At 38.9% G+C, this 48217-nt stretch carries 36 protein-coding genes, 1 rRNA gene and 6 pseudogenes; 21 read left to right on the top strand and 22 right to left on the bottom strand.

Annotated features, from left to right (window positions below):
* Window positions 1-481: ribosomal RNA gene (locus V757_RS16645) — 16S ribosomal RNA — on the bottom strand; the annotation flags it as partial.
* A 986-nt stretch (window positions 482-1467) separates the two neighbouring features.
* On the opposite strand from V757_RS16645, the gene bioA reads away from it, so the two are divergent.
* Genes bioA through bioC form a run of 5 tightly spaced genes read left to right on the top strand, consistent with a single transcriptional unit; the run spans window position 1468 to window position 6018 of the window.
* Window positions 1468-2763, top strand: a complete 1296-nt coding sequence (gene bioA / locus V757_RS16640; RefSeq protein WP_023949106.1) for an adenosylmethionine--8-amino-7-oxononanoate transaminase — start codon at window positions 1468-1470, stop codon at window positions 2761-2763.
* Window positions 2760-3683 (top strand): aminotransferase class I/II-fold pyridoxal phosphate-dependent enzyme, encoded by a 924-nt coding sequence (locus tag V757_RS16635; RefSeq protein ID WP_218184464.1) that lies wholly within the window; start codon window positions 2760-2762, stop codon window positions 3681-3683. Before bioA ends, V757_RS16635 begins: the two co-directional genes overlap by 4 nt.
* The gene (locus V757_RS29520; protein WP_218184463.1) at window positions 3652-3915 is read left to right on the top strand and encodes an aminotransferase class I/II-fold pyridoxal phosphate-dependent enzyme; all 264 of its coding nucleotides are present in this window, start codon (window positions 3652-3654) and stop codon (window positions 3913-3915) included. Before V757_RS16635 ends, V757_RS29520 begins: the two co-directional genes overlap by 32 nt.
* Window positions 3912-4571, top strand: coding sequence for a pimeloyl-ACP methyl esterase BioG family protein (locus tag V757_RS16630; protein ID WP_023949104.1), 660 nt, complete (start codon window positions 3912-3914; stop codon window positions 4569-4571). The genes V757_RS29520 and V757_RS16630 overlap by 4 nt, the downstream gene beginning before the upstream one ends.
* Window positions 4564-6018 (top strand): malonyl-ACP O-methyltransferase BioC, encoded by a 1455-nt coding sequence (gene bioC / locus V757_RS29730; RefSeq protein ID WP_023949102.1) that lies wholly within the window; start codon window positions 4564-4566, stop codon window positions 6016-6018. The genes V757_RS16630 and bioC overlap by 8 nt, the downstream gene beginning before the upstream one ends.
* Here the strand turns inward: bioC and folE are convergent.
* Entirely contained in the window at window positions 5948-6640 is a 693-nt protein-coding gene (gene folE / locus V757_RS16625) for a GTP cyclohydrolase I (RefSeq protein ID WP_023949100.1), read from the bottom strand. The two genes, bioC and folE, sit on opposite strands and share 71 nt — an antisense overlap.
* A 148-nt stretch (window positions 6641-6788) precedes the next feature.
* Between folE and rng the strand changes: the two are divergent.
* Window positions 6789-8253: pseudogene (gene rng, locus V757_RS16620) on the top strand (ribonuclease G).
* Window positions 8254-8556: 303 nt separating this feature from the next.
* Here the strand turns inward: rng and V757_RS16615 are convergent.
* Both V757_RS16615 and msbA read right to left on the bottom strand, forming a co-directional pair.
* Window positions 8557-8904 carry a hypothetical protein gene (locus V757_RS16615; RefSeq protein ID WP_023949098.1) on the bottom strand — a complete coding sequence of 116 codons (348 nt, stop codon included), beginning with the start codon at window positions 8902-8904 and terminating at the stop codon, window positions 8557-8559.
* 88 nt (window positions 8905-8992) lie between these two features.
* Window positions 8993-10774, bottom strand: coding sequence for a lipid A export permease/ATP-binding protein MsbA (gene msbA, locus V757_RS16610; protein WP_023949096.1), 1782 nt, complete (start codon window positions 10772-10774; stop codon window positions 8993-8995).
* Window positions 10775-10918: 144 nt separating this feature from the next.
* Between msbA and V757_RS16605 the strand changes: the two genes are divergently transcribed.
* Complete coding sequence (locus V757_RS16605; RefSeq protein ID WP_023949094.1) at window positions 10919-11875, top strand: glycosyltransferase family 9 protein; 957 nt, start codon at window positions 10919-10921, stop codon at window positions 11873-11875.
* Window positions 11876-12113: 238 nt separating this feature from the next.
* Window positions 12114-12629, top strand: a complete 516-nt coding sequence (locus V757_RS16600) for a YdcF family protein (protein ID WP_245586939.1) — start codon at window positions 12114-12116, stop codon at window positions 12627-12629.
* A gap of 5 nt (window positions 12630-12634) precedes the next feature.
* On the opposite strand, the gene dnaE is transcribed toward V757_RS16600, so the two are convergent.
* Window positions 12635-16129, bottom strand: a complete 3495-nt coding sequence (gene dnaE, locus V757_RS16595; RefSeq protein WP_023949092.1) for a DNA polymerase III subunit alpha — start codon at window positions 16127-16129, stop codon at window positions 12635-12637.
* Between the two features lie 153 nt (window positions 16130-16282).
* The gene (gene hrpA / locus V757_RS16590) at window positions 16283-20122 is read right to left on the bottom strand and encodes an ATP-dependent RNA helicase HrpA (RefSeq protein WP_023949090.1); all 3840 of its coding nucleotides are present in this window, start codon (window positions 20120-20122) and stop codon (window positions 16283-16285) included.
* 115 nt (window positions 20123-20237) lie between these two features.
* Between hrpA and argA the strand changes: the two genes are divergently transcribed.
* Entirely contained in the window at window positions 20238-21599 is a 1362-nt protein-coding gene (gene argA, locus V757_RS16585) for an amino-acid N-acetyltransferase (RefSeq protein WP_023949088.1), read from the top strand.
* A 13-nt stretch (window positions 21600-21612) separates the two neighbouring features.
* On the top strand, window positions 21613-21885 hold the full coding sequence (locus V757_RS16580) for an oxidative damage protection protein (RefSeq protein ID WP_023949086.1): 273 nt from the start codon (window positions 21613-21615) through the stop codon (window positions 21883-21885).
* Between the two features lie 145 nt (window positions 21886-22030).
* Here the strand turns inward: V757_RS16580 and phoU are convergent, their stop codons facing one another.
* From phoU to alr, 11 genes and pseudogenes are all read right to left on the bottom strand, one after another.
* Window positions 22031-22762, bottom strand: coding sequence for a phosphate signaling complex protein PhoU (gene phoU, locus V757_RS16575; RefSeq protein ID WP_023949084.1), 732 nt, complete (start codon window positions 22760-22762; stop codon window positions 22031-22033).
* A gap of 64 nt (window positions 22763-22826) precedes the next feature.
* Window positions 22827-23504: a ribose-5-phosphate isomerase RpiA gene (gene rpiA, locus V757_RS16570; protein ID WP_023949081.1), complete on the bottom strand. Its 678-nt coding sequence runs from the start codon at window positions 23502-23504 to the stop codon at window positions 22827-22829.
* 146 nt (window positions 23505-23650) lie between these two features.
* On the bottom strand, window positions 23651-24016 hold the full coding sequence (locus V757_RS16565; RefSeq protein ID WP_023949079.1) for a Spx/MgsR family RNA polymerase-binding regulatory protein: 366 nt from the start codon (window positions 24014-24016) through the stop codon (window positions 23651-23653).
* The gene (locus V757_RS16560; protein WP_023949077.1) at window positions 24013-24810 is read right to left on the bottom strand and encodes an ABC transporter permease subunit; all 798 of its coding nucleotides are present in this window, start codon (window positions 24808-24810) and stop codon (window positions 24013-24015) included. Before V757_RS16560 ends, V757_RS16565 begins: the two co-directional genes overlap by 4 nt.
* Window position 24811: 1 nt before the next feature.
* A pseudogene (locus V757_RS16555) lies at window positions 24812-25724 on the bottom strand (ABC transporter permease subunit).
* A complete protein-coding gene (locus tag V757_RS16550; protein WP_023949076.1) occupies window positions 25721-26845 on the bottom strand; it encodes an ABC transporter ATP-binding protein in 1125 nt (374 codons plus the stop codon). The pseudogene V757_RS16555 and the gene V757_RS16550 overlap by 4 nt, the downstream one beginning before the upstream one ends.
* 24 nt (window positions 26846-26869) lie before the next feature.
* The gene (locus V757_RS16545) at window positions 26870-27976 is read right to left on the bottom strand and encodes a polyamine ABC transporter substrate-binding protein (RefSeq protein ID WP_023949074.1); all 1107 of its coding nucleotides are present in this window, start codon (window positions 27974-27976) and stop codon (window positions 26870-26872) included.
* Between the two features lie 89 nt (window positions 27977-28065).
* Window positions 28066-28788 carry a 3-deoxy-D-manno-octulosonic acid kinase gene (locus V757_RS16540; RefSeq protein ID WP_023949072.1) on the bottom strand — a complete coding sequence of 241 codons (723 nt, stop codon included), beginning with the start codon at window positions 28786-28788 and terminating at the stop codon, window positions 28066-28068.
* Window positions 28781-29200 carry a group II truncated hemoglobin gene (locus tag V757_RS16535; RefSeq protein ID WP_023949070.1) on the bottom strand — a complete coding sequence of 140 codons (420 nt, stop codon included), beginning with the start codon at window positions 29198-29200 and terminating at the stop codon, window positions 28781-28783. Before V757_RS16535 ends, V757_RS16540 begins: the two co-directional genes overlap by 8 nt.
* A 130-nt stretch (window positions 29201-29330) precedes the next feature.
* The gene (gene radA, locus V757_RS16530; protein ID WP_023949068.1) at window positions 29331-30689 is read right to left on the bottom strand and encodes a DNA repair protein RadA; all 1359 of its coding nucleotides are present in this window, start codon (window positions 30687-30689) and stop codon (window positions 29331-29333) included.
* 44 nt (window positions 30690-30733) lie between these two features.
* On the bottom strand, window positions 30734-31876 hold the full coding sequence (gene alr, locus V757_RS16525; RefSeq protein WP_023949066.1) for an alanine racemase: 1143 nt from the start codon (window positions 31874-31876) through the stop codon (window positions 30734-30736).
* A 118-nt stretch (window positions 31877-31994) separates the two neighbouring features.
* On the opposite strand from alr, the gene V757_RS29515 reads away from it, so the two are divergent.
* The 3 genes from V757_RS29515 (at window position 31995) to V757_RS16515 (ending at window position 33448) form a co-directional block, all read left to right on the top strand.
* Window positions 31995-32312, top strand: coding sequence for an aspartate/glutamate racemase family protein (locus V757_RS29515; protein WP_218184462.1), 318 nt, complete (start codon window positions 31995-31997; stop codon window positions 32310-32312).
* Entirely contained in the window at window positions 32305-32688 is a 384-nt protein-coding gene (locus V757_RS29510) for an aspartate/glutamate racemase family protein (RefSeq protein ID WP_218184461.1), read from the top strand. Before V757_RS29515 ends, V757_RS29510 begins: the two co-directional genes overlap by 8 nt.
* A 340-nt stretch (window positions 32689-33028) precedes the next feature.
* Window positions 33029-33448 (top strand): DoxX family protein, encoded by a 420-nt coding sequence (locus V757_RS16515; RefSeq protein WP_023949064.1) that lies wholly within the window; start codon window positions 33029-33031, stop codon window positions 33446-33448.
* A gap of 466 nt (window positions 33449-33914) precedes the next feature.
* Here the strand turns inward: V757_RS16515 and V757_RS16510 are convergent, their stop codons facing one another.
* On the bottom strand, window positions 33915-35201 hold the full coding sequence (locus V757_RS16510; RefSeq protein ID WP_023949062.1) for a dicarboxylate/amino acid:cation symporter: 1287 nt from the start codon (window positions 35199-35201) through the stop codon (window positions 33915-33917).
* Between the two features lie 256 nt (window positions 35202-35457).
* Here V757_RS16510 and V757_RS16505 point away from each other — a divergent pair, with 256 nt between their 5' ends.
* On the top strand, window positions 35458-36336 hold the full coding sequence (locus tag V757_RS16505; protein WP_023949060.1) for a squalene/phytoene synthase family protein: 879 nt from the start codon (window positions 35458-35460) through the stop codon (window positions 36334-36336).
* A gap of 65 nt (window positions 36337-36401) precedes the next feature.
* Here V757_RS16505 and V757_RS16500 read toward each other — a convergent pair whose 3' ends face one another.
* The gene (locus V757_RS16500) at window positions 36402-37598 is read right to left on the bottom strand and encodes an NnrS family protein (protein WP_023949058.1); all 1197 of its coding nucleotides are present in this window, start codon (window positions 37596-37598) and stop codon (window positions 36402-36404) included.
* Window positions 37599-38241: 643 nt separating this feature from the next.
* On the opposite strand from V757_RS16500, the pseudogene V757_RS27790 reads away from it, so the two are divergent.
* Window positions 38242-38700 (top strand): annotated as a pseudogene (locus tag V757_RS27790) (DUF2778 domain-containing protein).
* 508 nt (window positions 38701-39208) lie between these two features.
* Here V757_RS27790 and thrC read toward each other — a convergent pair.
* The 3 genes and pseudogenes from thrC to alaC form a co-directional block, all read right to left on the bottom strand.
* Window positions 39209-40613 (bottom strand): annotated as a pseudogene (gene thrC, locus V757_RS16490) (threonine synthase).
* Window positions 40610-41923: a homoserine dehydrogenase gene (locus V757_RS16485; RefSeq protein ID WP_023949056.1), complete on the bottom strand. Its 1314-nt coding sequence runs from the start codon at window positions 41921-41923 to the stop codon at window positions 40610-40612. The pseudogene thrC and the gene V757_RS16485 overlap by 4 nt, the downstream one beginning before the upstream one ends.
* Window positions 41920-43106: pseudogene (alaC, locus tag V757_RS16480) on the bottom strand (alanine transaminase). The gene V757_RS16485 and the pseudogene alaC overlap by 4 nt, the downstream one beginning before the upstream one ends.
* Before the next feature lie 315 nt (window positions 43107-43421).
* On the opposite strand from alaC, the gene V757_RS16475 reads away from it, so the two are divergent.
* The 6 genes and pseudogenes from V757_RS16475 to V757_RS16455 form a co-directional block, all read left to right on the top strand.
* A complete protein-coding gene (locus tag V757_RS16475; protein WP_245586937.1) occupies window positions 43422-43721 on the top strand; it encodes an Mth938-like domain-containing protein in 300 nt (99 codons plus the stop codon).
* A gap of 24 nt (window positions 43722-43745) precedes the next feature.
* Entirely contained in the window at window positions 43746-44213 is a 468-nt protein-coding gene (locus V757_RS0113070) for a peroxiredoxin (protein WP_031274018.1), read from the top strand.
* Between the two features lie 32 nt (window positions 44214-44245).
* Window positions 44246-45925, top strand: coding sequence for a PhoH family protein (locus V757_RS16470; RefSeq protein ID WP_023949054.1), 1680 nt, complete (start codon window positions 44246-44248; stop codon window positions 45923-45925).
* A gap of 89 nt (window positions 45926-46014) precedes the next feature.
* Window positions 46015-46648 (top strand): annotated as a pseudogene (gene gmk / locus V757_RS16465) (guanylate kinase).
* A 17-nt stretch (window positions 46649-46665) separates the two neighbouring features.
* Window positions 46666-46872 (top strand): DNA-directed RNA polymerase subunit omega, encoded by a 207-nt coding sequence (gene rpoZ / locus V757_RS16460; RefSeq protein WP_023949052.1) that lies wholly within the window; start codon window positions 46666-46668, stop codon window positions 46870-46872.
* Window positions 46873-46887: 15 nt separating this feature from the next.
* Window positions 46888-48217, top strand: a 1330-nt coding sequence (locus V757_RS16455) for a RelA/SpoT family protein (RefSeq protein ID WP_023949050.1), incomplete at its 3' end; no start/stop codon positions are given.

The raw sequence follows: 48217 nt of genomic DNA, 5'->3' as shown, positions 1-48217 counted from the left end.
TCAGCGTCCGAAGGTATTAACCTCGAACTTTTCTTCCCTGACAAAAGTGCTTTACAACCCGAAGGCCTTCATCGCACACGCGGGATGGCTGGATCAGGGTTGCCCCCATTGTCCAAAATTCCCCACTGCTGCCTCCCGTAGGAGTCTGGGCCGTGTCTCAGTCCCAGTGTGGCTGGTCGTCCTCTCAAACCAGCTACGGATCGTCGCCTTGGTGAGCCGTTACCTCACCAACTAGCTAATCCGATATCGGCCGCTCCAATAGTGAGAGGTCTTGCGATCCCCCCCTTTCCCCCGTAGCCGTATGCGGTATTAGCTACGCTTTCGCGTAGTTATCCCCCGCTACTGGGCACGTTCCGATACATTACTCACCCGTTCGCCACTCGCCATCCAGAGAGCAAGCTCTCTGATGCTGCCGTTCGACTTGCATGTGTAAGGCATCCCGCTAGCGTTCAATCTGAGCCAGGATCAAACTCTTCAGTTCAATTCCTGTTTAATTGTAGTATCCGTAGATACTATCGCTGCTTATACTCAAAGAAATAACGTTTGTAAAAAAACCTTATTTCTGTATGTAGTGTAAGCACTTAAAATAATGTATTAGCTCATCCCGTGATAGGATGGCTCTCTCATTCCAAGCGCCCACACTTATCGGCTGTTAGTTGTTAAAGAACATCGCAAACTTACCACTGTAAATTCGTCTGACTGTCTCGGCGACTTCGTGTTACCTCATCGTCGTTGCCGTCAGCAGCAAAGAATGTAATTATGAACTACTTCACTACATCCTGTCAAGCACTTTTTAAAAATAATTTTTAATTTATTTTTAAACCGTTGTTAAATCCACTCACTATCGTCAACTTAACTCGCTTAACCTCCCCCGCCTCTTCAGCCAACCTTCAAGCAACTTATCGACTTGATTAATCGCTGCCTCAGCAGGAAAGAATGTAATTATGAAGAACTTCTAACTATCTGTCAAGCCTTTTAAAAACTTTTTATCTTAATAAAGCTAAAATTACTTCTCTTTAACATGCTTTACACCGCAATGAGTACATTAATGCTACCACCAAAACTCAACTCTTATTTATAGAAGCACATTATAAAAAATATAAAAACTTAACTTACAAATAAATCTTTAAGATGTTTGTTTATTTTGATATTTAATTTTTCCCAAAAAAACAACACTTACAAATTATGATAAGAACTGCTGTACAAAAACTACTTCGTTAAGGGACTTATAAAAATAGTTTGTATTATTTTAGCGTCTATAAGCTATTTATGTATGATTTAAACAACAATCCGCTCGTAACAAAACACCGATTTTTTTTAAAGTTTATGTCGCAAACACAAACTTTTTCCTTTATTTTCCTCTAACTTCGTTTATTTTCACTATAAATCCCTATTATCCTATCTTCTTATTTAAATACTCATCTCATTTTCTTTTTCCTAGAATTCATTTATGCATTAGGAGGAAAAATGACAGAGCAAGAAATTCTCTCTATTGATAGAAATCATATTTGGCACCCATATGCCAGCATTGATAACGATATGCCGATATTCACTGTAGATCATGCGCACCAAGCCACAATTACATTAAAAAATGGGCATACACTAATAGATGGCATGTCTTCATGGTGGTCAGCTATTCATGGTTATAATCACCCCCGCTTAAATCAAGCTGCACATCAACAATTATCAAAAATGAGTCATGTGATGTTTGGTGGTCTCACTCATGAACCAGCAGCTCGCCTAGCAAAGCAGCTATTAACTTTACTCCATCCTGATCTAAATAAAATATTTTTTGCGGATAGCGGTTCAGTTGCAGTAGAAGTTGCCATGAAAATGGCAATGCAATATCAGCATGCGAAAGGTCTAACCAAAAAACAGAAGTTTGCCACTATTCGTTCTGGTTATCATGGAGACACGTGGCATGCAATGTCTGTCTGTGATCCAGATACGGGTATGCACAACCTTTTTACAAGGAACCTTCCACTACAATATTTCCTTCCTCAACCATCAACAGTTTTTGGAGCGTCATGGAAAGTAGAGGATATTCAGCCCTTAAAAAATCTTCTCGAACTGCATCACCAAGATATTGCTGCTTTAATTCTTGAACCTATTGTGCAAGGAGCGGGGGGTATGTACTTTTACTCTCCGGAATACTTACATCAGGCAAAAGCACTTTGCGACCAGTATCAAGTGTTAATTATTTTTGATGAGATTGCAACAGGTTTTGGGAGAACGGGTAAGCTTTTTGCCTATCAGCATGCAGCAGTCATTCCAGATATTATCTGCCTAGGTAAAGCATTAACAGGAGGCTATTTAACCCTATCAGCCACCATTACACAATCTCATATTGCTGAGACAATTTGTGCTGGTGATGCAAAGTGTTTTATGCATGGTCCAACCTTTATGGGGAATCCACTTGCATGTAGCATTGCCTACGAAAGCTTACAATTACTTATCGAAAATGACTGGCAGAAGCAAGTCAATCATATTAATGAGCTTTTTCAAAAACTACTCTTACCTATATCATCTCGTCCCTATATCAAAGAGCTACGCATCCTCGGTGCAATTGCCGTTCTAGAGTTGCATACTCCTGTCAATATGAAAACCTTAACGCCACGCTTTGTAGAGCAAGGTGTCTGGATTCGGCCATTTGGAAAACTAGTTTATCTCATGCCTCCTTATATTATCAGTCCACAGGAGCTGACTCAACTCATTACCGGCATGATTAATGCACTAGACGATGAATATGGAGTAACTCCATGAATTTTCATCAACAAATCAAAAATTTGAAGAATCATCACCAGTTCCGTCAAATTCCTAATCTACTCCACCAAGGACGCTTCGTAGAAATTAATGGTCAATATTGTCTCAACCTATCTGGCAATGATTATTTAGGACTCAGCTATAAAAAAGAACTTCAGCAAGAGTTTCTAGAACAATACAGAGGTGATATACCCTTATTCTCTAGTACCTCTTCACGCTTACTGACTGGAAACTTTGTTCAGTATCAGCAATTAGAGATGTTAATGGCTGATCTATTTCAACAAGAAAGTTGTTTATTATTTAACAGTGGTTACCATGCCAATATTGGCATTCTACCTGCCATTACGGATAAAAATAGTCTAATCATTGCAGATAAACTTGTTCATGCTAGTCTCATTGATGGAATTCGTTTGGCAGGATGTGATTTTCTACGTTATCGGCATAATGATTACCAGCATTTAGCTACTCTTCTTACTGACAATGCCTCTCTTTATCAGCGTATCATTATCGTGACAGAAAGTATTTTCAGTATGGATGGTGATTTTACAGATCTCACAGCCCTCATTCAATTAAAAAAACAATATAACAATATTCTTCTGTATGTAGATGAAGCACATGCGTTTGGACTCTATGGAAAGAAAGGACTAGGTCTAGCGGAAGAGCTAAATTGTATTTCAGATATTGATTTTCTCGTCGGTACGTTTGGAAAAGCGGCAGCCTCAATAGGTGCCTATCTTATTTCATCACGCCTTATTCGTGATCTGCTCATTAATAAAATGCGTCCTCTTATTTTTTCTACTACTATCCCTCCCTTTAATATTGCAGTGGACGCACTTTATTATCCAGAAATTACCTCTTCTCTCCCAACAGCGCCAACATTTACAAACTATGAGCCATTTTTTACGGCAATCCCTCATTAAACGATTTAACGTCAACATGCCTAGTCAAAGCTGTATTGTTCCTTACATCACTCATGACAATCATATAGCACTTGAATTAGCTAAAAAACTACAGCAACATGGCTATTATTGCTTACCTATTCGTCCGCCTACAGTCCCTATAAATACAGCTCGCCTACGTTTTTCTTTGAATGCTGATATACAACAACATGAATTAGAGCAATTTTTAGATTGCTTACAGGAGCTCGTATGAAAACAGAATTTGTAAATCATCAAGGAGAACATCTTCTTGTTTATTTTGCAGGTTGGGGAACACCTCCTAGTATAGTCAAGCATTTAAAATTGCCTGATCATACAGATTTACTAATTTGTTACCAATACCATGATTTAATATGCAATTTTAATTTCACCGTCTATCAATCTATTCGCGTAGTAGCATGGTCAATGGGAGTCTGGGTCGCAGAAAGAGTGATGCATAACTACAAACTACTTTCTGCGACTGCTATCAATGGAACAGGAACACCCTGCCATGCTCAAACTGGCATTCCTCCTCATATTTTCCAACGCACATTAAATAAGCTATCTCCTCAAACACGTCATTATTTTGAACATCGTATGTGCTTGGACAAAACAACACTTTCAGATTATATCCAACGCCAAGACTATAGAGAATTTGAAGACATTCGCACAGAATTACATTTTCTCTCCAGCGCCATTACAAATGATACTCAAAAAGATTTGATTACTTGGCAAAACGCCATTATCAGTCGTAACGATAGCATTTTCCCCCCTGTAAATTTATATCGTTATTGGGAAAACCGCTGTAAAGTCATTGAATATCCCTATGCACATCTACTTTTCCACCATTTTACAGAATGGAAAAACTTTTGGGAGATGATGTATGATTGATAAAAATCTTGTTCGACTACGTTTTAGTCAAGCATGCTCTAGCTATGATCATAATGCATTCGCACAACAACGCATTAATCATACTCTTATAACACTACTCAAACAGTATGCTGGTGATCAATTTAATCAGGTCTTTGAAATTGGTTGTGGTACTGGACTTTTGACCCAGATGATGTACAAAAACCTCACAATCAATCATTGGATACTCAACGATCTATGTTCAATGCAAGCATATATCAAAACAAAGCTACCCTCTATAGATTTTACATTTATAGAGGGAGATATTGAGCATATTCCCTTTCCACCACACAATCAATTAATTGCTAGTGCCTCTACAGTACAGTGGTTAAACCAACCACAACATTTCCTAAAAAAATGTGCTCAACATTTACAAACCAATGGTTATCTACTCATAGGAACTTTTACACAAAATAATCTAAAAGAAATTAAAACACTCACCCATATTGGTCTAAACTATCCCGATATCAGCGATTGGCGTACTTGGTTAGAGGAAGATTTTCAGCTACTTCTCTGCCAGCATGAAGATTGGATATTACCCTTTGAATCTCCTCTACATATTTTGCAACACCTCAAATTTACTGGTGTCAGTGGTATACAAAAGAACCTATGGACTGGAACCAAACTCCGTCAATTTATAGCTGATTACCAATACCACTTCAGACTCAGTTCTGGTGAAGTCTCTCTAAGCTATAGCCCCCTCTTCTTACTCGCGAGAAAAAAAATGAAACAAGTAATCTTTATATCTGGAATTGATACAGATGTTGGTAAAACCATTGCTACTGCTTGGTATGCAAAAAAATTAATGCTCCAAGGAAAAAAAGTCATCACACAGAAATTTGTACAAACAGGTTGTAAAACCTATTCTGATGACATTATGAAACATCGTCAACTCCAAGGTATCACCGTAACTGAGGAAGATTTGGCAGGGATTACCTGTCCTTATGTTTTTGAGTTTCCCTGTTCCCCTCATCTAGCAGCCAAACTCGAAAATAAAAAAATCAATGAAAATCTTATCACTCAAAGCACCCAGAGATTACTAGAGACCTATGATATCGTCCTATTAGAAGGAGCAGGAGGTCTTTATGTACCTTATAATGACCAAGATACCATTATTGACTATATACAAAAACAACAATATCCTCTAATTTTAGTCACCTCGGGTAAATTAGGGAGCATTAATCATACGCTATTAAGCTTACAAGCATGTGCCCAAAGGCAAATTCCCTTGCATAGTGTTATTTACAATCGTTTTCCCGAAGGTGACTCGATCATCAGCCAAGATACACTATCCTTTTTAAGAAATTATCTACAGACTTATTTTCCAGAGACACAATTTACTACCATGGAGAAAATGACTATTTCTGATCAATCAATGCCAAAAATTCTTTTCTCAAATCAGAATTACGTAAAAAAGAACCTCGCATAACACTATTAATCATTTTAGAATCTATATCTTTAACGCCACGCCATTGCATACAAAAGTGATCTGCTTTCATCACTACTGCCAATCCGTCAGGATTCATTTTCTCAATAAGTAGATCAGATAATTGAACAACCGCCTCTTCCTGAATTTGTGGGCGTTGCATAACCCAGTGCGCCAATCGTGCATATTTAGATAAACCTATCAGATTAGACTGTTCATTTGGCATAATGCCAATCCAACATTTCCCCATGATAGGGCAAAGATGATGTGAACACGCACTTCTCACTGTAATTGGCCCAACAATGATTAGCTCATTAAGTTTTTCGATATTAGGAAACTCTGTTAGTTCTGGCATTGGGACATAACGACCAGCAAATACCTCTTGAATATACATTTTGGCAACACGCTTAGCTGTTTCCTGAGTATTGTGATCATTTTCGGTATCAATAACTAAACTATTCAATACATCAACAAGCTTGGATTGCACTTCTGCCTGAAGCTGTTCAAGCTCACCCGGTTTAATAAATTCAGCAATATTATCATTAGCAAAAAAACGCTTGCCTGATTGTTGAACACGCTGACGAATGACGGTTGAAATATAGTTATTTTCGTTATTTTGTTCCACGTAACTATCCCTTTTATATCTCTTTATCTCAACGCTAACAAAAAGAAAGCCGTTGAATTAACTAAGTAATCGCCTATTTTACCCCAAACCCTTTTATAATAAACAATCTATTAAGTGAATTTACCGAATCTCTCGCCAACGATTAAAAATGAATGAACAAATACTCGTCAATATTACCCCCTTTGAAACACGTGTTGCACTAATGGAGCAAGGTACGCTACAAGAGCTGCACATCGAAAGGTCTAGCCAACGTGGCAAAGTGGGTAATGTCTATTTAGGTAAAGTTCTTCGTGTATTGCCTGGTATGCAGAGTGCTTTTATTGATATTGGTTTAGAAAAAGCGGCTTTTATCCATATTGCTGATTTACGTGAGAATCGCATTGCTCGAAACAATGGCTTGCCTCAGATGCAAATTGAAAAGATTTTGTTTGAGGGGCAAACCATTATGGTACAAGTGATTAAAGATGCTATTAATACTAAAGGGGCTCGTTTATCCAATCAAATTAGTATTGCTGGGCGTATTTTGGTCTATATGCCTTTTGATAATCATATTGGTGTTTCTCAAAAAATTGAATCGGAGATAGAAAGAGAACGGCTAAAAAATCAAGTATCAAACCTCATGTCACCTCATGAAAAAGGTGGCTATATTATTCGTACTCAAGCAGAATTAGCCAGTGAAGAAGAGATTAAACGTGATATGGAGTATTTAAATCTAACGCTGGAAAAAACTACAGGAGTCCATTCAAAAACAAGCGGCGCCATCGTTGATTTATCAAGATTTAGATTTACTCGAACGTGTCATGCGTGATTTAGTCGTGCCTGATACGGTCTCAGTAGAAATTGATTCGCGTCATTCTTGCCAATATCTACGAGAGTGGGCAAGCATTTATACGCCAGAAATTACAGATAAGATTAAACACCATAGTGGCAGTAAACCACTTTTTGATACGGCAAATATCGAAGAAGAAATTAATATCGCCTTATCACGACGTGTTAATTTAAAGTCTGGTGGCTATTTGATGATAGACCAAACAGAGGCATTAACCAGTATTGATGTCAATACTGGTGCATTTGTCGGTTACCGAAATTTTAACGATACTATTTTTAAAACTAATTTAGAAGCATCGGTTGAGATTGCTAGACAGCTACGTCTACGTAATATTGGTGGGATTATTATCATTGACTTCATTGATATGGATAATCTTGCTCATCAGAAGGCTGTATTAGTTGAGCTACAAAAAGCACTCAACAAAGATCGTACACGAACCTCTGTCAGTGGCTTTTCTTCATTAGGTTTAGTGGAAATGACGCGTAAAAGAACTCGTGACTCTTTAACCGCCTTACTCACTGAACCATGCCATACTTGCGAGGGTAAGGGCTATATCCGTACCGCAAAAACAATAGCCTACACTATTATGCGTGAGATATTACGTGAGGCAAAACAGTTTAATCCTAAAGAGTTTAGATTAATTGTTTCACCAGAAGTGATAGATCTTTTTCTAGATGAAGAAAGTAATTACTTAGCCATGTTAGATGACTTCATTGGTAAGCCGATTAGCCTAGAAGTCGATAATTCGTTTACCCAAGAAATGTATGATATTGTGTTGCTGTAAGCTAGACTGTAAGAGACAATGGCTGAGTGGGCAAAATAGGAAAAAAGCCTTTACTCTATAAACCCATCTCTACAAATTAACTAGCGTTCTTTATTTAATAATTGATGAGAGCAGTACCTTTTTGCAGAAATAGCCGTTTATCAGATTCTTACCATAAAACACCACTCTTTAGGACTGGGATAACGTCAACAAATTGACAAGCAACTATTCCTGACTGATGTTTTGCGTAAAGAGGCTTAAAGGAATCGCCTCTAAAACAAAACACTAAATGAGATCACCAGAGCCAAAAACCAGCGATAATAACTAACTATGCCCTGCTTGCGTACGATTTTGCATAGCAATAATTTTTTCTTCTAATGCTTCTGATGTTTGTAAAGCAATCAACAAGCCTTCTCCACTATCCGTGCGATCCACTCTAAGCTTGATGCTTTGCCCTTCAAAAATATCAGGTGCGGCTTTTAACTCAACATATTTTTGCAATAACGCATCAATAGAAGATTGAGCCACATTTAAGTATTGCTCAATATTTTCAGGATCAGCCTCTTTAAAAGCGATTTCAATTGTTTTAGATAAATCCCATGTAAAAAACATTAAGGCATTTGGTCCAACAACTTCGGGATGTTCATAACCCCAATTTTCTGGTTTATTCATTCGTTATCCTTTTAAATCACAGATATACTATTACCTAATTGTTTAATAAAGTTAATAAGATATCCGTCTCTATCAGCGACAGTAACTATTATTCTGTTTTTTGTGCAATCGCATTAAGTGAGGCATATAGCCCCCCTGATTTCAGTAAAGACTCATGTGTCCCTTCTTCAATAATTTTACCGTCATCTAAGACTAAAATGCGATCAGCATTTTGAATAGTCGATAATCGGTGGGCAATCATAAAAGTCGTTCTGCCTTCCATCAATTGATTTAACGCCTCTTGCACTAACTTTTCAGATTCATTATCTAAAGCTGAGGTCGCTTCGTCTAAAATCAAGATAGGTGCATTTTTTAATAAGGCTCTGGCGATAGCGATACGTTGTCTTTGACCACCTGATAACCAAGCGCCATTCTCTCCAATCGGAGTTGCCAAGCCTTGAGGTAGTGATTCAACAAAAGACTTTAGGTTAGCCGCTTCAAGCACTTGCATAATTTGCTCATTAGTAACATTTTTATTGACACCATAAGCAATATTATCCGCTAAGCTTCCATCAAATAAGAATACATGCTGTCCTACTAAGGCAATATGCTGACGCAAGCTCCCTATGTCAAATTCATCTAATGGTGTCCCATCTAATAAAATCTGTCCGCCTGTTGGATCCACAAAGCGAGGCAACATATTCACTAACGTTGTTTTACCACTACCTGAACGCCCCACAAAAGCAACTGCCTGTCCTGCTTTTACAGTGAAATTTAAGCCTTTAATCGTATCATTCTCAACACCAGGAAATCTAAAGCTCACATGATCAAATACAATTTCACTATCAGGTGTCACGATAGCAGTCTTATTATCTTTTGAGGTTTCCTTGGGCGTATCAATGAGTTTAAATACACTTTCTGTCGCCATCATCATACGTTGAGCTTTAGCAGCAATATTTGTTAAGCGTTTAACTGGATCAAAAATCTGCCCTAATGCTGTAATAAAGGCAATAAATCCGCCAACAGTCAATACACCCTTACTGCCTTGATAGAGTGCCATTGCAATCACAGCCGCTAGAGAAAACGAAATAATCCATTGTGTTAATGGCGACATTGCTGCCTCAGCTGTCGCAATCTTCATCGCATGCTGACGCAAAGAAGCATTGACATTATCAAACCGCACTTGCTCTGTTGCCATACCGTCATGCATTTTAATAACACGTTGCCCTTCAATGCCTTCTTTAATGATTTTAGTTAAGTCTGCATTAACATCAATATTCTGGCGATTGATTTTACGCAAGCGTTTTGCAAAAAAACGTCCTACAAATACGGCTGGGGGGAATACGATTAAAATAATCAAGGTCAGTTGCCAAGACAAAAACAGCAACATCCCAAATATACCGACAATAATCGTTACTTCTTTCGCAATAGTCGTTACTACCTCTGTCGCATTGGCGGTAACTTGGTTAGCATCTACGGTAAAACGGTTTAATAAGCGACCCGTATCTCCTTTTTGAAACTCCTGATCAGGCAAACCCATTAGACTATGGAACATATCCTTGCGCAAAGAATACAAGACTTTATTGGCTACCCATGCCATCAAGTAAGCACCACTAAAATTGGCTGCCCCTCTCACCATCATCAATAAAATTAAGGTAATAGGAATCATCCAAATAAAGCTTTTTTGTGCACCTAAAAATCCTTCGTCCAATAAAGGCTTCATCAGATAAGCCATCAATGGTTGTGTGCTTGATCCCAATAAGATACACAGAAAACCACCCAACCAATACACCCAGTATTGACCTACTCGTTGATATAACCGAATCCATAGGGTTCTATCTACTGACTGTGTACCGTCTTGTACTTCTTTTTTTCTGCTGAATAAATTCAAAACCTTTCTCTATCAATAAAATTTAAGATTTTTTTGTTATTTTAAAGAGTATATATAAATTTTCATGTAAAGTTGATGCAATTACGCTATATTCAATATCTTTCTTAGTATTTTTTTATCATTATTCATTAGTAGTTTTACATTATGGCTGTATCACCTATTGGTCGTATTTATATTCGTTTACCTAACTGGATAGGTGATGTCTGCATGAGCCTCCCTTCATTACATGCTGTCATTGCAACTGGATGTGAAGTCATTGTATGTGCAAAACCATGGGCGCAAGACTTATTAAAAGGCTTTACTAATATAGGCTTTATTCCTCTGACAGGCAAATGGTCCGAAGATAGAAAACGCATCAAGCAACATAGACAACAATACAACACTGACAAACAAAGTGTTGGGCTACTCTTACCCGACTCCTTAACAAGTGCACTGACCTTTAGGTTAGCTGGTTTAGCGTGTGCGGGTTACAAAGATGATGGCAGGCAACTCCTTCTCAAGTGGGCATTTGATAAGCCTAAAGAATCCTTACATGCTGTCGAGTCTTGGTATCGATTAACTTACTTAGCCTTGAGCGCTTGGGGGTTTTCACCAGAAAAACAGCCTAATCAAGCACTTAGTCTCCCTCTCACCATAGACCATTATCAGCAAGCACACGCGGTGGTAACAGAGGCGTTAGCTAATAAACCTTTTATTCTCATCGCCCCAACAGCAACGGGAAAACACCATGGACGAGAAAAAGTATGGCCGTTTTTTGATACACTAACAAAAAAACTTCAGTCTGAAGGCTTTACTGTTGCTATGTGCCCTCCTCCTAATGAAAAAGAGATGGCATTACAAAATGCACCTACCGCACAGCTATTACCACCGGTGAGCTTAGGGGCTTTTGTGGCATTACTTGAAAAAGCATCTGTTGTGATTTGCAATGACTCTGGCGTTTCTCATTTAGCCAGCATCAGCGCCAAACATCAAATTACCTTAATCGGTGTGACTGAAGCAGAAAGAACGGGCCCATGGTCGTCAAAAGCCATTATTTTGGGTAAAATGAACCACTGGCCTTCTGTTGAAGACGTTAATGAGTCTATTAAGAAAGTAGTATGAAAAGTTATATTATCTCTCTGATAATTCCGCTTAATCTATGTATTTTCCTCGTTGTTGTTGGTTTATTATTTGCCATACATGCAACGTAAAAAGCTTGCCTTTTTCATCACCATGAGTGCAGGGGTGATTTGGGTGCTTATCTGGTTCTCTTCCTATTACGTCTTACAAAACAGGGGGCTATTTAGAAAGCTTATATCCCTATACCCCTCCCGTCTCATTACCCACGGCACAAGCTATTGTGGTATTTGGTGGAAACACAGCTAATAACCGCTCTAATTGGTTTGCCCCTTATTCCAAAGAATCTAGACACGCTCGTATTGATACCGCCGATGATTTATATTTTATGAATAAAGCACCTATTATCATTGTGTCTGGTGCTGCGTTAGACGGTTCAGTGAGCGAGGCAAAAGGCATGGCAATACAGCTCCAAAATAGAGGCATCCCTAAAACCGCGATTACCCTTGAAAATCAAAGTACGACAACGCGTGAGAATGGTTTTTATGTGGATAAACTCCTGAAAGAAAAAGGGCTAGAGAAAATCTTATTAGTCACCTCTGCCCTGCATATGCCTCGCTCTATGGCAGTAATGAAAAAATTAGGATATGACCCTATTGCTGCTGCCAATCCCCCACAAATTACACTGACTGATGCTATTAATCCTTATATTCCTAATGCACGCGCCCTTGAAGCTAGTCGCTCTATTATCAAGGAATATATTGGTATCGTGACCTATTGGGTTCGAGGTTGGATATAAGTTTGTTAAAAATACTCTACCTCATAAGGAATTTGTTTATCCGTCAATTGTTTAAATAAATCTGGGGACATTCTCACACGCCAATCTTCACCTAGGCGCATTTCACAGCTAAATTTATCTTTAATCGACAAGCTCACCCTTACCCATACGCCCGGTACGCCATTTTCAGGCTCTGCACGGAAGGGGTTAAGGGTGAACCGTAGCACTTGTGGGCTATTCTTTTCACATAGCGTGAGCATTAAATGACGTGCTTTTAATTCTCGTGCAGATTGTAAATCGTGTAGCACTTCTGCGGTGATACGCAGCGTTCCATTAAAACGATTTACCTTGACTTTGGCTTGAGCAATTACTAGATGATCAGCTTGTAGCAAATGACGGCTTTGTTGATACACCTCTTCGGTACACATGACTTCAATCTGTGCTGTTCCATCATCTAGCATCAAGAAATAGAGACGTTTACCCGCATCAGCCCCATCACCTTTGGTGACAAAGCTACGCACCCCTACAAATACCCCCGCTATCCAAACCAAGTCTTTAGACTCACTTAAATTCTTGAGTGTGGTAGGGATAAAGCGTCTAATTTCATCACGCCAGACATCAAATAAATGGTGGCTAAAATAAAATCCTAAGGCTTGTTTTTCCTCCAATAAGGAGGTGTATAAGTCCCACGGTGCCACTTTAGCCATTTCGGCATCAACTAAACTACTGGAGTCATCTTCAAATAAAGAAAACTGGTCGGCATTGGATTGTACTTGGTCTGCCGCCTCTAAGGCTTGATTTAAGCTCGCCAATAATGCCGCTCTATTCGTATTCAAGCAGTCAAAAGCCCCTGCTCTAATCAATGCCTCTATAGAGCGTCTATTTACCGTATGGCGATCAATGCGGCTACAAAAATCGTATAAGTCTTTAAAGGCACCACCCTGCTCACGGACAGACACAATATTTTCAACAGCAGATTGCCCCGTCCCTTTAACCGCTCCTAGTCCATAGCGAATCGTTTTAGGCGGTAAGCCTTTTTTGCTACTCTCGTCCAAGACAGGCTCAAAGCGATACACCGATAGATTAATATCTGGCGGTAACACAGTAATTCCATTGTCCAAGGCATCTTTCCAGAATACCTGAACTTTGTCCGTATCATCCATATCAGAGGAAATAGTCGCCGCGATAAATTCGGCAGGATGGTAAGCCTTTAACCATGCGGTTTGATAAGCAATTAGCGCATAAGCTGCCGAGTGACTCTTATTAAAGCCATAGCCAGCAAACTTTTCCATCAAGTCAAATAAGCGTACAGCCAAAGCACCGTCATAGCCCTTTTCAACCGCCCCTTTTTCAAAAATCTCACGGTGCTTTGCCATCTCTTCTGGCTTTTTCTTACCCATCGCACGACGTAATAAGTCGGCACCACCTAATGAGTAACCACCAATGATTTGAGAAATCAGCATCACCTGTTCTTGGTAAACAATCACCCCATAGGTACTTGATAAGGTCTGGGTTAAATCAGGGTGAAAATAATCCACCTCTGCACGCCCATGCTTACGATTAACGAAGTCATCAACCATACCAGATTCCAATGGACCCGGACGGTAGAGAGCAAGCACTGCGATAATATCCTCAAAGGTACTAGGCAATAATTTGCGAAGCAATTCTTTCATACCACGTGACTCTAGCTGGAAAACAGCGGTGGTATTACCTGAGCATAATAATTCAAAGGCATTCTTATCATCGAGCGGTAGGCTCATTAAGTCAAATTCTTTTTGCGCCTCATTAAAGCGTCTCACATAACGGACAGCCCAATCCAGAATCGTTAAGTTCCGTAAGCCTAAGAAGTCAAACTTCACTAAACCCACATCCTCAATATCCCCTTTATCATATTGAGAAACTACTGACGTACTACCGGGTTGGCAATAGAGTGGGCAAAAATCAGTCAATTTACCGGGGGCAATTAATACCCCTCCAGCATGCATACCAATATTACGCGTTAGCCCCTCTAAGGGTTTGGCAAGATCTACAATGGTTTTGACCTTATCATCGCTGTTATAGAGCTGCTGAAATTCTGGTTCTTCGGCAAGTGTTCTCTCAAGTGACCATGGGTCAGCTGGACTAAAGGGGATAAGCTTGGATAAATTATCACATAAGCGATAAGGCATCTCTAAAACACGTCCCACGTCTCTAACAACCGCTTTTGCGCCTAGCGTACCGAAAGTGGCAATCTGACTTACAGCTCCTCGACCGTACTTATCCTTAACATAGTCAATCACTTTTTCACGATTATCTTGGCAAAAATCAATATCAAAGTCAGGCATAGAAACCCGCTCTGGGTTTAAGAATCGCTCAAACAGTAAATCGTAACGCAGCGGATCTAAGTCCGTAATCCCTAGTGCATAAGCCACGAGCGAGCCTGCCCCTGAACCACGTCCGGGCCCCACAGGTACACCATTATTTTTACCCCAGTTAATAAAGTCTTGAACGATTAAGAAATAACCCGGGAATCCCATAGAAATAATCGTTTTACACTCAAGATCCAAACGTGCTTTATAGGTAGAATATTGTTTTGCTCTCTCTTGCTCGTCAGGATAGAGATGCTTCATCCGTTTGGCTAGACCTTGCTCCGCTAAATACACCAAATATTCATCTAAAGGAATATTATCTGGTGTTGGGAATAAGGGTAATTGAGGTCGTCCTAATTCAATCTCAACATTGCAACGCTTGGCTATCTCAACGGTATTTATTAGGGCAGAGGGAATATCCGCAAATAAGGCCGTCATTTCCTCTGTACTCTTCATATACTGGCTAGGTTTAAAACGCTTAGGACGATTGGCATCCCCTAGTAATTCTCCCTCAGCAATACAAACTCGTGCCTCATGTTCTTCAAAATCATCTGCCTTCAAAAACTGAATGGGATGTGTGGCAACTACGGGGATTTGTAGCTGTTGGGCAAGTTTAATGGCTTCATGGATATAATTTTCTTCACCCTCAAAGCCTGCCCGTTGTAACTCAAGATAAAAAGCATTAGGAAATTTAGCTTGCCACTCCTTACACAAGGCTGTGGCTTGAGCAATATTACCCACCGCTATGGCATGTCCTATATCACCTTGTAAACCACCTGATAAGGCGATTAAGCCGTCCGTATTTTCTAACCACTCTTTGCGAATTTCTGCGTGGGTATACTGTGTGTTTTCCAGCCATGCTTGTGAAATTAATTCACATAAACGCAAGTAGCCTTGGTGATTTTTCGCAATTAATAAACATCTAAACGGCTTATTAGCATCGTCTGGATTGCTTAGCCATAAATCACACGCAATAATCGGCTTAATACCGGCTTTACGGGCTTGCTTATAAAATTTAATTTGTCCAAAAAAATTCGACAAATCAGATAAACCCAGTGCAGGCTGCTTGAATTGCTTGGCTGTTTTCACTAAATCGCCAACACCAATAATGCCATCCACGACAGAAAATTCTGAATGACTACGTAAATGAACAAAACTAGGAGTGGATGTCATAATATCAAGCCAATAAAAAACAATAACGCACAATAGCGTATTATACCAAGTTGTGCCTCATCAGCACCTTAAACCAAGTCAACACCTAAACACTAAGCGAATAAACATTAGAAAACTAAGTGACTAAAAGTCTAAGCGACTAAGCCATGAAAACTACACCGCCAACATCAACCATGCTTTTTGTAATCGCTTAACCGATACAGGCATAGGCGTTCTTAATTCTTGTGCAAATAAGGCAACTCGTAATTCTTGCAATAGCCACCTAAAATCCTCTAACCCCTTGTCTTCCCTTCCTTTTCGCTGAGCAATTGCTCGTTGATAATTACTTAACAATGGCAACATTTCACTCATTAGTCGTTCATCTCGACTAGGATCAGCGATTAATTTCTCAGTCCGTATATAATCCGCTTTTAAATACCGTGGAAACTGTTGGATATGTTGGAACTCATACTGAGTCAAAAAATTCTTCTGCATTAACTGCGCTTGATTAGCACTCATATCTTGATACGCATTTTTAAAGGCTTTAATGGCCACCATTTTTTTCTGTGTCTGCTGCCACTGCTCCAATATTTGCAAGGTAGTCCTAGCCACTTCATTGACTAACAAGCCTAACTTTTCTTTTGCGGCTACTTTTCGCTCTTCAAACATAGATTGATTAACAGGAAGTGGTGGTTGTAACGCAATTTGTGCTAAGGCACAGTCAATTATTTGGGAAAGCAACTCTTCTTGAGTTCCTAGTGGTAAATAAAGCATCCCCATTTTGGTCAAGTTAGTAATATTTTTTTGCCAATACTTAATCTGATCCTTTAAGGCTATTTTCACTAAGCGCAATAAACCATTTCTGTGATGCGCTTGTGCTTCCTCAACTTCATCAAACACATCAATGGCACAGTGAGTACCCTTGTCAATCAAGGCAGGATAACCTATCACGGATTGATTTTTACGCTTAATTTCTAAGATCTCAGGTAGCTCGCCAAAATTCCATTCCACAATATTGTCAATGGTCAATAACTCAGCTACTTCTTTATCACGTTCAGCGACTTTTTGGAAAGACGCTTGTGTATGTGAGGCATGTTCTGCTTTTAATAGACTGAGATTACGACTTGCCGATAGCATTCGTCCATGTTCATCCACCACTTTAAAAATCATCTGCATATGCGGTGGCAAAGTCTCTTGTTTAAAGTCTTCTTCCTTGACACGTACCTGTTTCTGCTCCCATATATCGTCAATCAATGCTTGCAATAAAGGGATATTGGGCTTATCCAATTTACTCTCATGGCGTAAATAAAACTCTCTGGCATAATCAGGAATAGGAACACAATGACGACGTATTTTTTGCGGTAGTGACTTAATGAGCAACTGCACTTTTTCTTTTAACATTCCCGGCACTAACCATTGTGCCGCTACAGCATCAATTTGTCGTAAGGCATAAACAGGCACTGTCATTGTCACCCCATCTTTAGGGGATCCTGGTTCAAAATGGTAATTCAGTGGTAAATCCAAGCCATCCCACACAAATTTTTTAGGAAAAACTTGTGTGGTAATACCTGCTGCCTCATGCCGCATTAAATCGTCTTTGGATAAAACCAGAGCTTGTTGTTCTTGTGGCGAAAGTGTTTTATACCAAGCTTCTAAGCTCGCTGTTTGGTGTACCTCTGAAGCAATTAATTTATCATAAAAAGCAAAAATCAACTCATCATCAACTAAGATATCTGGTCGTCTCGCTCTATGCTCTAAGCGCTCAATTTCTTCAATTAAACGATTGTTTTTAAGAATAAAAGGGAGCTGGCTATTAATCTCACCAGTGACTAACGCTTCTCGGATAAATACTTCTCTAGCCGCCTTTGCATCAATTCTGCCGTAATGTACTTTACGTCCTTGATAAATCGGCACACCATATAATGACGCTCTCTCATTAATTTGCACCAAACCTTGTTGCTTATTCCAATGAGGATCTGACCATTGTTTTTTCAATAAATGCCCTGCCAATGATTCAATCCACTGAGGGTCAATTCTGGCAATAATTCTCGCAAATAAGCGTGAGGTTTCAACTAGTTCACCCGCCATTATCCATTTACCAGCTTTTTTATTCAGACTGGATCCTGGGTGAATCACAAAACGAATATCTCTCGCTCCTTGATACGTCTGATTATCTTGTTCACTTTTTAAACCAATATTCCCTAATAAACCGCTGAGTAATGCTTTATGAATTTGTTCATAGGTTGCCTCCGATTGATTAATCCGCCAGCCTTTTTCGGCAACCAGACTTAATAATTGCGTATGAATGTCATGCCACTCTCTTAATCTTATTGGCGACAAATATTCTTTACGTAATCCTTCAATTAATTTACGTTGTGAGGCTTTATGGGTCACTTTATCGTGATACCAATCCCAAAGTTTTAAATACGATATAAATTCCGATTTCTCATCTTTAAATTTGGCGTGTGCTTGTTCACTCTGCTGTTTCGCATCAAACGGTCTTTCTCTCGGATCTTGTACTGACAAAGCCGCCGTGATAATTAATACTTCTTTTAAACTTTGTTGCTCTCTCGCCGTTAAAATCATACGAGCAATCTTGGGGTCTAAGGGCAACTCTGCTAATAATTTACCTGTCGGTGTAATACGATTATGCTCATTAATCGCCCCTAGCTCATGCAAGATATGATAGCCATCAGCAATGGCTTTGCCTGTCGGTGCATCCACAAAGGGAAAGCGCTCAATATCATTAAGCCTTAACGCTTTCATTCTGAGTATCACGGAGGCTAACGATGAACGTAAAATCTCAGGGTCGCTAAAGGCTGGACGTAGTTTAAAATCATCCTCATCATATAAGCGAATACATACACCTGCACCAATACGACCGCAACGACCTGCTCGTTGATTGGCTGAAGCTTGGCTAATTTTTTCAATCTGTAATTGCTCTACTTTGTTACGCCACGAATAGCGCTTAACTCTAGCCAAGCCACTATCAATCACAAAGCGAATTCCCGGTACAGTTAAAGAGGTTTCTGCCACATTGGTCGCTAAAATCACTCGTCTAAGATTGCTTGACGGTTGAAAAATCTTCTCTTGATCGGCTTGCGACATTCTGGCAAACAAGGGTAATATGTGCATTGTGCCTAATTTATGTTTGCGTAATGCTTCCGCTGTTTCCCTAATTTCTCGTTCACCCGGTAGGAAAATAAGAATATCGCCACTACCCACTAAAGAACATTCATCCACGGCATCAACAATGGCATTAACGAGTTCTTTTTCCTCATCCCTATCCATGCGTGTGGATTTGTTCGTATTATCAGCAGACTCTTCCTCATCTACATTTCTTATTGGACGATAACGCACTTCCACAGGATAAAGCCGTCCTGACACCTCAATAACTGGTGCAGGATTACCTTTGCGATCGGCAAAATGTTGAGCAAATTTTTCCGCATCAATTGTCGCTGACGTAATGATCAATTTTAAATCAGGTCTTTTGTGAAGAATATTTTTTAATAAACCTAATAAGAAATCAATATTTAAGCTTCGCTCGTGCGCCTCATCAATGATCAAGGTATCATATTTTTTTAACAAAGGATCCTGCTGGGTTTCAGCAAGCAAAATCCCGTCTGTCATTAGTTTGATAGCCGCATTAGGCCCCGTTTTATCATTAAAGCGGATTTGATAGCCAACCCAGTCACCTATCTCTGTTTTTAACTCTTGAGCAATACGCTTTGCCACCGATACTGCCGCAATCCTCCGTGGCTGAGTATGACCAATCAACCCCTGCTGCCCTCTCCCTAGTTCTAAACAAATTTTGGGTAACTGCGTTGTTTTACCCGACCCTGTTTCACCACACACAATCACTACTTGGTTTTTTTGGATAGTGTCTGCAATAAGTTCTTTTTTAGCACTTACTGGCAGCTCGCTATCATACTCAATAGATGGCAATTCTCGAACAAGACGAGCTGTCGGTGATGGATTTACGACGATTTGAGGTTTTTTTTGATTTTTTTTCATAGAGGATAGTAAATTTAATGCTATCCAACATTATAATTTTGGAATTAACTTTAGATGGGCTTTTATAGCCATTTCATCAGATTTTTACTTATTTTTAGAGAATCAATTTTCCCAAATGACAAACACTATTGAAACTTTTTCTGCTCTTGATGCACCAGAATATGCACCAGCACAATTTGTTCGCTGGTTCCGTGAAGTAGCGCCGTATGTGCATACCATGCGAGGGAAAACGTTTGTCGTGGGCTTCGGTGGTGACTTAGTCCAAGAAGGTAAGCTAAATGCCTTAGTACAAGACCTTTCATTACTCACTGCACTCGGAGTTAAGCTCGTATTAGTATTTGGTTCACGCCCACAAGTCAATGAGCAATTACGTCTAAAAGGCTTTGATTTTCAATTTGGCTTAACGGTTGAACCTACATCTGCGGTGGCACTTGAATGTTGTAAAGAGGCAGCAGGAGAAATTCGTCTAGACATTGAAGCGGCATTTAGCCAAGGGCTACCAAATACCCCAATGTCAAATTCTCATATCCATGTGATTTCAGGCAATTTTGTCACGGCTCAACCAGCAGGCATTATTGATGGCGTGGATTACAAACATACGGGGAAAGTTCGTAAATTTGATATTGAGTCCATTCAAAAAGCACTCTCATTAGGCTCTGTTGTCTTGTTTGGTCCCATAGGTTTTTCACCAACCGGAGAAGCTTTCAATATTGCGATGGAGGAGCTAGCCACCAATATTGCGATCAGTCTAAAAGCTGAAAAACTTATTTTTATGAACAAATCCAATCTTCTACGTAATGAAAATGGCGAAGTTATCACTGAAATTGCTCGCGCTGATGTGGATAAACTTTTACAAACTTCAGAGCAATTAGAATTGGATATTGAGTTTGCTAATTATTTAAAACAATCTTCTAGAGCAGTACGCCGTGGCGTAAAACGTGCTCATATCATTCCTCATGACTTAGATGGTAGTATTTTATTAGAGTACTTCACCCATGACGGTGTCGGTACAATGGTGGTAGAGGATACATTAGATGATTTACGTCCTGCTACGATTGATGATGTCGGAGCAATTGTCAGCCTCATTGAGCCTCTTGAAGCGGATGGCACCTTAGTCCCTCGCGGACGCCATATTATCGAACGTGATGTGGAAAAATTCACCATACTAGAACATGACGGCATTATTTATGGTTGTGTCTCTCTTATGCCCTATCCTAATGAAAAAATGGGTGAAATGGCATGCTTAATCGTTCACCCTGATTGGCAGAGCTCTGGTGAAGGAGAGCTACTACTGCGCCACACAGAAACCAAAGCACGTGCTTTAGGCTTAAAACATTTATTCGTCCTAACTACTCGCACTTCACATTGGTTTATCAAACGTGGATTTACGCAAGGTAAGGTAGAAGACTTGCCCGCAGAAAAACAAATGAATTACAATCGAGCTAGAAACAGTCTTATTTTTATTAAGAAACTTTAAAGGATTAAATATTATGGTACGAATGGTTCAATGTGTTAAGTTAAAAAAAGAAGCACCTGGTCTTGACTATCCACCATATCCTGGTGAAATCGGTGTACAAATTTATAAGAACATTTCTCGTGAAGCTTGGCAAAACTGGACAAGTATTCAGACGCGTATCGTCAATGAAAATCGTTTAAATTTAGCCGATGCTCGTGCACGTAAATATGTTAAACAACAAATGGAAAGCTATTTATTTGAGGATCGTGATGTAGAAGCACAAGGTTATGTACCTCCTAGCGCCTAGTACATAGAAAAAACATCTATACTGATTAGGAAAAGATTAAAGCCACTGTTAGATCTCGCTAGACAGTTGGCTTTTTTGTGGCTTATGCATGTGGGCTAGTAGCTAATATGGAAACTCCTAGTCCCTCTCTAATAAAGCTCAACAACTATGATTGTTCAGCCTCATCTGTAGTTGTCTCTATACCACGAGCAACACGCTCTGCATTTTTAACGCCTGTATGACGAACATCTTCACCTTGAACAAGGTAGATAATTCGTTCTGCCATATTTTTGACATGATCCCCAATGCGCTCTAATGAGCGTGCAATAAAGATTAAATCAATTGTTTCTGTTGTATTACGTGGATCCTCAATTAGGTAACTACTTAAAGTACGTAATAAGGTCTTCCACTCTTTATCAACTTGTTTGTCCCCACGAACAACTTCAGCGGCAACTACAGCATCATTACGTGCAAAAGCATCTAATAATTTGTGCAACATGCTAATAACTAATTGACCAATGTGACGTAATTCAACAAGTGGCTCATAGTTCTTATGATTTTCATATAAGCGACGTGCCATTTTAGCCACTTTCTCTGCTTCGTCCCCTGATCTTTCCATATCAGTTAACATTTTTAACGCAGAAATCAATAAGCGTAAATCAATCGCCGTAGGTTGATTTTTAGCGATAATTTCAGCAATATGTTTATCAAGGGCAACTTCTAAGTCATTTACTTGTTTTTCATTATCTAACACACGACTGATAAGTTCAAAATCACCTGTATCAAGCGCATTAATAGCATCCTGAATCATGGACTCAACAATGCCACCCATGCGTAATAATTCAGAACGCATTGACTCTAAATCATTATCGTAACGTTTATTGCTATGTTCAATCATATTGCACCTATTAAAAAGAATACAGTGAGTTTATCCTGCAATTATGACTAGTTTATTACAATTGTCATTTTGTTAGGATTTTAATGCCTTCTTGGGTAGATACTAACGCAACTGTTGCTGGTGACAAAGCAAAAAAACCACAGCAGACGACACCGGGGATATCATTAATCTTACCTTCAAGTTCACGAGCATCAGCAAGAGAAAAACCACCGACATCAATAATTGGGTTTCCATTATCAGTAATGAATCCTTCCCTTTGTTTTGCGACACCTCCCAATGCAACCATTTTGCGAGATACACTTTGTAATGCCATTGGGAGCACTTCAATAGGTAAGGTAAACGCACCTAACTGATCCACCAATTTACTTTCATCTACGATACAGACAAATTGCTCTGCCACTGAAGCGACGATTTTTTCTCGTGTTAAAGCGCCACCTCCCCCTTTGATCATTTGTAATAAAGGGTTAATCTCATCTGCACCATCCACATACACTACCATGCTTTGGACATCATTTAAGTTCAATACGCTAATACCATGTTGAGCTAAGCGTTGAGTACTTCTTTCAGAGCTCGCCACAGTCGCCTTAAATTTGTCTTTGTGCTTAGCTAATTCATCAATAAATAAATCAGCTGTTGATCCTGTCCCCACACCCACAATAGACTCAGGTGTTAATAATGGCAATATATAATCAACTGCGGCTTTAGCCACTTGCTCTTTTAACTGTTGTTGAGAAAAAGACATAAGAATTCCTTAGACACAATCATTAATCGTATTATATAAACTTATATAACTGTTGTTGAGAAAAAGTCTTGCGCTATAAATCTACCTAATTCCAATATAAATAACTTATATATTCATAGATAACTATAATACTAAACTAACCCTCATTAGCTAGTGAGTGAGCTTAATAGCGACTGGTAGCTCTCTTCTGAAAAACCTAATAACATCATGTTATTCTGCGTGTTTTCCAACAAAGGGCGTTTTAATAATGACGGATAAGCTTGCACTAGTTGACTTAAATCATTAGGTGCTGTTAGCGCCTTTTGTACATCTGTTAATTGACGCCATGTTTGCGATTTTTTATTGATTAACGCATCCCAGCCTACATTATCCGCCCAACGTGCAAGCTCATCAAAAGACGGTACTTGTTGACGTAAATCATGAAACTCAAACGCCACACCTTGTGCAGAAAGCCACTTTTGGGCTTTCACACAAGTGCTGCAGTTTTTTAATCCGTAGATATGTAAACTCATTTGTTTTTGTCCTGAAAACGATTAGCGACAATAACAATAGTACCCACCACCACGATAAAAATAGTGGCCAACGCATTTACTTCTGGTTTTATACCTAAACGAACACGTGAGAATACTTCAATCGGTAAAGTAGTAAAGCCTGGACCGTTAAGGAAAGACGCAATTACCACATCATCTAATGATAACGTAAATGCTAACAACCAAGCCGATACCAAGGCTGGTGCAATCAAGGGTAGCGTGATAGAAAAGAATACTCTTCTTGGCGTAGCGCCCAAATCCAATGCCGCCTCTTCTAACGATCTATCCAACTCTCTAACACGAGTAGAAACTACAACGGATACATATGCCACACACAAAGTGACATGACCTAGCCAAATAGTAAATACACCATTACTCTCAGGGAATCCAGTAATATTTCTTAACTCAATAATCATCAGTAATAAAGAAATCCCTAGGATGACATCAGGAATCACTAATGGTGCATTCAACATCCCAATGTAGAGTGAGAAACCTTTAAATGGACCTTTGCGAGCTAGGACATAACCCGCCCAAGTTCCTACGATAACCGCCATTGTTGCTGACATCACCGCAATCTTAAACGATAACCACGCTGCGTTTAGCAGTGCTTGGTCTTCCATTAAGCTTTTATACCATTTAAAAGAAAATCCCGACCAAGATGACGACAAGGCTGAGTCATTAAATGAAAAGACTACTAAGCTAATAATTGGAATATATAAGAAGGCAAAACCAAGACCTAACGCTAGCCATTTAAACCAAGAACCATGAGCTTTCATCTTAGTCCTCCTTCATTAATTGCGACTGGCTATGTTGATAAATCACCAGAGGAACTAATAACAATAGAATCATTATTACAGCCACAGCAGCAGCCACAGGCCAGTTAGCATCTGTAAAATATTGATCCCACATCACTCGACCAATCATATAGGTATCTGTACCTCCTAAGAGCTCAGGTATGACGTACTCACCAACAGTAGGAATAAATACTAGCATTGCCCCAGAAATAACACCCGGCATAGAAAGAGGCAAGGTAATATTTAAAAAAGTGCTAAATGGTTTTGCCCCTAAATCAGAAGCAGCATCTAATAGACGTTGGTCTAATTTTAATAAATTGGTATATAACGGTAAGATAAAAAATGGCAAATAGGTATACACTAAACCAATATACACAGCAATATCTGTACGATAAATCTCAATCGGTGTATCAATCACTCCTAACCATATCAAGAAATTATTTAATAAGCCTTCATTACGTAAAATACCCACCCAAGCATAGACACGCAATAACAATGATGTCCAGAAAGGCAAAATCACTAACAGTAATAATAAATTACGTGTTTTTGGCTCTGATCGAGCAATGTAATACGCCATAGGGTAACCAATTAAAGTTACTAATATGGTCGTTATCGCTGCCATTTTCAGTGAATTGATATAGGCATGAACAAAAAGGCTAATCAGTAAATAATAAGATGTACCCTTCTAAATGTAGCGCTAATCGAATCACTCCCTCTTTAAATTCAATTAAAGAAGAATATGGTGGAATACCAAATGTGGATTCTGCAAAACTAATCTTTAAAACGATAAAGAAAGGCACCAATAAAAAAATAACCAACCACGCAAACGGAGGCACAATCGCCACGTTATCTTGGCTAGGGGTAATCTTTTTAAGAAGAGCTGAGAAATTAATCATGACGGTAATACTGTTCCACTATCAGGACCCCATGTGATGTAAACCTCATCATCAATACCTGGGGGTTCATCTTGACCAATACGACTATTTGGTACACTCGCTTCAATGATTTTACCCGCATCTAAACGAATTTGATAACGCAGATAAGAGCCCATCCATGCCACGTGAGTGACCATGCCATGTCCTACATTGGTTTCATCTTCAGGTTGGTCACGTAAAACACGGATTTGTTCAGGGCGGATAGAAATATACACTTCCATACCTAACGGCTCTGATACACCATGGTTAACATACATGGGACGCATTAATTCGTCACTCTCAATAACAACATGGTCAGGTTCATCCACAACAATTGTGCCCGTAAAAATATTTGTTGACCCAATAAAACTCGCGACAAATTGTGAATTTGGGAAGGTATATACTTCATGTGGCGTACCTGATTGAATAATACGACCATCCGTCATGACGGCTAAACGATGTGCCATTGTCATTGCTTCTTCTTGGTCGTGCGTCACCATAATACACGTTACCCCAACCGAATCAAGAATCTTCACTAATTCGATTTGAGTTTTTTCACGAATTTGCTTATCAAGCGCAGACATAGGCTCATCAAGCAATAATAATTTTGGACGTTTGACAAGACTACGTGCCAACGCAACACGCTGTTGCTGACCACCAGAAAGCTGTGAAGGTTTACGGCGAGCATAGCCAGCCATCTGTACTAAATCTAACGCCTCAAACACGCGATCATGGATTTCTTGCTTATCCACGCCCTCTTGTTTAAGACCAAAGGCAACATTTGCCTCTACCGTCATATGAGGAAATAAGGCATAGGATTGGAACATCATGTTCACTGGTCGCTTGTATGGAGGTACCAATGAAATATCGACACCATCCAGTAAAATTTGACCCGATGTTGGTTGTTCAAAACCTGCCAACATACGTAATAGTGTTGATTTACCAGATCCTGAACTTCCTAACAAAGCAAAAATTTCATTACGGCGCACAGATAAATTCACTGATTTAACAGCTACTGTTTCACCGAAAATTTTAACCACATCAATTAATTTTACAAACTCATCGGGATCACCCATTTGAGTCGTAAAGCGACTTTCTTCCATAATGCCTTACTTTCCCTTTTTAGTTTATTTACCTGATTTTAACTCAGCCCACAAACGTGTTTGTAAGCGAGAAATTTGTAATGACTGAGGCTTAATAACAAATAATGTTTTTGCTACATCTTCGTCAGGATATAACATTTTATTATTAGCAATCTCAGGTTTTACATGAGCACGAGCTGCCTTGTTAGCATTCGGATAGAACATTTCGTTAGTAATCGCTGCGTGAACTTCAGGTGTTTCAATATAGTTAATAAAGGCATGTGCTGCGTCTACGTTTTTGGCATCTTTAGGAATTGCCATCGTATCAAACCAAACTGGTGCACCACCTTTTGGAATAAAGTAATCCACGGTAAATGGTTTCTTCGCTTCTTTCGCACGATCAGCCGCAATTAGCACATCACCATTAAAGCCATAAACCATACATAAATCACCAGAAGCTAACTCATCAATATAGCCTGATGAGCTAAATTGACGGATATATGGACGGATTTGTTTTAATAATGCCAATGCCTCGCGATAATCCTCAGGTTTATCAGAGTTAGGATCTTTACCTAAGTAGTGCAATACAGCAGGAAACACTTGTGCCGCTTCATCTAGTACAGAGATACCGCATTGTTTTAATTTTTCAGCATTTTCAGGTTTAAACAACATATCCCAGTTAGCCAAATCAACGTTATCACCGAAGATTTCTTTCACTTTAGTCACGTTATAGCCTAAACCATTGGTACCGAAACCCCATGGAATTAAGTATTGGTTACCTGGGTCAACTTGAGCCACCACATCCATAATGCTTTGATCTAGATTTGCCCAGTTAGGAATTTTGCTTTTATCTAATTTTTGTAATAACCCTGCTTCAATTTGGCGAGCAGCATAGTGAGTAGATGGCACTACAACATCATAACCAGAATTACCAGTTAATAATTTTGCCTGCAAAATATCATTAGTATCGTAGGTATCATAACGAACTTTAATACCTGTCGCTTTTTCAAAACCAGGAAGCGTATCGTCCGCAGTATATTCAGCCCAGTTATAGACATTAACAACTTTATTATCTTGTGCTAATGAAGTAGAAAAAGTTGCACCTACAATGGCTGCCGCAACAGAAAGTTTACCCAAAAAATTAAGTTTCATTGAATGACCCTCTATGTACAAAGGTTAAAAAAGTAGAAAGTTAATAATAAGGCTTTTTTCACTATTTGCACGATTTTTTACTATCTTTTTTAATATTTTTTGTGAATATGAGACATAAATGCCAAACCTTGCTCTCCTAACACTTTTTTTAGATGTCTTTCTAAGCGTTGGAGGTTGTGTTGGCACCATGTCCCCTGCTGTGTTTCCACCTTAGCCTTATCAAAATCAATTAAATAAATTTCACCCTGTGGATTAATCAATATATTGAATGCATTAAGATCAGCATGGTTAACATTTAATGCATGCATTTTTTTAATCGCGGTGACCACTTGCTGAGCAAGCTGTGCATAGTCATCAGGAGAGGTTTTTTGTAATACAGCAATTAATGTTTGAGCATTTTCCACTTGCTCTGTAATTAAGGCTGCTTCATAAGTTAGGCCTTGACGATGATAGAATGCGGCTATGGGACGTGGTACTGGCGCATTTTGTATATACAAATAAGCCATTACACGGTATTCCGACCAAGAGCGAGTCTTTTCCACACCCTGCCATAAATAGACATTTTTGATTAGCTTACCAATTAATCCACCACGCCGATAATGACGCAACACCCCTTTAAATAAAGAATGCGTAACAAACCAAGCGGCATTACGTCCACCTACACTCACAGGTACAATTGATGAGTAAGGTAAGAAATGGGTAGTATTTACACCACCCAAGGCAAAATAACGCTCATCTATTTGTTTGGCAATTTCAGGCCAAGTACATAAAATTCTTGAATCTGTCGCCAAACTTAACGGAAAATCAATCATCTCGATTACGCATCCAATCAGCCACACCAAAAAAAGCTGTTAATAGCCTGTCTTTAAGTTCTTCTTCAGTACCACAATCCTCAAGTGCCTGAGCCATACAAGCTAGCCATTGATCTCGTTCTATAATCCCAATGGAAAACGGTAAATGACGCGCCCGTAACCGTGGATGACCAAACTGTTCTACATACAAATCTGGTCCACCTAGCCAACCACTTAAAAATAAAAATAATTTTAATCGTGCAGAATCTAGCGAATCACCATGTGTTTGACGAAGTTCTTTAAATTGAGGCTCTAAATCCATCAAATCATAAAACCTTTCGACTAGTTCTCTTACGGCTTGCTCCCCCCCTAACCGCTCATAATAAGTAAACAATTCTTTACGGGTAGGCATTTGAATATCTTTTTTAACCATAAAATATTACCTGTGTATTACGTGCGATAGTTTTTGCATTTTTTATAGACTTCATGGAAAATTCTTGCTCTATTTTTTGGATACCATTGCTCACTGAGTATTACTCTACGTATTACCCCGTTAAGCATTATTATCGTAAATAATCTAACACTTCTTCTAAACGAGAAACAGGCCAGATTTTAAGTCCCTCAATTTTTTGCTTAGGTGCATTATGCTTAGGAATCATCGCTATTTTAAACCCTAACTTTGCCGCCTCTTTTAATCGTTCTTGACCTCGAGAAGCAGGACGAATTTCACCAGCCAAACCTACTTCCCCAAAAGCCAATAAACCTTTGGGTAATGGTTTATCTCGCATAGACGATAATATCGATAGCAATACAGGCAAATCTGCCGCTGTTTCAGTTATCCGAACGCCACCCACCACGTTTACAAACACATCTTGATCAAATGTCGCCACACCAACATGACGATTTAAGACGGCTAATAGCATAGCTAGTCGACTGCCATCTAAACCAATACTTAAACGCCGTGGATTAGGGACATGCGCCGTATCAACCAACGCTTGAATCTCCACCAATAAAGGGCGTGTTCCCTCTTGTGTAGCCATCACACAAGACCCCGAAACATCTTCATTATGTTGCGATAAGAAAATGGCGGAAGGATTATTAATTCCTTTTAAACCTTTATCTGTCATGACAAACACACCTAGTTCATTCACGGCACCAAAACGATTTTTAAATGCACGAATGAGACGGTGGGTTGAATCACTTTCTCCTTCAAAGTACAAGACTGTATCTACTATATGCTCTAGTACCCTTGGACCAGCTAAGGTGCCGTCTTTGGTAACATGACCAATCATAACAATCGCTATACCATTTTGTTTTGCCATCCGTGTTAGCTGTGCAGCACATTCTCTTACTTGAGAAACAGATCCTGGAGCCGCTGTTAATTCTCCTGAAAACAAAGTTTGAATGGAGTCGATAACCGCTATTTTAGGCTTTTCTTGTTGTAATGCTTGTTGGATAGACTCTAACTGAATTTCTGCTAATAGTTTAACCTTATCAGTATTTAATTCTAAACGATGTGCTCGTAGAGCGACTTGTTCAGCAGACTCCTCACCAGTAACGTAAAGTACATCATGGCGATCTGACAAATACGACAATGCTTGAATCAATAGCGTAGATTTACCAATTCCAGGATCACCACCAATTAATACCACCCCACCAGGTACTAAGCCACCACCTAATACTCGGTCAAGCTCACTTAATCCTGTTGTTATCCGTGGTATCTCTGCAGCCTGCACTTCGGATAAGATTTTGACAGGTGCAGATTCAGCTAGGTGTGCAAAACGATTAATGCCTGAGGGAGTACTTTTCTCAACAAACTCCACCATACTATTCCAACTGTGGCAATGAGGACACTTCCCTTGCCATTTGGTGCTAACACCACCACACTCTTGACAGACAAAGCTGGTTTTTGCTTTAGCCATAAATTTATTGTTCGCCTTTAATTTTAAATTTAAATCGTTTGTACTTAAACAACCTTAATAGGTACGCGTTTTGCTAAATTACACATTATCTCATAGCCAATACGACCAGTAGCCTTAGCAACCTCATCAATGGTTGGACCGCCATCACCCCAGAACACAACTCGCGAATTCACTTGTGCACTTGGAATATGGGTCACATCAACAGTTATCATATCCATTGAAACTCGACCAATAATACTAGCTGCAACACCATCCACCATTACTGGCGTATTTTGTGGAGCACTTCTAGGATAACCGTCAGCATAACCACACGCCACGACAGCCATTTTCATGGGCTGATCCGCTGTAAATAGTGAACCATAGCCTACTTTATCTCCTGCCTTCAATTGTTGAATCGCAATCACCTTCGCCTCAAGCGTCATCGTAGGTCTAAAATCGACTGAAGGATATTGAGAAAGCTCAATATCAAAGGGAGATGACCCATACAAACAAATTCCAGGACGAACCCAATTCTCGTGATGTTGCAACGCTAAATAAGGATAGCGAATACTTGCCGCTGAGTTACATATACTTAGCTGTCCATCAAACTGAGGAGCTATAGCTAGGATTTTTTGTGCCGCATCATTCACATAAATACTCTCTAAATCTGCATTAGCAAAATGAGACATGGCACCGATACGTCCTACAATTCCTTTAGCTTTTAATTCATTGAGTTGAACTAATACGTCTTTGGCTTGATCTATGTGAAACCCTAAACGATTCATCCCTGTATTAAACTTAACTAATACATCAATTGGTTTGCCAACATTTTTTGCCTCATTGAGATAGGCAATTTGTGCCTGATGATGAATAGCTGTGGTCAATTGATAGTGCTGTAATATCTCAATGTCTTGAGAGTCGAAAAAACCTTCTAGCAATATGATTGGTTTTGTCCAGCCATTATCACGGCAAAGAATGCCATCCACCAAATCAATCATGCCGAGTGCGTCCGCTGCCTTAAAGCCTATCAACGCATTTAACGTACCATGTCCATAGGCATTAGCTTTAATCACCGCTACAATTTTAGAAAGACACTGTTGATTGATTGATGAATGGACTTTTCTAGCGAACTCAATTCTTGCTTTGACTTGCGACAAATTATGCGCCATCGCTGAAGTAGAAATAGTCGCCAATATAGGACGTGGCATAGGAATCTCTCCGTTACGGTTATTCTTTTCTTTCCATAGAGAAAGAGCTATTATAATGCATCTCATCAATACATCAGATGGATAGAAAAATCTTTATAGAAGTTACAAGGAAGTTTCCATGAAAAAAATTATCGGCATCTTGGGCGGAATGGGTCCCGCTGCCACAGCAGATATGTTCCAAAAATTTATTCAATTAACACCTGCGAGTTGTGACCAAGAACATATTCCGTTACTGATTTCCTCTATTCCTGATATTCCAGACCGTAGTACTGCCCTATTAAAAGGAGGGCCATCACCACTGCCTGCCATGCAAGATTATGTAAATCGTCTTATTTCTGCTGGTGCAAAATGTATTGTGATTGCTTGTAATACGGCACACTATTGGCATAAAGATTTACAAGTCATCATCTTCTGTTCCTATTCTAAGCATGATTGAGACTACAGCAGATGCTGCTCTTCAGTCAGGTTTAAAAAAGATTGGTATATTAGCCACCAATGCAACTTTAGCAACAGGTTTATATAAGCAAGAAATTGAAAAGCGTGGTTTAACGTATATCGAACCTAGTCCAGAAGATCAAGCACTCGTGATGGAAAGCATTTATACGCTTAAAGCAGGCAATTTTGACAAAGCTCACGAGATTATGAGTAAACAAAAAGATAATTTGTTCGCTCAAGGGGCAGAAGCCATTATTCTAGGCTGTACAGAAGTACCTATTATTTTATCAAAAGAAGCTACAGCAACACCTGAACGCTATTTGGATGCAACGCTCCTATTAGTAAAACGGGCAATTCATTGGTACAACGAAAAATAATGACCCTTTAATTAATCATTCATAAGTGATTAATTGTGAAAACTATAGTTCATCATCGAACAATCACAAGATATTGACAATCTGACGATGGATGGTACTTACTAATATGCCTAATGCTTAAAGTATTAACACATAAAGCATAACACGCCATACACAGCATATTAGTATTAAGTACCGTCCATTTTTTATGCTTTATTTAATTTTTTAGCAAATTAACTTCAATAACTCCATCTTTTCTTTTTAAGAAAAGAATCAATTCATATCATATCTTCATTTATTATTATAAAACCTTGATAATAGTCGTCATTGATTACTTTTAATCTATGCAAAGGAACATACAATGAATTCTTTTTTTGAAAAACTATCCAATCAACTAAGCCCATTTATCCTACTTATTACTCGTGTTCTAATCGGGTATATGTATCTATTACATGGTACATCTAAATTTTTTGAATACCCTCTATCAATGACTGGTAGTAACGGCTCTGTGGCATTATTTTCTATTTTTGGTTTGGCTGGTATTTTAGAAATTGGTGGCGGTATTTTATTAATACTAGGATTATTTACACGAGCGACAGCTTTTGTACTTGCTGGTCAAATGGCAGTTGCTTACTTTATGTTCCATGCAGCTCCTGCTGGTAATGTGTTAGTTCCATTACTGAACAAAGGAGAAGCCACTGCTTTATATAGCTTAGCTTTCTTATTATTAATGTATACAGGTGCTGGTAAACTCTCATTAGACGCAAAACTAGCAAAGTAAGCTGATTTTTGGTCCTAGCTCGCCCACTTCGTGACTCGCAGGTCACTCAGATTCAAACCGTCAAAAAAGAGTCCTCAATGGACTCTTTTTAGTCTGGTTTCGCCCACTTCGTGACTTACAGGTCACTCAGATTCAACCGTCAAAAAAGAGTCCTCAATGGACTCTTTTTAGTCTGGTTTCATCCACACGGACTATTTTTGGTCCTAGCTAGTCCACTTCGTGACTCGTAGGTCACTCAGATTCAACCGTCAAAAAAGAGTCCTCAATGGACTCTTTTTAGTCTGGTTTCGCCCACTTCGTGACTTACAGGTCACTCAGATTCAACCGTCAAAAAAGAGTCCTCAATGGACTCTTTTTAGTCTGGTTTCATCCACACGGACTATTTTTGGTCCTAGCTAGTCCACTTCGAGCCAGAGGCTCTCAGAATAGCTTGGCTAAAAATAGTCCGCAGGGACTATTTTTGGTCCTAGCTATTCCATCTATCTAAATCGAGTTGCTTTTCACTTTTAGCGACAGCAACAACACCTGCCATATCACCAACCACATTCATCGAAGTACGACCCATATCTAATAAAGCATCAATACCAAGAATCATGCCATAGGCAACCGCAACGGTACTGCCCGCCTCTACTTTTAAACCTACAGACTCTAATACCATTAACAACATAATAGCCCCAGCACCAGGCACACCAGCAGTACCGATAGACGCTAATACAGCTGTTAACACAATGGTTAATTGGCTAGAAAAATCAAGTGGTACACCAACAGCATTCGCAATAAAGATGGCGCAAACACCAAGATAAATCGTTGTTCCGTCCATGTTAATGGTAGCACCTACTGGTAAACCAAAGCCATAAATCGCTTTTGGCACACCCATTTTCTCTGCCGCATCAATTGATACTGGTAAGGTCGCACCAGATGAGCGTGTCACAAAGGCGGTAACCATTGGGTGACGCACTTTTGATAAGAAGCGAATAGGACTTAATCCCATCAATAAGCAAGTACCAAAGTAAACAATAACTACTTGTAGAACTAAACCAATATAAACACTAGCTGTTACATTAGCCAAAGGACCAAATGCTGTTGCACCGTTTTTAGAGAATACGATAAAAATTAACGCAAACACACCGAAAGGAGCATATTGCATCACCCAACCGACAATTTTAAACATCGCTTGGCTGACCCCTTCAATAAATAAATAAACTAAATCAGAGGCTTTTTTAACTGTTTCATCTTGGCTATCACGACCAAAAGCTAATGCCAAACCAAACATTAAACAAAAGAAAATAATAGGCAACACTTGTCCTTCTGCTATCGCATTAAAGGGATTTGTAGGAACAATATTTAATAAAATATCGACCACACTTGGAGATTGTGCTGTTTTTGCCTTGCCCTCAATAGCCGAAAGCGTTAAACCTGTACCTGGTTGAAGTACAGCACCTACGAATAGCCCAATGACAATCGCAAAGAAAGAAGTCATCATGTAGTAGAGAACTAATTTTCCCCCAATACGTCCAAGGTGAGCAGGAGCAATTGTACTAGCGCCAACAATCAAAGTGCATGCAATAACAGGCACCATAATCATTTTTAATAAACGAATAAATAAATCACCAAAAGGCGTTAAAAAGCTAATCATCTCAGGATTGTTTTGAAATAACAATCCCACAATAGCACCCAGCACTAGACCAACTAGAATTTTAACCAAAAGGTTAATCTTAAAGTAAGCCGAAAAAATGCCTTTAATTGCAGACATAGAAAAATCCTTAAAACAAGATACAACAAAATGTGAATATAACAATATGAGATTCAATCATGATAATCACTGCAATGATAAATCGATGACTTGATACATAACCCCCTATTGCCACAGTCCAAGCAACGATAACGTTCAGACCGAAAGATTATAATTCTTAACGAAATAATTGTGCATCTCCCATCAAAAATTAAGGAAATTCTTTCTTCATAATAAAGAACTTATATAATAGGAATTTTTGTAGCTGAATAAAACTATGAGCCCTCATTCCGCACCAGAACCCTCTATTCAAGATCAATACAGTGATGAAAAAACCTATAAATATGGATCAAGTGCCTACTACGCTTATTTATTTTTAGCTCAAGACACACAAAAAGACATAAAGTTATTACATGCTTTTTTCCATGAGATTTCAAACGTTCTATACATCAGCACAGAAAGCTCTGTGGCACGTTTGAAGCTTTCTTGGTGGAAAAATGAAATTGAGCAACTTTTTCATGGTAAACCTGAACACCCAATCTCACAAGCATTGGTCGCTACCATCAAAAAGTATGACCTTAAAAAACAATATTTTGATTATATTGTTGAATCTGTTGAAATGGATTTATCACATAATCGTTATCTAGACTGGACAAGCCTTAAGAATTTTTGCACGATGCAATCAGGTGCTTTTGCTTGTTTAATTACACAAGTCTTAGCGCCAACCAATGAACAAAATATCCGTTTTGCACAAAAGCTTGGGGTGGCTATTCATTTTACGCATTTGCTCAGAGGACTAGGTCAAGATGCTACTCAAGGACGCATCTATATTCCCATGGATTTTTTACGTGAACATCAAATAAAAGCAGCGGATATTCTAAATGCAAAATATTCTGATGAGTTCAGAGTGTTTATGCAAGCTCAAGGTAACTATGCCAGACAGCTTTTCAAAGAAGCACTTCCTTATTTAGCACCCGAAAGTCGTCAAGCATTACGTCCTTGCCTTATCAAGGCTAACTTATGTTTAAAACTACTAAAAGCCTTAGAAAAAGATCAGTGGCGAGTCTTGGATAAAGGAATAAGTCTCTCTCCTGTCTCAAAACTACTCACTGCTTCAAAAGTTTGGCTTAGCCAAGGTCGTTATTTTGGGATGTAATGGTATAAATTAATACCGACCTACTTCTGACTAAGCCTAATCTACTACTGTAACTCGCCTACCCTCTAACCAGGTCTACCATCAGCTCTAGGTTTAGTGAGGTATGGACCATATTGGTAAACATATGCGCCAAAAGCGATAATCCATAGCGTTGCTGCTATATGCAATAAAGGTGTAGCAAAAGGTACAAAAATAGCGACTAACCTGATTACTGTTGCCAAAATAACGCAGACATACGCTACCACCATCAATTTACTGGCTTTCAATGGACGGCCAGTATGACCTAATGCTGTTCTAGTCATCATACCGATAATCATGACCGAAAAGCCTCCCATGCCGACAAAATGTACGAACGTTGCGGGAGGAATACCTAATTGCAAAGGAAGGAAATATAAAGAAGAAATAATAAAACCAATACCTAAGAAAGCATAGGCAATATATAACACCCATAGTAATGGCACCTTGCAAACACCTAATGGTTTCCAAGTATATAATTGATACAAGGTAATAATACCCAATGCAATCAATGCAATCCCTGTCACTTCTTCTAAACCAACAATCAAACAAGCTACTGCAACAATAGCTATCCATAATTGGTATCGACCAGATTTTTCACTACGGGGAATATCTAAACCTGCACCTCGTTGGGCAAAAAACGGAATAACTCGACGACCAATTAACAAGGCAATATAACTCATCACTAACATACCAATAGCAAAACCAGTACGCAATAAATCAAATCGACCTATATACACAGTGATAAGGTAACTCGCATTCGCTAAGCCTAGGCCAATTAACGCAATAGCAAGAGGATAGTTTTGCTTACTTTTAGCTTTTAACAGCACTTTTGCCAATGCCCATGCTGCATATAAGAAGAATGCCACATCTGATACACCAGCAATAAAAAAAGGTATATTGCCGGGAATAAGATAAGCTATACGAGCGATTAGCCATAACCCACATAAACTTGCTAAAGGCCAAGATTTAAGTGGATTAGAGCCTGTCCATGTAGCACTGGCTGTTAGTAAAAAAGCAACGGCAATAGACGCTACAAACCCCCATAGCATCTCGTGAGCATGCCACCATACATTATTCATTTGTCCCATCAAATAAGAAGGTGCAAATATCCATATAGCGATCGAAATCACTGCCCAAATGGCACAGAGTAAATAAAGAGGTCTAAACCCCAATGCAAAAAATACCTCAAAGCGTGAAGATTGACGCTTTGACGGACTTGGTATCTCTATCTGTACTAATCCCATATCAATACCCCAATTAAAAATAAAAACGTATTAAAAACACTTCTTTAAAAATTCTTTATCTTCACCTAAAAACACGCAGTGATCGATAAGTTCTTTACCCGACTATTTTAATCGGAAATAGACTAAAAACAATTGATAAATGATAAGTTTTTCTTCATCGTAGATAAACTCATCATATAGTCTTTTAATACCAACACCTATTTAACAGGCCATGCTTTAATACGCACTTCCCCATAACTTCTCACAATACCCTTTCACGAAACAAAACTATACTCACCATGAAAAATCCCCCATAAAGGGTTGTAACCACTCTATGGGGGGCTTCTGTTGCTACTCAATTCAAAAAACCAAGACTTTACATTTACAGGTTATTTAGCTCTATTTGGCTCATTATTTACAATATTATTATTTATTATGAAATATTTCCCAATATCTGATTAATTTAGAAACAATTTATTTAGTCATTATCTCGCAAAAAATAGACCCTAAGCATAATCAGTTTAATATATAACGCCTACACTATTACTAATTAGATTTAAAAATAAATTGCATAATTTTTTATATTGTCTTGAGCTCTTATTTAATCTACACTTAGCACAGTGAAGTAATTTTTAATGCGTTTTTATTTAAGCGAAGAGAAAATATGATAAATGCCAAATTCAAATTAAACTCAAAGGAGATGAGTAGCTTAGAGATTAATGGAAACAAATATGATGCCTTTTCAGGAATGGCAGATTATAGAAATAAATCTCAATATATTTGTTTAGCGAAAATTGGTCCAATTCCAATTGGGACATATTATATTGTCGATAGATAGTCAGGTGGGAGACTTAGTCAAATAAGAGAGCTTTTTTCTAATAAAAGAGAGTGGTTTGCCCTCTATAAAAAAGATGACCAAGTTGATGATTTTGTATTTTGTGATTCTATTAAAAGAGGTCAGTTTCGTTTACACCCTAAAGGACGGCTTGGAATTAGTGAAGGTTGCATAACTATTGATAATATGAATGATTACTCTCAAATTCGTAACTATATTCTTAACTCACCTAAATATCCCATTCCTAACTCAGCATATTTAACTTATGGTATTGTGGCAGTTTCATGAAAAAATACTTCTTTCTTCTGAAATTATTTCTGTATGTTATAGCTATTTTAACCCATATGTTTTTATGGATAAGATACGAGAGTTTTTTTCCTGTATATCCTGAATGGTTTATATTTTTTCTTTTTTTCTGTCTGTAGACCTATTGAAAACTATTGTGGACAAGAAACCCTTACAGATTTATATTATCTTGTTGGTTCTACTATCAATGTGAGTATTATGGTATTGGTGATTTATGCAATTTATCATTTAATAACGTCAAAACGCAAATCATCATAAAAAAATAAGATTACAAAAATAATCAAGAAAATTCTTTACCCTAACATATTCAACCTTTCCTACCCCTAAAATACTAATTAATATTTACTAAACTCAGATAGCACAACTCTAGTATCTTATCTATCCGTCAGAGGCTAAATAAAAACTATACTCACCATGAAAAATCCCCCATAAAGGGTTGTAACCACTCTATGGGGGGGATTTATAGTGAGAATAAAATTAAAAGATAGCCTTAAATTCTCTCTTGCATATATTTTCTCACCACTTCTACATCACAATCAACAACATCCACTCGTTGAGGAAGATTTTTCAATCCTTTGAGATGTTCAGGGATTGGTGCTGGCTGACCAATAGCCTCTTGTATCGTTTCAGTAAATTTAGCGGGTAATGCAGTTTCTAGGACCAACATTTTCACCCCCTCTTCTAGGTGTTCTCTCGCCACTTTTACACCATCCGCGGTATGTGGATCCATCAAGTAACCATGCTGTTCAAACTCGTGCTTAATCGTTGCTAGACGATCAGCATGAGTACTCATACCAGCCACAAAGCCATATTTTTCCTCAAATAAAGGCTTCATCGTTGATAAATCAAACTCACCCTGTTGTGCTAAGCTATCCCAAAGAGCTTTAACCTTAGTACCGTCACTATCCAATAAATGATAAATAAATCGCTCAAAATTTGACGCTTTAGAAATATCCATTGAAGGACTAGATGTAGCATACGTATTGGCGGCTGAACGAGGACGATAAATCCCTGTACGGAAAAACTCTTCCAACACATTATTTTCGTTGGTAGCCACTACCAAATGCCGAATTGGCAATCCCATCATACGAGCAATATGGCCTGATAATATATTGCCAAAATTTCCTGACGGCACAGTAAATGAGACCTGCTCATCTGATTGGCTTGTCACACGCAACCACGCCCAGAAATAATAAACCACCTGAGCTGAAATACGCCCAAAATTAATAGAGTTCACCGCACCTAAATGATAGTGCTCTTTGAACGCTAAGTCATTCCCCAATGCCTTAACAATATCCTGACACTCATCGAAAACACCTTTAACAGATAAATTAAAAAATATTTTCATCTTGTAAAGAGTACATTTGTGCACGTTGAAATTCGCTCATACGGCCAAAAGGTGACAACATAAATACCTTAATACCTTTTTTGCCACGCAATGCATATTCTGCCGCTGATCCTGTATCGCCAGATGTAGCCCCAAGAATATTCAAGGTTGCGCCACGCTTAGCTAGAACATATTCAAAAATATTGCCTAAAAACTGCATTGCCATATCTTTGAATGCTAATGTCGGTCCCTCTGATAATCCCACCAAACTAATTTGATCATCTAATTTCTTAATAGGCACAATCTCATCAGAACCAAACGCTTGTTTGTTATAACTCTTATGAGCTAATTGATGTAAATCATCTTTAGGAATATCCGTAATGAATAGGCTTAATACTTCTGTTGCCAAATCTGCATAGGATAATTGACGCCATTGCTCCAACATATCCGCACTCACTTGAGGCATGATTTCTGGCATAGCCAAGCCACCGTCTCTTGCTAATCCTTCTAACAAGATATCGGAAAAATTAACAGCTTGACCACCTCCTCGGGTAGATACATATTTCATGATAAATTCTCCATGCGCAGATGTGTAATCGCAGAGCGAACAAAATCTAAGCCCTCAATTTGTTTAATTGCTGCCAGCACATCACCTTCTTTAGCATTGTGTGTCAAGAAAATAATTGACGCCTGATTCTCGCCTTTATTGTCCTGTATCATAGAGCTAATGGAAATTTGATGACTTGCTAATACTTTAGCAATATCCGCCATCACGCCAGGTCTATCCTCTACACCTAGTCGTAAATAATAAGAGGAAATAACTTCTTCTATCGGTAAAATCGGATAATCAGCTAAAGCATCTGCTTGGAATGCCAAATGCGGGACACGATTTTCTGGGTCAGCCGTATGTAAACGTGTCACATCAACCAAATCTGCTACCACCGCTGAGGCTGTTGGTTCTGAGCCAGCTCCGGCACCATAGTAAAGCGTCTCGCCAATAGCATCCCCTTTAACCACTACCGCATTCATTGCCCCTTCAACATTAGCAATAAGCTTATTTTTAGGTACTAAACAAGGATGAACTCTTAACTCAATACCCTTTTCACGTCGAATAGCTAAACCTAGTAATTTGATACGGTAACCGAGACGATCTGCTGCCACTACATCTTCTTGTGCTAAATGACTGATACCCTCAACATAGACTTTGTCAAACTGCACAGGAATACCAAAAGCAATCGAAGCCAAAATGGCTAATTTATGAGCGGCATCAACACCTTCAATATCAAATGTAGGATCTGCTTCTGCATAGCCTAACTCTTGAGCTTTTTTAAGTACATCCGCAAATGGCAACCCCTTCTCTCGCATTTCTGTCAGAATAAAGTTTGTCGTACCATTAATAATACCAGCCAACCATTGGATACGATTAGCTGTTAATCCTTCACGAACAGACTTAATAATCGGAATACCCCCAGCAACCGCTGCCTCAAAGGCAACAATCACTTTTTTATTGCTAGCGGCGGCAAAAATCTCATTCCCATGCATTGCCAATAATGCTTTATTGGCTGTGACCACATGTTTACCATTTTCAATCGCTTTAAGCACAAGCTCTTTTGCTAGAGTCGTGCCACCGATTAACTCAACCACGATATCAATATCAGGATCATTAACAACAGTCATTAAATCATTATCAACTGGCACTGCGGCACCAACAACATTGATAGCTTTAGCAGGCGTTCTTGTAGCAATTCTAACAATTTCAATATGACGCCCTGCACGACGTGCAATTTCTTCAGCATTACGAGTCAATACATTCCAAGTACCACTCCCCACAACACCAAAACCTAATAAACCAACCTTAAGGGGATTTAACTGACTCATTTCAGATAGCCATCCTTTTTAAACATTTCCTTGATACCACGTAATGCTTGCTTAGTACGCTGCTCGTTTTCAATCAAAGCAAAACGAACATAATCATCACCTAATTCACCAAAACCAATGCCCGGTGAAACAGCCACTTTTGCTTGGGCTAATAATTTTTTAGAGAATTCCAATGACTTCATATGTGCATATTGTTCTGGGATTTTTGCCCAGATATACATAGAAGCTTTAGGGATATCAACCATCCAACCTATTTCATGCAAACCTTTGACAAGCACATCACGACGTTTTTGATACTCTTGAGTAACTTCATGTACACAATCTTGTGGACCTTCTAATGCCGCTATTGATGCTACTTGGATAGGCGTAAACGTACCATAATCATGGTAAGACTTAATACGAGCTAAGGCATTAACAATTTCTGCGTTACCTACCATAAAACCAACACGCCAACCCGCCATATTATAGCTTTTACTCATCGTAAAAAACTCAACAGCCACATCCTTGGCACCGGGCACCTGCATAATAGAAGGTGCTACATAACCATCAAAAGTAATATCTGCATAAGCAAGGTCATGCACAACAATAATATTTTCTTCCCTAGCGAGCTTAACAATACGCTCAAAAAACTCTAACTCAACACATTGTGCTGTTGGATTGCTTGGGAAGCCAATAATCAACATTTTAGGTTTAGGGAATGTATTGTGAATAGCTGATTCAATTTCGGCAAAGAAATCAATATTTGGTCCCATAGGGATTGAACGCACATTAGCTCCCGCAATAACGGCGCCATAAATATGAATTGGATAACTTGGATTTGGCACTAGCACAGTATCCCCTTCATCCAATGTAGCTAGCATTAAGTGTGCTAAGCCTCTTTTGAACCAATTGTTACAATCGCTTCTGAGTCGGGATCAAAGGCAACATCATAACGACGCAAGTACCAATCAGTAATCGCTTTACGTAAACGAGGAATACCTTTAGAAACGGAATAACCGTGAGTATCTGGTCGTAATGTGGCTTCGACCATTTTTTTAACGATATGTTCTGGTGTAGAGCCATCTGGATTACCCATAGACATATCGATAATATCTTCCCCACGTCGTCGCGCGGCCATTTTCAACTCACCAGTAATATTAAATACATAGGGTGGTAAACGCTGAATGCGAGGGAAATTTCTCATGATCATACCTTAAGAAAATTAAAATTATAAACTTATAAAAATAGCTTATTTTAGGCTTGAAATGCAAGGTATTTTGAATTTCCGCAGAATTTATTTTGCTTTATTTTTTTCTTATAATATTAAACTATAACAAACCTGTCATATTAGGATATTAAGATAATAAAAACATTGGAGTTTATGTGCAATTACATCGAGAACCGCGAACAGCCCTAAATACCGTTACTGGTTATGGTGAAGATTATATCGAAGTCAATGATACACGCTATCACCATCCTATCTATTTTAAGCCCYACGGCAGAAATATCAGAGTGGTCTGTGAATCACTTTACAGAGATTACTCTTGAACATATCGAAACAGCGGCTGGCCTAGTCAAAGCTAGCACATCTGCTTTAGACTTTCTCAACGATACTCCCCAAGTCAATTATATTGATGCACCAGAGGTTATTATTATTGGTACTGGTAAGCGTCAGGCATTTATTTCACCTAGTATTCTTGCCCCTCTTATGCACGCACGTATAGGTATTGAGACTATGGACTCAAAAGCCGCTGCTCGAACATATAATGTACTTATGTCAGAAGGCAGAAAAGTGGCTATTGCTTTATTAATTGACTAATTATTTTAAGAAAAGGATATTCATATGAGTCAAATTGAAATTGGAAAAAAAGTACCCGACTGGAATGCTGAAAGTAACCAAGGAACCTTATCACTCAAAGATTTCGCAGAAAAAAAACTAGTATTGTATTTTTACCCTAAAGATAGCACGCCTGGTTGCACGACAGAAGCACAAAACTTTAGAGATAGCATTGAAGAATTTTCTCAACTCAATACAGCTGTGGTTGGTGTTTCCCGCGACTCTCTTAAATCACATGACAACTTTAGTACTAAACAAGACTTGCCTTTCGCCTTGATTTCAGACCCAGATGAAACATTATGTGAATTATTTGGTGTGATGAAGCTTAAAAATATGTACGGTAAACAAGTGCGAGGTATAGAGCGCTCAACGTTTGTGATTGATGAAAATGGTATTCTGCAACAAGAATGGCGTGGCGTTAAAGTGCCACAGCATGTTGAGACTGTTTTAGCCTTTATCCGTGGCCTTAACTAATCCCCCTTAAATCTAACCCTCAGGAAATTGATATGCCTTTACCAAAAATGCCCACTACTCTAGCGAGTAAAGTTGATGTATCCAAAGAACCTAAAGCAGAGTTAACACCATCGACGACTGGACAAACTCCTTTACGCACTAAGGCAAACCTGACTGAGGGGGTGAAACCCACAACAGTAGCAAACAATACAACCGTAAGTACAGCAACAGCGCCTAATAAACCCTCTGTTGCATCAACGGCTTCTACTACTACCACTAAAGCATCTGAGAAAAAAGCGACAAAACCGGCTAATCGTCACCATAAAAAAGCTAGCTCACAAGGCACTGGAGCCACTAAACTCTTTGTATTAGATACCAATGTGCTATTGCATGACCCAACCTCATTATTCCGCTTTGAGGAACATGATATTTACTTACCCATGATGGCACTAGAAGAGTTAGACCATAATAAAAAGGGTATGACAGAAGTCGCACGTAATGCACGCCAAGTCAGCCGTACACTAGATGATCTATGTACAGAGTCAACAAACCTCTCCGAAGGGCTAGCTTTAAATAGTTTAGGCAATAAAGAAGCTACTGGTCGCCTCTGGTTTCAAACTGAAAAACTTGATGATCCTTTAAGCATTGCCCTGCCCTCTGGAAAAGCAGACAATATGATCCTCACCGTGGTACAAAGCTTGCAAAATCAATTTCCACAACGCCAAGTAACGCTTGTGTCTAAAGACATCAATATGCGTCTTAAAGCACGTGCTCTTGGCTTAAGTGCTGAAGACTATTTAAATGACCACACGGTTGAAGACTCTGATTTAATCTATGAGGGCAATATTCTTTTACCCGATAATTTTTGGGTAAAACATAGCAAAGATATGGAGTCGTGGACACAAGCTGGTACGACTTTTTATCGCATTAAAGGCCCTCATGTAGCGGATTTTAGTGTGAATGAGTTTGTGTATTTTGAAGGCGATAGCCCTCTTTACACTCAAGTAAAAGAAGTCAGTGGCAAAACCGCTGTACTAGCAACAATCCGTGATTATACGCATCCTAAAAATAATGTTTGGGGCGTTAGTGCACGTAATCGTGAGCAAAATTTTGCCCTCAATTTACTGATGAATCCTGATATTGATTTTGTTACTTTATTAGGTCAAGCCGGTACAGGTAAAACATTATTGGCCTTAGCGGCTGGGCTTACCCAAGTATTAGAAACCAAGCGTTACACAGAAATTATTATGACCCGTGCTACCGTATCGGTCGGTGAAGATATTGGTTTCTTACCGGGAACAGAAGAAGAAAAAATGCAACCATGGATGGGCGCCTTAGAGGATAACTTAGAGTTTTTAAATACACGTGCACGCCAAGATAGCTCCATTCAATGGGAACGCAGTCTTAGTAAGGAAATTATCCAATCGCATATCAAAGTAAAATCAATGAACTTTATGCGTGGACGAACTTTTTTAAATAAATTTGTGATTATTGATGAAGCACAAAACTTAACACCTAAACAAATGAAAACCCTTATCACTCGTGCAGGTCCGGGGACAAAAATCGTTTGTATGGGTAATATTGCACAAATTGATACCCCTTATTTAACCGAGGGCAGTTCTGGTATTACCTACGTTGTGGATCGTTTTAAAGGCTGGCCACATTCAGGACATATTACATTGCAAAAAGGCGAACGTTCTCGCTTAGCTGACTATGCGAGTGATGCACTCTAGGCTAGCATAGCAAAAAGACTAATTTTTATCACGGTTGAATACTTTTTTGCTATGATAAGAGTCTCTTTTTGCTGTAAGAAAGGCTAACTATGAAATATCCTGGTAATGTATTTATGATATCTGCTCCTAGTGGTGCGGGAAAATCCAGTTTGGTCAATGCATTATTAAAAAAATATCCTGACATCCATTTATCCATATCATGTACGACTAGACCAGCTCGTCCTGGTGAAGAGCATGGTCGTGAATATCATTTTGTTTCAGTGGAAGAATTTTCTAAATGGCGTGAGCATAATAACCTCTTAGAATGGGCGGAAGTACATGGTAATTTTTATGGTACACCTCGTCCATTCGTAGAGGAAAAAATCAGAAATGGTGAAAATATTTTGCTAGAAATTGATTGGCAAGGTGCACGTCAAGTACGTAAACAATTTCCGGATATTATTGATATTTTTATCCTCCCCCCCCTCTATTGAAGAACTTGAAAATCGCCTGAAAAATCGTGGTCAAGATTCAGACACCGTCATTTCTCGCCGATTATTAGCTGCAAGTAGTGAAATTGCCCACGCAGATGAGTTCGAATATGTTATTATTAATGACTCATTTGATACTGCTTTAACACAATTAGAACAAATTGTTTCAACAGCTGGATTACGTTATCCAAGTCAAGCGGTAAAGCATCACAAACTTTTTGCTGAATTGGGAATTTCTTATACCCCAAAATAATATTTTAGGTTTTTATCATGGCTCGTATTACTGTAGAAGATAGTTTAGAAAAAATCCCTAATCGTTTTGATTTAACATTAGTCGCCACTTACCGTGCTCGTGAATTAGCACAAGGTCATCAACCTCGCGTAGAAGTCAATAATGACAAACCTACTGTAATTGCTTTACGCGAAATTGCCGAAGGCAAAACTGGCTTAGAAATGTTAAGCAAAGTACCTACTTAATAGGGAGATGTGCTGATGGGTCTCAAAGGTGTGTCATCATCATTTCTTAATGCCTTACGTCAGAAGTCACCTTTTAAACGTAAGCAGAAAAAACCTGCAGCACAATCGTTAACTAATCCAACCCCTACCCCATCTCCAAAAGGTGATTTATTTGATGGGGTATTGTCGCAAATAAAAACTTACCTCCCCTCTACGGATGTTGCACAAATTCGTGAGGCTTTTTTATTTGCTGAAAAAGCACACACTGGGCAAATGCGCTCTAGTGGTGATCCTTACATTACTCACCCTGTCGCCGTTACCGAAATTTGTGCCCATTGGAAACTAGACCCTAATGCGTTGATGGCAGCGCTATTGCATGATGTCATTGAAGATCAAGATATCAAAAAATCTGAAATAGCTGAACGTTTTAACGAAGATGTCGCTGATTTAGTCGATGGCTTAACCAAGTTAGAGCGTATTAATTTTGCAAGCAAAGCCGAGCAACAAGCCGAAAGCTTTCGCAAAATGTTGCTAGCCACAGCTAAAGATGTTCGTGTTATTTTGGTGAAATTAGCAGATCGCTTGCATAATATGCGCACGCTGGACGGCGTGGATGCTACTAAAGCAAGAAGGGTCGCTAATGAAACATTAGAGATTTATGCTCCTATCGCCAATCGTTTAGGTTTAAACAATCTCGTCCGTGAGTTTGAAGATTTAGCTTTCGCTGCGTATTATCCCAATCGTTATCGTGTACTAAAAAAAGCACTAGAAAATGCCCATGGCACTCGTCGTAATCTCTTAGGCAAGATTACCGATAATATCCGTGCAGCCCTCCCAGCCTATGGTATTGAGGGCAAAATTGCCAGCCGTGAAAAAACACTCTATAGCATCCATAAGAAAATGAAAGAACAAAAAAAATCATTTTCAGATGTATTGGATATTTATGGATTTAGAATTATTGTAAATACCCTCACAGAATGCTATATCGTGCTAGGTGTATTACATCAACTTTATCGCCCTGTTCCGGGAAAGTTCAAAGACTATATTGCTATACCAAAAATCAATGGTTACCAGTCTCTACATACAACACTTGTAGGTCCTTACGGTACGCCTATTGAGTTCCAAATTCGTACTATACATATGGACCATATTGCAGAAGAAGGTGTGGCTTCTCATTGGCTATATAAGAGCGATGATATGACCTTGAGTGATTTGCAAAAGCAAACTCATCGTTGGTTGCAATCATTATTGGATATCCAAAGTCAAACAGGTGACTCCTCAGAGTTCCTAGAGATACGTCAAAGTGGATTTATTCTGACTCTGTTTATGTTGCTTACACCAAGAGGAAAAATTATTTCTCACCACG

This window comes from Pelistega indica (assembly GCF_000506865.1).
GTDB lineage: Bacteria > Pseudomonadota > Gammaproteobacteria > Burkholderiales > Burkholderiaceae_B > Taylorella > Taylorella indica.
This window is presented reverse-complemented; position numbering and strand designations above follow the sequence as displayed.

What these genes read in the sequence shown, in the direction of transcription:
- bioA (WP_023949106.1), top strand. Translation starts at nt 1,468, where the DNA reads ATGACAGAGCAAGAAATTCTCTCTATTGATAGAAATCATATTTGGCAC.
- V757_RS16635 (WP_218184464.1), top strand. Translation starts at nt 2,760, where the DNA reads ATGAATTTTCATCAACAAATCAAAAATTTGAAGAATCATCACCAGTTC.
- V757_RS29520 (WP_218184463.1), top strand. Translation starts at nt 3,652, where the DNA reads ATGAGCCATTTTTTACGGCAATCCCTCATTAAACGATTTAACGTCAAC.
- V757_RS16630 (WP_023949104.1), top strand. Translation starts at nt 3,912, where the DNA reads ATGAAAACAGAATTTGTAAATCATCAAGGAGAACATCTTCTTGTTTAT.
- bioC (WP_023949102.1), top strand. Translation starts at nt 4,564, where the DNA reads ATGATTGATAAAAATCTTGTTCGACTACGTTTTAGTCAAGCATGCTCT.
- V757_RS16615 (WP_023949098.1), bottom strand. Translation starts at nt 8,904, where the DNA reads ATGAATAAACCAGAAAATTGGGGTTATGAACATCCCGAAGTTGTTGGA.
- V757_RS16605 (WP_023949094.1), top strand. Translation starts at nt 10,919, where the DNA reads ATGGCTGTATCACCTATTGGTCGTATTTATATTCGTTTACCTAACTGG.
- dnaE (WP_023949092.1), bottom strand. Translation starts at nt 16,129, where the DNA reads ATGACATCCACTCCTAGTTTTGTTCATTTACGTAGTCATTCAGAATTT.
- hrpA (WP_023949090.1), bottom strand. Translation starts at nt 20,122, where the DNA reads ATGAAAAAAAATCAAAAAAAACCTCAAATCGTCGTAAATCCATCACCG.
- argA (WP_023949088.1), top strand. Translation starts at nt 20,238, where the DNA reads ATGACAAACACTATTGAAACTTTTTCTGCTCTTGATGCACCAGAATAT.
- V757_RS16580 (WP_023949086.1), top strand. Translation starts at nt 21,613, where the DNA reads ATGGTACGAATGGTTCAATGTGTTAAGTTAAAAAAAGAAGCACCTGGT.
- phoU (WP_023949084.1), bottom strand. Translation starts at nt 22,762, where the DNA reads ATGATTGAACATAGCAATAAACGTTACGATAATGATTTAGAGTCAATG.
- rpiA (WP_023949081.1), bottom strand. Translation starts at nt 23,504, where the DNA reads ATGTCTTTTTCTCAACAACAGTTAAAAGAGCAAGTGGCTAAAGCCGCA.
- V757_RS16565 (WP_023949079.1), bottom strand. Translation starts at nt 24,016, where the DNA reads ATGAGTTTACATATCTACGGATTAAAAAACTGCAGCACTTGTGTGAAA.
- V757_RS16560 (WP_023949077.1), bottom strand. Translation starts at nt 24,810, where the DNA reads ATGAAAGCTCATGGTTCTTGGTTTAAATGGCTAGCGTTAGGTCTTGGT.
- V757_RS16550 (WP_023949076.1), bottom strand. Translation starts at nt 26,845, where the DNA reads ATGGAAGAAAGTCGCTTTACGACTCAAATGGGTGATCCCGATGAGTTT.
- V757_RS16545 (WP_023949074.1), bottom strand. Translation starts at nt 27,976, where the DNA reads ATGAAACTTAATTTTTTGGGTAAACTTTCTGTTGCGGCAGCCATTGTA.
- V757_RS16540 (WP_023949072.1), bottom strand. Translation starts at nt 28,788, where the DNA reads ATGATTGATTTTCCGTTAAGTTTGGCGACAGATTCAAGAATTTTATGT.
- V757_RS16535 (WP_023949070.1), bottom strand. Translation starts at nt 29,200, where the DNA reads ATGGTTAAAAAAGATATTCAAATGCCTACCCGTAAAGAATTGTTTACT.
- radA (WP_023949068.1), bottom strand. Translation starts at nt 30,689, where the DNA reads ATGGCTAAAGCAAAAACCAGCTTTGTCTGTCAAGAGTGTGGTGGTGTT.
- alr (WP_023949066.1), bottom strand. Translation starts at nt 31,876, where the DNA reads ATGCCACGTCCTATATTGGCGACTATTTCTACTTCAGCGATGGCGCAT.
- V757_RS29515 (WP_218184462.1), top strand. Translation starts at nt 31,995, where the DNA reads ATGAAAAAAATTATCGGCATCTTGGGCGGAATGGGTCCCGCTGCCACA.
- V757_RS29510 (WP_218184461.1), top strand. Translation starts at nt 32,305, where the DNA reads ATGATTGAGACTACAGCAGATGCTGCTCTTCAGTCAGGTTTAAAAAAG.
- V757_RS16515 (WP_023949064.1), top strand. Translation starts at nt 33,029, where the DNA reads ATGAATTCTTTTTTTGAAAAACTATCCAATCAACTAAGCCCATTTATC.
- V757_RS16510 (WP_023949062.1), bottom strand. Translation starts at nt 35,201, where the DNA reads ATGTCTGCAATTAAAGGCATTTTTTCGGCTTACTTTAAGATTAACCTT.
- V757_RS16505 (WP_023949060.1), top strand. Translation starts at nt 35,458, where the DNA reads ATGAGCCCTCATTCCGCACCAGAACCCTCTATTCAAGATCAATACAGT.
- V757_RS16500 (WP_023949058.1), bottom strand. Translation starts at nt 37,598, where the DNA reads ATGGGATTAGTACAGATAGAGATACCAAGTCCGTCAAAGCGTCAATCT.
- V757_RS16485 (WP_023949056.1), bottom strand. Translation starts at nt 41,923, where the DNA reads ATGAGTCAGTTAAATCCCCTTAAGGTTGGTTTATTAGGTTTTGGTGTT.
- V757_RS0113070 (WP_031274018.1), top strand. Translation starts at nt 43,746, where the DNA reads ATGAGTCAAATTGAAATTGGAAAAAAAGTACCCGACTGGAATGCTGAA.
- V757_RS16470 (WP_023949054.1), top strand. Translation starts at nt 44,246, where the DNA reads ATGCCTTTACCAAAAATGCCCACTACTCTAGCGAGTAAAGTTGATGTA.
- rpoZ (WP_023949052.1), top strand. Translation starts at nt 46,666, where the DNA reads ATGGCTCGTATTACTGTAGAAGATAGTTTAGAAAAAATCCCTAATCGT.